Source organism: Microbacterium shaanxiense, from assembly GCF_054779995.1.
On sequence record NZ_BAAGXE010000002.1, the window covers coordinates 330295 to 384153 of the forward strand.

A 53859-nucleotide genomic window follows, 5' to 3' on the forward strand; every position below is an offset into this window, starting at 1 on the left:
GCTCCGAAGGACCCGATCGCGGTCGGCGACTCGGGTCCGCGCCCTGACGAGTACCGCTCCGAGGTCGAGACCGTCCTCGAGATGATCCAGACCGTGTGGAACGATCGCGATCTTCAGAAGGTCGAGCGCTTCTTCCATCGCGACCTCGTGCTCCAGACGGTCGGCAATCGTGTCGTCATCCGTCCTGAGGGGTACCGGCGCGCTCTTCTGCGTCTGCTCGAGTCGTTCCCCGGCGGGCGGTTCGAGATCCGGGACATCCAGACCAACTACGACGTCCGCTACGCGGGCCTCCGCGTCGCCGTGACATGGAAGTTCGTCGGCGACTACAACGGCGTCGCCAACTACGGACCGTTGACCGGCAAGCCGGTGGACCTTCTCGGGATCTCGCAGTTCACCCTCCACCAGGGCGCCATCGTCAAGGAAGTGCGCCTGTGGGACGACATCGCCCTCCGCGCCCAGATCGCCGGAATGCGCGGCGATGAGCCGGTCGGCCCCGGCAACATCTACTGATCAGCCGCTGATCACCAAGGAGAAGAGAGAAATGAGCAACGCCATCATCGACGCCACCGACGTGATCGTCGATGCGAAAGAGATCGAACGCCGGACCATCCGGCGAACGGACTGGGTGCCCTGCAACTCGGCATTCATCGACTGCCGCACGCCGGGGTCGGATCGCAAGGAGAACTACTCCTTCATCGGAGCGGGAGTCTCGCAGAACGCGAGCCAGTACGTGAACCTCGAGGTGAACCACGGGTTCAACACCGGCGCGGCCGGCATGCCCAACGGCATCTCGAACAACCTGCACCTGCACTTCACGGCCGAGGTCTTCATCAACCTCGGCGGTGAGTTCCGCCTCCGCTGGGGCGTGGACGGCACGCAGGGCGAGTACATCAGCCACGACGGCGACATCGTCACCATCCCCACCTGGATCTTCCGCGGATTCACGAACGAGGGACCGGATGACGGCATCCTCTACACCGTGCTCGGACGGGACGACAACGGCGGTATCATCTGGGGGCCGTCCGTTCTGCGCGAGGCGGAGTCGTACGGCCTGCACCTGACCGCGGAGAACCAGCTCATCGACACCGTCGCCGGCGATGTGCTGCCCGACGACGTCGCGCTCATCACGCCGATGAAGCAGCACTACATCGACGAGCTGACCACGTACTCGGTCGAGGACATGCGCTCGCGGGTCATCCAGCCCGGCGACCGCAAGTACTCGTCTGCCGCGCTGTTGTGCGCGGCCGTCGACGGGGGCCGTGTCGAGCTCGCCACGGCGATCGGTTACGGCATGAGCGAGAACCGCCGGCAGGTGCCGAACGTGCACGAACCTCACTCGTTCAACCTGGCCTGGGTGCGAGCCGAAGCCGGTCAGGGCGTGCTGCGCCACCGGCACGACAAGACGCAGGCGCTGCTGTTCAAGACCGGCCGCTGGGAGGTCACCCTCAACGGCGACCCGGCCACGACGGTCACACTCGGCGCCGGCGACACGTTCTCCGTTCCCGAGGGCGCCTGGCGCTCCTACACGTGCGTCGAGGGCGACGAGTCGGGTACCGGCACGGTGCTCGTGATCAACGGAGGCGACGACCGCGTCTACCTCGAGTGGGCTCCCGAGGTCGTCGATGCTGCGGCCGCCGCTGACTGGACGATCGACCCCAACGGATACCTCGCACCGCTCGGTGTGATGGTCACCGCGACGGAAGACGACTGAGAAGCACACGCGTTGCGAGGGTGCGGGGCGGTCGTCGTCTCGCACCCTCTCGCATGCAGGAAGGGAAGGACGAGTGATGAGCATGCTCACGGCGGCGGCTGTCTCGCCGACCATTCGCATGGGCGACCTCGACGGGAATCTGGCCAGGATCGTACGGGGGATCCAGGATGCCGCAGGCTGCGGTGCAGGTCTCATCGTGCTGCCGGAACTGGCGACGAGCGGGTACGTCTTCGCTGATCGCGCCGAGGCCGAGTCGCTCGCACTGAGCAGGGACGACGCGCGGTGGCATGCCGTGCATGCGGCCATCCCGGAGGGCGTGGTCGCGGTCGTCGGATACTGCGAGACGGCCGGCTCCGATCTGTTCAACAGCGCGGCCGTCCTGACCCGGGCGGCACGCTTGGCCGACTATCGCAAAGCGCACCTCTGGGGTGCGGAGAGCCTGGTGTTCACGCCGGGCGATGCCGCCGGCATCCTGGTCGACACGGAATTCGGCCGGCTCGGCGTCGCGATCTGCTACGACAACGAATTCCCCGAGGTGCCGCGAAATCTCGCCCTTGCCGGAGCCGACATCCTCGCTCTCCCGGTGAACTGGCCGCTCGTCCCGCGGCCGGAGGGGGAGCGTCCGCCCGAGCTCATCCAAGCCATGGCCGCTGCTCGCTCGTCACGGCTGCCGACCGTGATCGCCGACCGGCACGGTGCTGAGCGCGGTGTCGCATGGACCGGCGGCTCTTCGATCATCGACGAGCAGGGTTGGGCCGTCGAGGCGTTCCGCTCCGGCCTGAGCCTCGCGGCGGTGTCTCTCGCGAACGCGCGGGACAAGGGCCTCCCGCCGCACAATGATCTCTTCGCCGATCGGCGGCCAGAGCTGTACTGATCCGGTGGCTCACACCACGCTGCTGCGACCCTGGTGCTCGTCGATGCGCTCGCGCAGCATCCGCTCTGCGAGCTCTGCCAATTGCTTCGTCGCAGGAGACAGCAGCACGCCCTCCCGCTGCACGAGGGCGATGGTGTCGTGCATGGGTTCAGCGAACGGCACGGTCCGAATCGTGTCAGGGAACCCGGCTGATTCCGCGATGGTGCGCGACACGATCGTGTCGGCCGCGCCGGCGGCGACGAGACTGAGTGCGGTCTCGACGTGTTCGACCTCGATCGCGGGTTCGATCGTCAAACCCTTCCAGCGCGCGCGCTCGCGCAGCTGGCGTCGGGTGGGATCGTCCCAGGCCGCGAACGCGTCGTAGAGCACGAGCTTCGCTACTGCGGCCTCCTCGATCGGGACGGGCCCCGCTTCGGGGTCGCGCGTGCTGGACGCATAGAGCACCTCATCGCGGAACAGCGGCTTGACCTCCAGGCCCGCCTCATCGATGGGCAGCACGACCAGGCCGGCTTCGATCTCGCCTTCTGCGATTGATCGTGCGACGAGAGCGGAGTTGATGCCGATGAGACGGACGCGCACGTTCGGATGCCGGTGGTGGAAGTTCTCCACGAGATCGGCGAGGTCGTAGTACGCGGCATTGCGCAGGACGCCGAACGTGCACGTGCCTCGCTCGAGTGAGGTCAGGGCATCGATCGTGTCGATGCCGTTGCGCACGGCGCTCACCGCCTGCGCGGCGTGAGGGCGCAGCTCGATCGCGGCCTGCGTGGGCACCAGTCGGCGGCTGCCGCGCGTGAACAGCGCGACGCCGAGCTCTCGTTCGAGTCGTGAGACGAGCTCGGACACGGACGCCTGGGTGAGATCGAGGTGCACGGATGCGGCGGTGAAGGAACCGTGTTCGAGAGCGGCGAGGAACGCACGTAGCTGACTGATCGTCATACCCAATGGTAAACCCGATGGGAAGTGCAGGATTGTCTCGTCTTGTCTGATGGCCGGAGCGTGCTTAGCCTGCTTGCATGCGTTACACCCCAGCTGTCCTCGACAGCCTCAACGGCTCCTTCCACCACCTCAAGACACCTCTCATCGATGCGCCGGCTGCGCAGCGCGATCCCGCAGTGATCGAGACCGTGTCCGCGATGCTGAGCGACATCCAGTCCCGCGGAATGGATGCGGTGCTCGACTACGCCCGGAAGCTCGATCGTTACGCTGGTGGAGATGTCGAGCTGAGCGCCCAGCAGATCGCGACGAGTGGCGATCGACTTCCCGCAGACCTTCGCGAGGCGATCGAGCTCGGTTCGGAGCGCACACTCGCGTTCGCCCGCGAGCAGCGGTCGCACCTGGTCGACTTCGAGACCGAGCTCGTGCCCGGTGTCGTGACGGGTGCGCGCTACGTCCCTGTCTCGCGCGTCGGCGCCTATCTCCCTGCGGGGCGATTCCCGCTCACCGCGAGCGCGTTCATGACTGTCGGTGTGGCGAAGGCCGCCGGGGTGCCGACGGTGATCGCCTGCACCCCGCCGCAGCCCGACGGCGGGGCCAACGATGCGGTCGTCTACGCCGCCCACCTCTCCGGCGTGGATCGGGTGTTCGTGCTCGGCGGTGTGCAGGCGCTCGCCGCGATGGCATACGGGCTCCTGGGTGAGTTGCCGATCGACATGCTCGTCGGTGCGGGGAACGCCTTCGTCGCCGAGGCCAAGCGTCAGCTGTTCGGCGCGGTGGCGATCGATCTGCTCGCCGGTCCCTCCGAGGTCGCGGTGATCTCCGACGAGACAGCCGACCCCGATCTCGTGGCCGCTGATCTGCTCGGGCAGGCCGAGCACGGCCCGAACTCGCCGGCCGCGTTGGTGACGACCTCCGAAGTGCACGGGCGAGCCGTCATCGACGCTGTAGAGCGTCAACTCGAGACACTCGAGACGGCATCGATCGCCGGTGCCGCATGGCGGGATTATGGAGTCGTGACCGTCGCCGATGATCGGGAGACGGCTGCTGCGCTCATGGACGATCTCGCCCCGGAGCACCTCGAGCTGCTCACCGCGGACGATTCCTGGTTCCACGACAACCTGCGCAATTACGGTTCACTGTTCATCGGGCCGTGGAGCACGGTCGCATACTCGGACAAGGGGATGGCCGGCACAAACCACGTGCTGCCCACAGCCGGAGGCGCGAAGCACAGTGCGGGATTGTCGGTATCGCGCTTCCTCAAGCCTTTGACGTATCAGCGCGTTGCTCGAGAGGCGACGCCGGCAGTGGCTCATGCGGTTCAGGTGATCTCGGATTCCGAGGGCATGGCGGCGCACAGCGCCACGGCGACGATGCGGCTCGCGAAACTCTGACCGGCGGCCTCCTCTGAGTTGAGGTCTCGTCGTCAGCTCAGAACGGCGTCTCGTCCGCCGTCGACCAATCGGTGTTGGTCGACGACCATGAGTCGGTCGTCGCCGCAGGAGCCGCGCCGCCCGCTGCTGCTGCCACAGGCGCACCGCCACCGCCCGATCGATCGCCGCGGACGACCTGCGCCGTCGCGTACTTCAGCGAAGGGCCGACCTCATCGACCTGCAGCTCGAGGCTCACGCGGTTGTTGCCCTCACGGTCCTGATAGCTGCGCTGCTGCAGGCGACCGGTGACGATCACGCGAGTGCCCTTCGTCAGAGACGCGGTGATGTTCGTCGCGAGATCGCGCCAGGCGGAGCAGCGCATGAACAGCGCGTCGCCGTCCTTCCACTCGTTGGTCTGCCGGTCGAAGTTGCGCGGCGTGCTGGCGACGGTGAAACTCGCGACCGCCACTCCTGAGCCCGTCTGGCGCAGCTCGGGTTCGGCGGTCAGGTTGCCCACGATCGTGAGGATGGTCTCGTTCATGTTCTTCACTCCGGTTCCGTATGTTCTTCATCTCGGCATCGAGACTGCCTCATCGGTGAGACGGGATCAGAGTATTCCCGGCATCCGACATCGGGATGCCGCCACGCGTACTCGACGCGTGCCTCTTCCCGAACGACACTGAACGATATATCGTTAACGCACATCGTCCGCTCGACTCTGGAGGACACCATGAACAGCTCTTTCCCCACCGGCCCCTTCGGCGGAACAGGCTCAGGCTCGCCGTTCGGCGGAGCAGGTGGCCCGGCATCCGCGATCTTCGACGCGATGGACCAACTGCGCAAGTCATTCGAGCAGCGCACCGGCGGCCCCTCCCGCATGGCTCGCGGCGATGTGCGCGCGGCGGTCATCTCCCTTCTCGCCGAAGAGCCGATGCACGGCTACCAGATCATCAACGAGATCGCCGAGCGCTCCGGCGGCTCGTGGAAGCCGAGTGCGGGATCCGTCTACCCGACCCTGCAGTTGCTCGCCGACGAGGGACTCATCACCGCCGAGGAGCAGAACGGCCGCAAGACCTATTCGCTCACCGGCGCCGGTCGCGAAGAGGCCGAGATCGCCGCTGACAAGCCCGCACCGTGGGAGGCCTTCGCCTCACGCGACGGCGGACACCTCACCGCGCTGCCGAAGGCCGGGATGGATCTCGCCGGCGCCGCCGCGCAGGTCGCCCGCACCGGAACGCCCGAGCAGGTGCACGAGGCGGTCACCGTGCTCGACGAGGCGCGTCGTAGGCTGTACGCGATCCTTGCGCAGGACTGACTCGCCCCGCACCGCCCGGTCGGGCATCCTGCCTGATCGGGGCGAGAGGACGAGCCGATGACGGATGCTGCGGACGCCGCACCTGCGCCCGCCGCACCTGCGCCCGCCCGCGCGGAACCAGCGCATCGCACGACCCACCGGGCGCGCTATCGCCGCATCGTCTCGTTCGCCGCCCTCGAGTTCATCAAGATCTGGTGGTTCGAACTCGTCCTGCCCAGGTTCGGGTTCTCCGGGGTCGCAGAGCGCACCCGTGCGGCGCGGATGCTGAGCTTCGCCCGTCGCTTCCGCGTGCTCGCCGTCGAACTCGGCGGGCTGATGATCAAGGTCGGCCAGTTCATGTCATCCCGTCTGGACGTGCTGCCGCCCGAGATCACGCAGGAGCTCGCCGGCCTCCAGGATGAGGTTCCCGCGGTCCCGTTCGCCGAGATAAGGGCGCTTGCGGAGGTCGAGCTCGGGGTGCCTCTCGAGCGTGCCTTCGCGCGGTTCGACGAACGGCCTCTTGCCGCGGCATCCCTCGGCCAGGTCCATCGCGCCCGCCTGTCGGACCTCGATGCCGCCGACACCGGGCTGCGCGAAGTGGTCGTCAAGGTGCAGCGTCCGGGGATCGACGAGATCGTCGCCACCGACCTCACAGCCCTGCGCCGGGTGGCCGGCTGGGCGAGCCGCATCCGTCTCGTCTCTGATCGGGTCGACGCCCCGGCCCTCGTGGAAGAGTTCGCGGTGACCTCGCTAGAGGAGATCGACTACCTGCACGAGGCCGCCAACGCCGAGCGCTTCGCCGAGAACTTCGCCGCCGACCCGCGCGTCGCCGCACCGGAGATCGTGTGGGAGCGCGTGACCCGCCGAGTGCTGACGCTGTCGGACGTCACGGCGATCAAGATCAACGACACCGCGGCTCTCCGGCGGGCGGGAATCGATCCAGACGACGTTGCCGACGTCTTCGCCGAGATCATGTTCGACCAGGTGTTCACGCACAGCTTCGTGCATGCCGACCCGCACCCGGGCAACATCTTCGTGACGCCGCTGGCGACGGATGCCGCGGCCGCCGCGTCCGGTGATGCGAGGCCGTGGCGCCTGACCTTCGTCGACTTCGGAATGATGGCCGAGGTTCCCGACGGCCTGCGCGACGGTCTGCGCACACTGCTGGTCGCCGTCGCTGGGCGGGACAGCAAGGGTTTGGTGAAGGCCGCGCAGGAGATCGGGGTGCTGCTGCCGTCGGCCGACACCCTCGAACTCGAGCGCGCACTCGCTGCACTGTTCGAACGTTTCGGCGGCATGGGCTTCGTCGAACTCAGCAAGGTCGACCCGAGCGAGTTCCGCGGCTTCGCGAACGAGTTCGGCGACACCGTTCGCACACTGCCGCTCCAGCTTCCCGAGAACATGCTGCTACTGATCCGCGCGGTGTCGCTCACCTCGGGGATGTGCAGCGGGCTCAACCCCGCCTTCAACGTGTGGGATGCCGCTGAGCCGTACGCCGCCCGCCTGATCCGCGATGAGAGCGGCAACGTCATCCAGGCCTTCGCGCGTCAGGCGGTCTCGACGGCAGCGACCACATGGCGTCTGCCCGCGCGCATCGACGATGTGATCACGCGCATCGACGACGGCACGGTGACCTTCGACACCTCAAGGCTCGAGCGCCGCCTCGATTCGCTGATGCGCATCGGTCGCCGCGCGGTCGCCGCGCTGCTGTTCGGAGGCCTGCTCATCGGCGGTGCCCTGCTGCTCGTACCGGCTGCGCCGCTCGGGATCGTGCTGATGGCGGGGTCGGTGCTGCCGCTGCTGTACGCGCTGTTCGGCGGCGCGGGGCGGCGGTGAGCGCGCTGCCGACGGTCACCGCTCACGTTTTGGCGTGAACACTCACGCGGGAACAGTGTTCTACTGAACCATCGGCCGGTGCCGCACGGGCGCCCGCATGACAGAAGGTGCAGAACCGTGATCGTTCCCGAAGCCCTCGTCACAGCGTTCCTTCGGGCGACGCGCGCGAACGCCCCGTTCCTCAGCGTCGGCTCTGCACGCCGAGCGATCCGCAATGCGGAGCTGCGACCGGAGCCGTATGGGCCGCCGTCACGATTGCGGTCCGATCTCCGCGTGAGCGTCACGCACATCGGCAAGGTTCCCGTCTACACGGTGGCTCCCGCTCGAAGCGTCCCGCGCGGATCTGTCATCTACACCCACGGCGGAGGATGGATCCACCAGATCGCTCGACAGCACTGGGAGCTGATCGCGCAGATCGCCGTCGAAGCGAACGTGACGGTAGTCGTTCCGATCTACACGCTGCTGCCTTTCGGAGATGCGCGCGAAGCGCATGACCTGGTTCTCGGGATCGCCGAGCAGCTCATCGAGCAGCACGGAAGTGTGCGCCTCGTCGGCGACTCCGCAGGGGGACAGATCACTCTTGCCGTGGCGCAGACGCTGCGCGATCGCGGGGTCGGTTCGGTCCGTACGGTGCTGATCGCGCCCGGGCTCGACCTGACGTTCTCCAACCCGCTCATCCCCGTCATCCAGCCCACAGACCCGTGGCTCGCTCAAGACGGCGGGCGCGAACTCGGCCGAGTGTGGGCCGGCGGACTCGACGTGCGGGATCCGATCGTGAGTCCGCTCTTCGGCAGATTCGACGGACTCGGACCGATGCTCGTCTTCAGTGGAACACGCGATGTCCTCAACCCGGATGCGCGGATCCTCGTGGACAGTGCGCGGGCAGCCGGCGTGGATGTGACGTTCCGCGAGCGGGCCGGCGCGCTCCACGTCTTCCCGCTCCTGCCGATCCGTAGCGGTCGCGCTGCGCGAAGCGAGATCGTGGCGGCGTTGCGCGGCTGAATGGCGGCCCCAGCGCTCGCTCCATGCCGCAGTATTCTCGGGGCATGAGCGGCCCCGAGCTATCAGATTTTCTTGGTCGGTTGTCATCGCGAGATCATGCCGCGGCATGGCTGGCGCGCGAGTTGCTCGCTGCCGGGTGGTCGATACGCAGTCTCACCGGGCCTGTGCAGATGGATGTGTGGGAGTTGCTTCTGCGCCGCGGAACGCGCACCGTCCGATTCGGGATTGAACGAGGGCGCTCAGACGGTGTGCACTTCATCGATGGCGCGGAGACCTATCGGCCGGTCGTCGAAGCCATGTCGATGGGCGAGCGAGCGGTCAGCACGCTTTCAGAAGACCCGGTTGCAGTCCTTCAATGGTTGAACAAGTAGGCCGGGCCGATGATCGAGGCCCGTTGAGCGGTTGTGGCGTGCGCAACACGGGTCGCCTCGTCTAGGAGGCCGCCGCACCTTCGATGCGGCGCAGAGCCAGTCCCTGGCTGAGGGCGAACGCCGCGACGTCGATGGCAACAGCGAAGGCTGCGAGGGCGAGCGCGGTCGTTCCCGCGACAATACCGGTGGCCGCCAACCCCAAGCTGGCGACGATGTTCGCAATCATGACCAGGCGGGCTCTTGTCCTGATCGGTCGCTGACGCGACGCGCGCCAGACGTAGGCGCCCCACAGGAGGGTTGCGCTGCCGACACCGATGAGAAGCGCAGGAGGCAAAGCCACCGCGTTCGCCGCGAAGGGCGCTGTGACTGCGACCACGAGGCCGAGGGCAATGCAGTAGATCGCGTCGAAACGAAGGCTGAGACGAGCGAGTCGGTCACCGGTCATGAACCGATTCTGCCCTACCCCGCGTCACCGAAGGTGGTCTGTCTCGGCGATGCAGTCTCGACAGAACGAAACCGGAGAACACTCTTGACACAGCATCCGCTTCGCACTAACGTACAACCAAATGGTTACACAACGAGAACTGAGCGAAGCGGAGACCGACCGTGTGTTCCACGCACTGGCGACGGCGACCCGACGCGACATCCTGCGCCGCACGATCAATGAAGAGCAGTCCGTGTCGACCCTCGCGGGCGACTACGACATGTCGTTCGCTGCGGTGCAGAAGCACGTCGCCGTCCTCGAGGCCGCCGGCCTCATCATCAAGCGCGCCGAGGGACGCGAGCGGCTCGTCCGCGCGAATCCCGACATGATCGCGCGCGCCCGGGCGCTGCTCGCCCGATACGAAGAGATGTGGCGGGCCCGAATCGCCCGCCTCGATGACCTGCTGGCTGAAACCAACGAAGGAGATTGAAATGCCTGTCACCGATGTCACCACCGACACCGAGAATCTGACGATGACCGTCACGGCCGACTTCGCCGCTCCGATCGAGCGCGTGTGGAACGCCTACAGCGACCCGCGCCAGCTCGAGCGGTTCTGGGGTCCTCCCGGATGGCCCGCGACGTTCACCGCCTGGGACCACAGCGTCGGCGGACGCGCGAACTACACGATGAAGGGCCCGCGCGGCGAGGAGTCGTCCGGGTACTGGGAGTTCCTCGCGATCGAAGAACCGCGACGTTTCGAGGTGCTCGACGGCTTCGCCGATGATCAGGGCGCTCCGAATGATGAGATCCCCGCGATGCGGATGGAGTTCACGTTCGAGCCGACCGCCGAGGGCACCCGCATGGTGACCGCCAGCCACTTCGTCTCCGCCGAAGCGCTCGAGCAGGTCGTCGCCATGGGCATGGTCGAAGGCACCAAGATGGCGATGTCGCAGCTGGATGCCGTGCTGCAGGATCTCCGCGAGTACGCCGAGGGCAAGGGCACGCAGGTCGACCTGCTCGACGACACGCACGTGCGCATCACCCGCCTGGTGAACGGTCCGCGCGAACTCGTCTGGCGCGCCTACAACGAGGAAGAGCTCATGCGGCAGTGGATGCTCGGACCCGACGGGTGGGAGATGACCGAATGCGTCGTCGCCACCGCTCCCGGCGAGAAGCACCGCACGTCGTGGGCGCCGGTGGGCGACACCGAGGGAGAGGCGTTCGGCTTCGAGGGCGAGGTGTTGCTGGTCGACGCTCCCCGTCGTGCCGTGTCGACCGAGCGGATGCAGGGCACTGAGGGCCCTGAGACGCTCAACGACCTCAACCTCTACGAGGAGGACGGCGCCACCCTGGTGACGCTGTTCATCGAGTACCCCGACAAGGAGACGCGCGACATGATCCTCGCCACCGGCATGGCCGACGGCATGGAGGAGTCGTACGCGCGACTCGAGCGCGAGGTGCTCAGCTCCACGCGTTCATAACTTCCTCAAGGAGTGAGCCGAACGGCCCGGATCCGCTGGATTCCGGGCCGTTCGGCTGTGGTCTTGAGGGGTTGTGCCAGCTCAGCGCCCCATCGCCCGCTGTGCGGCGAGGCGGATCGGCGCGTTCGCGCCGCCGTAACCGTCGTACCCGCCGCGGCGCTCGACGACCTCGAAGAACACGTCGCCGATCGTGCGCGTGTAGAAGTGGATGAACTCGCCATCAGCGTCGCGGTCGTAGAGCAGGTCGAGCTCGCGCAGCGATGAGAGCAGATCGTCGGGCAGGCCGAACCGCGCCGACAGGTCGTCGTAGTAGTTCGCCGGGATGCGCAGGTGATCGATGCCGCGCTCCTTGGCGCGACGCGCCACCGCGAACACATCGTCCGTCCGCACGGCGATGTGCCGTGCGGGGGGCGGCGCCGTGGGAGGCGCGAGATTGATCGGTACGCGCACGATGCCGTCAGGAGTGCGCATGACCTGACTGCGGATCAGCCCCTGCGGACCGGGCACATCCGCCGGTGGCTCGGCACGCAGCGAGAGGGCGCTCGACATGAACAGCACGGCCTCGTCGAAGTCCTGCCACGCGTACGCGAGATTGATGTGATCGACCTCGCCGACCAGGCCTCCCGCGGCGTCGGTGCCTCCGTCGAACTCCTGCAGCCATGACTCCTCGGCCGGCAGCGAGCTCCAGAACACCTGCGTGCCGTCCGGTGCCGCGACTCCCCGGAGGTCCTGCTCGCCTTCATACGTGCGACGGAATATCTTCTGCGAACCCAGCGCGATCGCCCGATCAACGGCGGCCGCGGCATCCGGGACCTGCAGGCCGATGCCGGACAAGCGCGGCTCGTCGTGGCGCACCTGCTCGTTCAGGATCACCCGGGCAGAGCCCGCGCTCCACAGCCTCACCGGCTTGCTGCGATGGCGGCCTTCGAAGGCGAAGCCCAGTTGCGCCAGCAGCTCATCGACCTCCGCGAGGTCTGCTCCGGCGACCTCGATGAAGTCCAGGGCCGAGACCGGCTGCGCCGAGCCGATGCGTCCGTCCTCCCAATCGTTCTCCTCCGCCGTCCGATCCGCCAGCCACACCAGCGATCGATGAGCGTGCGCGGCCGTGCGCACCGTCTCGGTCTGGCGGAACGTGTCGTTGAAGACCTCCAGCGACCAGGGCCCCGTGTATCCCGCGCGCACCACGTGCGTCATGAACTCCACCAGATCGAAATCGCCCTCGCCGGGGAACAGTCGATGGTGCCGGCTCCACGACAGCACGTCCATGTCGAGTGCCGGGGCGTCGGCCAACTGCAGGAAGAAGATCTTCTCGGCCGGGATCTCCTCGATGCCGGCCGGGTCGTGTCCGCGGGAGAGGATGTGAAAGCTGTCGAGGCAGATGCCGAGATTGGGTCGGTCGGCCCGCTGCACGATCGACCACGTGCGACGGTAATCGTCCACGAAGCGACCCCAGGCGAGTGCCTCGTGGGCGAGGCGGATGCCGTGCACCGCAGCCCTATCCGCGAGCTCGCCCAGTTGCCGTGCGGCCACCTCGTCGTCGTCGATCGTCGCCGTGCCGACGTTGCTGCACACCAGCATCAGGTCGGTGCCGAGCCGGTTCATGATCTCGAACTTCGCCTCCGCTCGCCGCAGCGTGTCCTCGAAGACGTCGTCCGCGACCCCCTCTGCATCGCGGAACGGTTGGAACATGTCGATCCGCAGCCCGAGCCGTTCGCACAGCGCGCGGATCTCCTCGGGGGATTCCGGTGCAGAGATGAGATCGGCGTCCATGATCTCGACGCCGTCGAAGCCTGCCGCAGCGCAGGCGTGGAGCTTGTCGACGAGTCCACCCGAGAGGCAGACCGAAGCGATTGAGGTGTGCATGGCAGTGAACGTACCAGTTTGTACATTAATTTCCCAGAGGTATTGCCGAATCAATGTACCAACCAGTACATTCGTCACCAGTACCCGATCCACCGAGCACAAAGGCGTCTCGTGACCCCACAACAACCCCCACCCGCCACCGGCATCCTTCGCCGCGCGGCTCGCATCATCACGGTGATCGAGCTCGCCATCGGAGCGATAGCCGTGCTGATGATCCTCGTCCTGGTCTTCTGCCAGGCACTGCAGCGCTACCTGCCGTTCGAGAGTCTGGCGTGGACCGGTGAGCTCGCCCGCTTCGCCCTGCTGTGGGCGACCTTCGCCGCGATGGGCATCCTCGTCACGAGCAACGGGCACATCGCCCTCGAGCTCGCCGACTCGATCCGCAACCCGATGATCGTGCGCATCATCCAGGTGTTCGCGCTGCTGGTGGTCGCCGCGGCGGGCATCGGCCTCTCGCTCGAAGCGTGGGCGCTCATCGAGACGCAGGGGATCGTGAAGTCCCCCGTGCTGCGTCTGCCGATGTCGTGGGTCTACATCCCGGTCCTGATCGGCACCGTCAGTACGACCATCCGCGCTCTGCTGTCCGCCGCCGACGTCGCGCTGCACGGCCCGAAAGCCGCCGACATCGAAGACGACCAGATCGAGGTGGCAGGACTGTGACTCTCATACTTCTCGCTCTCGCGATCGCTCTCCTGCTGGCACTGCGCGTGCCTGTGCCCTTCGCCTTCCTCGGGCCGTCGCTGGTGTACATGGCCGTCGAGGGCCAGTCCCTCGGCATGGCTCTGCGCACGGTGACCAACGCCGCCAGCAGCTTCCCCCTGCTCGCCGTGCCGCTGTTCATCTTCCTCGGTGCGCTCGCCAACCACGCCGGGATCGCCGACCGGCTGTTCCGCTTCGCCCAGGCAGGGCTCGCGAACATTCGCGGCAACCTCGGCTACGTCACCATCGGCACCAGCGTCGGATTCGCCTGGATGAGCGGATCGGCCGTCGCCGACGCCGCAGCCCTCGGCAAGGTGCAGATCCCCGCCATGATCCGCGCCGGCTACGGCCGCCGCTTCGCCACCGGGATCTCGGCGACCTCCGCGCTCATCGCGCCCGTCATGCCACCGAGCATCCCCGCTGTGATCTACGCAGGACTCGCCGCAGTCTCCACCGGAGCACTGTTCGCGGCATCCGTCATCCCCGCACTGCTCATGGCCGCAGGCCTGTGCATCGTTGTGTGGGTGCTCGTGAAGCGCATGCCCAACGTCAAGAAGGGCAAGTTCGACCGCGCCGAGTTCGTCGACTCGACGAAGGGCGTCGTCCTGCCGCTCGTCGCACCGATCATCATCCTCGGCGGGATCCTCGGTGGATTCTTCACCCCTACCGAGGCCGCAGCGGTCGGAGTCGTCTACATCATCCTCGTCGGGCTGCTCCACCGCTCACTGAGCATGAAGAGCTTCATCAAGGCGCTCACCGAGACGGTGACGACGACGGCGTCGATCATGATCATCGTCGCATCGGCGTCGCTGCTGGGCTACATCCTCGCCAAGGAGCGCCTGCCGCAGATGCTCACCGAACTGGTGTTCGCGATCAGCGACAGTCCGACCGTCTTCCTGATCCTCGTCGCGGTGCTCATGCTGATCCTGGGGACCGTGATCGACGCGACGGCGATCCTCGTGCTGACCGTGCCGATCATCCTCCCGATCGGGAACCAGATCGGCGTCGACCCGATCGTGCTCGGCGTGCTCATGATCCTCTCGCTCATGATCGGCCTCCTCACCCCGCCGGTGGGAACCGTCCTGTTCGTGACGGCTGCCGTGTCGAAGACCCGCATCGGAGAGGTGTTCCGCGGATCGCTGCCGTTCATCATCCCGCTGCTGGTGATCTGCGTGCTCATCATCGCGTTCCCGAGCGCCGTGATGTGGCTGCCGGGGGTGCTGGGCCTGTGACGCTCGACACTGCGCTCGCACGCCGGCCTGCCGTGCTGATCGGCCTGATCGGCGAGGGCGTCACGCCATCGCTCACGCCGCCGATGCACGAGTCCGAGGGCGCCAGGCACGGGATGCACTACGTGTACCGCACGATCGACCTCGCCCCGGAAGAGGGCACGACCGCATCGCTGCGCACGCTGCTCGCCTCTGCGCGACGACTGGGATTCAACGGCCTGAACATCACGCACCCCGTCAAGCAGGCGATCATCCCGCTGCTCGACGGGCTCAGCGAAAGCGCGCGGGCCGTGGGCGCGGTCAACACGGTCGTGTTCACGGATGCCGGTGCCATCGGCCACAACACCGACGTCACAGGCTTCGCGGCCGCTCTGAAAGACGCCTTCGGCGACGAGCGACTGCGACGTGTCGTGCTGTTCGGCACCGGAGGAGCGGGCTCAGCCGTCGCCACGGCGCTGGCGCAGCATCCGATCGCCGAGCTCGTGCTCATGGACCAGGTGCGAGAGCGCGCCGACGTGCTCGCCGATCAGGTGCGCGCGCTGACCACCGCGGAAGTGCGCGCGGCAGGCATCGACGAGCTGCCCGGCCTCATCGCCGACACCGACCTGATCGTCAACGCGACGCCGGTGGGCATGGCCGCGCATCCCGGCACCCCGTTCGACAGCGCGATGCTGCCCGACGGCATCCGCGTCGCCGACATCGTCTACCGACCGGCGGACACCGCGTTGCTGCAGGCGGCTCGCGCCCGCGGCATCCGCACAATGTCGGGACTGGGCATGGCGATGCACCAGGCCGCCGACGCCTTCGAGATCTTCACGGGGCAGCACGCCGACCGCACAGCCATGCTCGCCGATCTCGACGATCTGGTCGCCGCCGAGGAGGCCGCGGCCCCCCACCCGACATCACCAGACGCAACACCCGAAACAGCACCAGGAAGAGGAGAGAACCGATGAACGCACGACGCACGCGGCGAACGATGTGGATCGCCCTTGCCGCCGCACCAGCGATGATGCTGGTCGCCTGCTCCAGCACCGGAGGCGACGCCACCGGCGACGGAGGCGATGCAGGAACGACGCAGAAGCTCACGCTCGCCCACAGCTACAACGAAGAACAGCCGCAGCACCGCTGCGGTGCGCAGGTGATCGCGGACGAGGTCGCCGCGGCCGACGTCGGACTGGAGATCGAGATCTTCCCGTCCAGCCAGCTCGGCGGCGACGCGGATCGCATCGCCTCGGTCGCCTCAGGAGACATCGACATCGACATCCAGGGCGCGTCGGCGCTCGGCGCCGTCTACGAACCGATCAGCGTGCTCGATGCGGCCTACGCGTTCGACGACGCCGATCACCTCGCGGCCTTCATGGCCAGCGATGCCTCCGACACGGTCACCGAGGCGTTCGAAGCGGAGTCCGGCGTGCACACCCTCGGCGCGTGGTCGGCCGGGGCCCGCCAGTTCACCGCGAATGCTGCGATCCGCACGCCGGAGGATCTCGAGGGCCTGCGCATGCGCTTCCCCGGATCCCCGCAGTTCCTCATGAACGCCAAGGCGCTCGGCGCGACGGCGACCGAGGTCGCGTACGAGGAGCTCTACCTCGCCCTGCAGCAGGGCACGGTCGACGGCCAGGAGAACCCGATCACCAACATCGTGGCCTCGAACCTCAAAGAGGTGCAGGACTACGTCAGTCTCAGCTCGCACCAGTTGAACACCAACCTCGTCATCATGGGCCCGATCTGGAACGAGCTCAGCGACGAGCAGCAGGAAGCACTGACCGCCGCGACCGAGAAGGCCGTCACCGAGGTCACCGCCTGTGTCACCGAAGACGAGGAAGCGGTGCTCGAGGAGTGGCGCAGCGGCGGCGAATGGGAGGTCATCGAAGACGTCGACCGCGACGCGTTCAGCGAGAAGGCGGAGGAGTACCTCTCCAGCACCCTCACGGGGGACTCGCTCGACGTGTACGAGGCCATCCGTTCGACCTCGGAGTGAGTTGACTGCATGGCGCGTTCGGTCCCGACGTTCACAGGCGCGGTCGACGAAGATGCGCTCGGTGTGACCCTGATCCACGAGCACGTCTTCGTGACCGACCCCGAACTCGATGTCAATATGCCTCATCCGGAATGGGATGAGCAGGCGATGATCGAACGCGCCGTGCAGACCCTCTCGTCGCTGTACGAGCGCGGGGTGCGCACCGTGGTCGACCTGACAGTGATCGGTCTCGGCCGGGACGTGCGACGGGTCGCCGAGGTGGCGGCCAGGGTCCCGGTGCAGATCGTGGCGGCGACCGGATGCTACGCCGCGTCCGTGCTGCCGCCGTACTTCCGGCTGAACGGGCCGGGTCTCGTCGTCGACGGCCCCGATCCGCTCGTCGACCTCTTCATCGGAGACATCGAGCGCGGGATCGCCGGCACTCAGGTGCGCGCGGGGATGATCAAGATCGCCTCGGACGGCTCGGAGCTCACCCCTGATGTCGAGAGGGTGTTCGCGGCGGCCGCCACGGCGCACCTGCGCACCGGCGTGCCGATCACGACGCACTCGGATGCGGCCGCGCGCGGAGGGCTCGCGCAGCAGGACGCCTTGGCGCGGCTGGGCGTGCCACTCGAGCATGTCGTGATCGGGCACAGCGGTGACTCGCTCGATCTGTCGTACCTGCGAGCACTCGCCGACCGCGGGTCGTACCTGGGCTTCGACCGATTCGGGATGGAGCACGTCGGGCGGGATGAGGATCGCATCCGGATGCTGCGCGCCCTGCTCGACGCCGGTTATGCCGACCGCATCGTGCTCTCGCACGACGCGGCGGTGTTCAGCCGGGTCACGCCGCCCTCGTGGCGGAACGAGCATGTGCCGAACTGGCACATGAGCCACCTGTTCGACACCGTGCTGCCGCAGCTGCGCGCCGGCGGTGTCGATGAGGCCGCTCTGCACCAGCTGATGGTGGTGAATCCGCGGCGAGTGCTGACGGGTGGGGCATGATGTGTGCACAGCCGAAATCTCGCGTGGTCGAGAGGAACGAGAGACGATGACGAACAGCGTGACCGAGCCGGTCGTGCGAAAGCGCGACGCCGAGCGGACTCGCGCGGAACTGCTCGAAGTCGCCACCGAGGCCTTCGCCGAATCCGGCTACGCCGGCACGCGCGTCGACGAGATCGCAGAGCGCACCAAGACGACGAAGCGGATGATCTACTACTACTTCGGCGGCAAGGAGCAGCTCTACCTCGCGGTGCTGGAGAACGCCTACCGAGGCATCCGCGAGAAGGAGCAGTCGATCCACGCCGGCGACCTCGCGCCGGTGGAGGCGCTGCGGCAGATCGCCGAGCTCACCTACGACCACCATCGCAACCACTCCGACTTCATCCGTCTGGTGTCGATCGAGAACATCCACCACGGCGAGTTCATCAAGCGCCTCGACGGCCTGCGCACGGTGAACCAGCCGGCCGTGGCCGTGCTCGAGACAGTGCTCGAGAGAGGCCGAGCCGAGGGGAGCGTGCGCGCCGATGTCGACGCGCTCGACGTGCACCTGCTGATCAGCTCGTACTGCTTCTTCCAGGTCGCCAACCAGCACACCTTCGGGTACCTCTTCGATCGCGATCTGCTCGCAGAGGATCGTCGAGAGCACTTCCGCTCGATGATCGGCGATGTCGTGGTGGCGTGGCTGACCGCTGAGGCGTGATGCCGGCCGGCCGCCCGACGGTGTGTCAGATCAACCGGCGCAGCGCCTCTTCCAGAGAGACGCCCTGCGCCTTGGCGCGGGCGCGGAGCCGTGAGAGCTCGGCGGGCGACAGCGTCACATTCACCTCGACCGGCGCGACCTCGGGCTCGTCGGTCAGGCCGTCGAGCAGATCGGATGCTTCGGCCCAGAGCGGCGCAGTGACAGGCGCTGCAGTGACAGGCGCTGCAGCAGTCGGCGACTCGCGCACTGCGTCCGGCGACTCGCGCACTGTCGCAGCCGGAGCGGATGCTCCCGCGGCCACCGCGGCGGACGCGGCGACGGCGGCTCCGGCATCCGTCGCCATCGTGAACCCTGGTCCGCGGCGCGGCTCCTGCTTCGCCTGATACGCCCTCGCGGCGCCGTTCGCCCGTTCGTCGGCGGCCTCGTTGAGGTCGTGGCCCGCGTGGCCCTTGACCCACTCGAACCTCACGTCGCGGCCGCGCATCGCCTCATCCAGCGACTCCATGAGCTCGCGGTTGAGCACAGGGGCGCCGTCGGCCTTGCGCCATCCTCGGCGCTTCCAGCCCGGCATCCACTTGGTGATCGAGTCGATGACGTACTTGCTGTCGCACATGATCAGCAGCGACTCGTCGGTGCCGGCCGTCGCGCGCAGCAGTTCGAGCACCGCCTGCAGCTCGCCCTGGTTGTTGGTGCCGTGCGACGATCCCCCCGCCGCCCAGTTCGCGTCGTCGATGTACCAGGCCCAGCCGTTCGGGCCGGGGTTGCCCAGAGCGGAGCCGTCTGCGGCGGCGATGATCGTCATCCTTCGAGCGTAACGGCGATGACTACTCCCACTCGATCGCCACGATCGTCGTCCGCAGCGCACCGCCGTCCACCGGAGTCTCGTACCGCACTGGCATGCCAGGGTGCCGCATCGAGAACCAGAACGTCGAGGGTTCTGCGTCCGGCTCCTCGCGCACGTCGTACCGCAGGCAGTCGACGAGCCCGATCGGCAGCGACAACGTCTCGCTCGACAGCACGGTGCGATCTGCGGGGAAGGCGGCGTGCGCCTGCAGGTCGCGCCACGTCACCCTCGTGCGGGAGATCCCGCCCTGGACGACGCCGTCGGAGCCCGAGCTCCATCGCTCGAGGGTCGCGCCGGCGGCATCCGTCTCACGGAAGCGGTTCAGGCGGAAGTGCTGAGCGCGCCCCGGCTCTTCGACCAGCAGCCGGATCGTCTTGCCGTCGCCGGTCGCCTCACGGATCTCGTCGGCGGTGAAGGGCGTCGCCAGCAGCCCGGGGCCGATGACATGCGCGTCGGGTTCGGAGTCGGTCATGCTGCCTCAATCCACGTCGAGATCTCGATGCTGCGGATGCCGTGACTCACGCCCGACGGAACACGTAGTACCCGACCACCGCGCCGTGATTCACGACGCCCTCGCCGGTGCCGAACATGCGTGCAGACGTGGTCGCGCCGCTCTCCACGAACGTGAAGCCGGTGTGCTCGAGTCGCCAGCCGAGCTTCTCGACCTCGCCGAGGAAGTAGCCGGTGCTGTCGTCGCTCGACATGGTGTTCCCGGCCGAGCCCCAGGTCGACCTCTCACCCGTGAGCAGGCCGACGTCGAGCTGCAGCTGCAGCAGCGCGTCGCCGCGCGCGTGCGCGCCCTGCGCGAGTGCCAGCAGCCTCGATGCCTCATCAGCTGTGGGCATGGTCCCCCCCCTCGTGTCGTCTCGGAGAGACGTTACCGCAGCAGCATCACGACTCGGGCTCGCCGTCCGTCTGCTCCGCCCCGTCCTCCAGAACAGGAGCGACAGGGAAGACGATCGACGTCGTCTGAGCGCCCAGACCCACCTCGAGCGGATCGACGGTGGCCGTGCCGTCGAGCTCGTCGACGGCATCCTGATCCCGCGGCTCGCCCGGCAGTGATGCCCATGGCCCTGGGTCGTCGGGTTTCTGCGTGAAAAGTCCCATGTGATCCTCAGAAGTCGGCGATGATGAGTTTCTTCATCTCCATCATCTTCGCGTACGCACCAGGGCGTTGCATCAGCTCTCCCATGTTCTCCGGAACGATCTGCCAGCTCAGGCCGTAGCGGTCGGCCAACCAGCCGCAGACCTCCGCCTCCGGCACGGTGGTCAGGGCGTTCCAGTAGTGGTCGAGCTCGTCCTGATCGGTGACGCGCACCTCGAGCGAGACGCCGCAGTCGAAGCGGACGTCCTGCTCGACCCCCGAATCCATCATCGCGAACCACTGCCCCGCAAGGCGGAACTCGCCGAACATGACGCTGCCGGCATCCGCTGGGCCGGTCTGCGTCGGGTATTCGGCGATGAAGCCGACCTCGGCATCGGGGAACAGCGACGTGTAGAACTCCGCCGCCTCGCGAGCCTTGTTCTGCACCGGGCCGGAGAACATCAGCTGCGGGATGAGGAACGGTCGCGGCTCCCCCTCGGGGTTCGTCAGCAGCAGCTGCCAGTTGACGCCGTAGCGGTCCTCGACCCAGCCGTATCGCGGGCTGAACGGGTACTCGCCGAGCTCCATCCGCACGACGCCGCCATCGGCGAGCCTGGCCCACGTCTCATCGAGGGCGACGCGCGCGGCGTCGCGGTCGCCGTCGAAGCGCAGCGGATCGAAGTTCAGCATGAACGACACCGACGCGTTGGGGCGGAACTGCTCCCCCGCGTTGATGAGCGTGAGCAGATAGCCGTCGATCACGAGGTCGACCGTCAGGGTCCTCCCGCTGAACTCGGCCTGCCAGTCAGGCACATCATCCGGGTACCGCGCGCCGACGATCGCCGTGGCTCCGGGGAAGACGTCGGCGTAGAACGCGCCGGCCTCATCGGCGTTCTGGTCGAACCACAGGTTGGGGATGATCTTCTGCGACATGACAGCTCCTTTGCTGCGAGCGGTTCGCCCGTCCTGTTCGGCGCACCTCATCGCATCCAGAGTGCGCCAGAGGTGCATCGTAGACAAGGGGCTTCTCTGGAGCGGGTCGACCTGTCTAGGGTGGAACGATGCCTTCTCCCCTCGGTCAGAACGCTCTCGGCGGTGCGAACCTGGACTGGGGCCTGTGGCTCGAGACGTTCGTGGCGCTGCTCGTCGCGGTCGCGATCGTGGCCGTCGTCGTCATCGGCATCCGATTCGTGGCAGGTCGTACCCGCGGCCGCTCCGCCTGGATCGGCGACCTCGAGCGCCGCATCCGCGTGCCGGGGATGATCCTGGCCTTCCTGATAGCGGTGTGGATCACGTGCGCCGTCACTGCGCCGTCGAGCCTGTCGTGGTGGCCGGTGCTGCAGCGCATCCTGCTGATCGCCGTGGTGCTCGTCGGTGCCTGGCTGCTGTCGACGGTCGTCACCTTCGGCATGGAACGGCTCATGCAGTACGACAGCAGGCGCGATGCCACGAGCCCGGAAGCGCGCCGCCGTCAGACGCAGCTGACAGTGCTCAACAGGCTCGCCGTCGTCCTGATCGCGATCATCGCGATCGGCGCGGTGCTGTTCAGCTTCCCCGAGGTGCGCGCGGTGGGCACCAGCATCCTGGCATCGGCCGGTGTCGTGAGCGTCATCGCCGGGCTCGCCGCGCAGTCGACTCTCGGCAACCTGATCGCCGGAGTGCAGATCGCGTTCACGGACTCGATCCGCGTCGGCGACGTCGTCGTGGTCGAGGGCGAATGGGGACGCATCGGAGAGATCAACCTCTCGTACGTGGTCGTCAACATCTGGGACGAGCGCCGGCTGATCCTTCCCTGCACCTACTTCACCTCGCAGCCGGTGGAGAGCTGGACCCGCAGGAGCGACAGGATCATCGGTACCGTCTATATGGATCTCGACTGGCGGGTGCCGGTGGATGCCGTGCGCGAGAAGTTCATGGAGATCGTGCAATCGTCGGACGCCTGGGACCGGCGCTCCGCGAACGTTCTGGTGACCGGTTCGGAGGGCGGGCACGTCACGCTGCGCTTCAAGATCTCGGCGGCGAACTCCGACGACCAGTGGGATCTGCGCTGTCTCGTGCGGGAGAAGATCATGACGTGGCTGCAGCAGGAGCATCCCGACGCCCTGCCGGTCACCAGGGTTGCACTGGAGGAGCGCCCGGACCGTTGAGCCGGCGTACACCTGTCAGCGCATTTCACAGATGTCAGCTGAGATCACCGATTTCGACTGACATCTGTGATCCGGACTGACGGGTGTGCCCTCACTCGTTTCCGGCCTCGCGCACCGCATCGACCAGCTGCCGCCACGGACCATCGAGCGCCGACTCCGGCAACTCCCGCTCGAGCCGCGCGCGCGGAGTGCGTGCCTGGATGCTCCAGACGTAGCGGTCCGCCCCCCGCTGCGGGTCGGCTGACGGATCGTCCCACGGGCAGCTGTCTATCAGCTCGATCCAGTGGGGCTCTTCATCGTGCGGCGGCACGACGCGCCAGCGTCGACGGATGCCGGCGATGCCGCCGGTGCGGATCACCACGATGAGGAAGCCCGGCTCATCGGCCGGATCACTCGGTGGGGCTACGTCGCGCATCCTCATAGACTCCCACGGTGGTCCACGCTGCGCGAGTGGCTGTCGCGACCTCGTCGTCGATGGCGGCCGCGATCGTCGCATCCGCGAACTCCCGGAAGTCCGCCGTGCTCGCCAGCCCGCCGGTCAGAGCGTTGTACCAGGTGAGGCCCGCGCGCTCCCACGCGTTGCCGCCGAGCGCGGTCGCGGTGAGGGCGAATGCGCGGTTCGGGATGCCGGAGTTGATGTGCACTCCGCCGTTGTCCTCTGTCGTTCTCACGAAGTCGCGCATGTGCGCGGGCTGCGGGTCCTTGCCGAGTTCGTCGTCGTCGTAGGCCGTGCCGGGTTCGAGCATCGACCGCAGCGCCGTGCCCTGCACCTGCTCCGTGAAGATGCCGGCGCCGATCAGCCAGCTCGCCTGATCCGCCGTCTGCCCCTGGGCGTACTGCTCGGTGAGGGCGCCGAACACATCGGCGATCGACTCGTTCAGTGCGCCGGGCTGGCCCTGGTATTCGAGGTTCGCCGTGTGCTGGATGACGCCGTGCGCGAGTTCGTGGCCGATAACGGTGATCGATCCGGTGAAACCGCGGAACACCTCGCCGTCGCCGTCTCCGAAGACCATGCGTTCCCCGTCCCAGAAGGCGTTGTCGTAGTCGGTGCCGTAGTGCACGGTGGCATCCAGTGGAGCTCCGTTGCCGTCGAGGGAGTTGCGCCCGAACGCGGCCAGCAGCATCTCGAAGGTCGCCCCGAGCCCGTCGAACGCCTCGTTCACGCTGACGTCGTCGACCGCCGGATCGTCTTCCGCGCGCACGACGACACCCGGCAGCGTCTCGCTGTTCTGCGCGTCGCTGATCGTGCGGTTCGGCGCATCCGACAACTCGGCGACGAGATCGCCCTGCTCATCGATCGACAGGTTGATGCGCGCGCGGAACGTCGGACGACCGGCGAGCAGGGTCTGTCGCGCGGCATCCGCCGCCCGGGGAAACCGCCCCGACTCGGCCAGGCGGGCGAGGAGGTATGCCGGGATGATGCCGTATGCGCTGTCGTTCATACCGGCGACGATACGCCGGGGCGGAGACACTGTCGCCGGAGTGCGTCAGAACTTCTTCCAGATTTTTCGTGACGTTTCGCGGGGTGCGTGCGTCTTATCCATGACGCGGTTTCCGCGACAGGCATCCAGATCGGATGCGCACAGCGAACGAAGGACTGAACATGGTGAATGCGACGCCCCGCACCCAGCCCACGACGCCGGCCGATGTGTCGGACAAGACCCTGCAGGGGTCTGGCAGGACGACCATCGAGGACGCCGTGGTCGCGAAGATCGCCGGCATCGCGGCACGCGAGGTCTCAGGCGTCTTCGCCCTCGGCGGCGGAGCGGCTCGTGTCGTCGGCGCCATCCGTGACGCCCTCAACACGACGGACCTCACCCAGGGCATCAGCGTCGAGGTCGGCGAGAAGCAGGTCGCGGTCGACGTGACCATCGTCGCCGAGTACCCCGTCTCCCTTCAGAAGGTCGCCGACGACGTGCGCGCATCGATCTTCCGCGCGATGGAAGACCTCGTCGGCATGGAGGTCACCGAGGTCAACGTGACCATCAACGACGTGCACATCCCGTCGGAGGACGACGAGTCCGATGGGGCGCAGGAGGCGCGAGTCCGGTGAATGCGACCGTGATCGGCGCCGTCGCCGCCGGTGCACTCGCCATCGTCTGGATCGTCCTCGGCTTCTGGGCGTTCGTGCTGGTGGTCGTGGCCGCGCTGATCGGCGCGGTGCTCGGCCGCATCATCGATGGACGCCTCGACGTGCGCGCGCTGGCGGATGCGCTGCGTGGGCGTCGCTCATCGTCATGACGACCTCGGCGGACGGTGCCGGCGATAGCAACGCGGATGTCGGTATCAGGGCCCTGCGAGGACGCACGACGTTCAGCGCCCGGGCGCTGCAGCATCTGGCGACGGGTTTGGCGAAGGATGCCGCCGACGTGGCCGCGCGCGACGTCACGGTGAGGCTCTCCGACGATGCCGGAGACCTCCGGGTCAGCGTGGTGGTGCCGATGCTGATCACGAAGCCGTCCAGGTCGGTCGACGTTCAGAGCCGGCGGCTGCGTGCGGGCATCATCTCCGGGCTGGCAGATCTGGCCGGCCGTCGGGTGAGCGCCGTCGATGTCAGGTTCACAGGCGTGAAGCACTTTACGGAAAGGAGAGTCATCTGATGGATCGTCGTCATGCGACCTACCGGCGCGTGCTGCGTCGCGAGACGCACGCATCCCGGTCCGCGGCCGCAGTGATCTTCGCCGTGCTCTTCGCGCTGATGCTGCTCGGGGCGCTCGCACTCGGTGTCTGGGCGGTCGTTGACCGCGCCTTCCGAGAGCGGGCGGCGGCCTGGATCTCCGATGTCGTGCGTGCAGCCGATGCCACTTCAGTGCTCATCGTGACCGGCATCCTCTGCCTGCTCGTCGCCGTGCTGCTCATCCTCGCGGCCGTGCTTCCGGGACGCCGAGCCCGCCATGCGCGGGTGACGGACCGCGTCGCCCTCCTCATCGACGACGGCGTGCTGGCGGATGCCGCGGCGGATGCCGTCGCCCGCGAGCACGACATCGACCGCCGTCAGATCTCGACGACGATCGCGCGGCGCTCCCTCAGCGTCAGGGTCACGCCCACCAGCGGAATCCGCATCGACCCCGACCGGGTCGCGAAGACCGCGAGCGTCGCTGTCGCCGACGCGGGCTTCGACACTGCGGCGTCCGTCGACATCGCACGTGCAGGGGTGATCGCGTGAACGCGACGAACCGTGTCCTCAACCGAGCCGTGCTTCTCATCGCCGGGCTGCTGCTGGCCGCCGCAGGTGCTGCCGCTCTCCTGTGGGCATGGCGTCCCGATCGGGCTCAGGTCGTCCTCTCGGATGTCGAGAGGAGCGTCGACGACGCGCTTCGGGGCCCGAGCATCACCATGCTCGGCGGCGACGTCCCCCTCGTCCTCATCGCGGCATCCGTTGCCGCCCTCATACTGGCCGTCGCGCTCGTCATCTTCGTGTTCGCTCGAGGACGCGGGAGCGTCCAAGACGTCGCGCGGATCCGGGCGGACGATGGCCGGACGGAGGTCGACCGCAGTGTGGTCGACGCCGTTCTCTCCGGCGCGCTCATCGCGCGCCCGGATGTGGTGTCCGCCCGCACCGGGGTCTTCCTGGTGAAGGGCGTACGAACCGTTCGGCTCTCCGTGACCGTCAGACAGGGTGCGTCCCTCGGTGACGTGCTCACGGCAGCCGAACGTGCGGTCCGGGATTGGGATTCTCTGCTGGGGGGCGAGACTCCCATCCTGATCCACCTCACCGATCGCGGATGGCTCGGGCGATACCGCTCTGCCGTCCGCGTTCGGTGAGGCCCTCTCGCGGAACTCGCGAACTGAGTCTGGACGAGGTCACACCCCGACCGCAGACTGAACACACAACTGAAAGGCAACACACAAAATGGGTTTTCTCGGATTCCTGCTCCTCGGACTGATCGCCGGTGCGATCGCGAAGCTCATCCTCCCCGGTAAGCAGGGCGGCGGATGGTTCGTCACGCTGATCCTCGGCGTCGTCGGCGCTCTTCTCGGAGGGTGGATCGGAAGCGCGATCTTCGGTGTCGGAGTCGACGAGTTCTTCTCGCTGAGCAGCTGGCTGCTCGCGATCGGCGGCTCGGTGATCGTTCTGCTGGTCTACGGCCTGATCGCAGGACGGCGTTCCGCCAAGTGACGCACGCGTGCATCGTCTGCCCCGGTCTCCGCATCCCGCGGATGGCCGGGGCGGACGCGCGCGGAGGGATGGGAAGAGGATGACCGACGAAGAGCCGGGCGGCAGACTGGCGGCGGCGGATGACCGCATCGTCGCCGGTCGCGCGATCGACGGTGACATCGCCGCGTTCGAAGTGCTGGTGCGCCGCTATACGCCGATGATGCGCGCCTATGCGCGTCGGGTGCTGGGGGCCAGTGCAGACGTCGATGACGTCGTGCAGGAGGCGTTCGTGATCGCCTGGCAGCGACTGTCCGAGCTGGACGACCCCTCGGTGGTGAAGAGTTGGCTGATGCGGATCGTGAGTCGCAAGGCCATGGACCGTGTGCGATCGAGGCGGCCGCAGGTGGACATCGACGACATCGAGCATCCGGCATCGCCTGATACGACTCCGGCGCGTGCGGTGGAGACTCGTGCAGGCGTGGAGGCGCTGAACGAGGCGCTCGCAGAGTTGCCGGAGGCGCAGCGGCAGAGCTGGGTGCTCCGCGAGATCGGCGGACTCACGTATGAGGAGATGGCAGCGGAGCTCGCGATGCCAGTGACCACGGTGCGCGGGCTGCTCGCTCGTGCGCGCAAGCACATCATCGTGCGAATGGAGGAATGGCGATGACCGAAGACGGCAGACTGCCCCTCGGGCTCGAGCCGGACGACCTGGACGGCCACACGATCGAGGAGTTGACGGACTACCTCGATGCCGGCCGGACGCCGGCCGATCCAACCATCGATGCTTCCCCCGGATGCGCACTCGCCCTCGACGCGATGGAGCGTCTTCGTGCGCTCACACCCGCGCTGATGGCACGCGATGAGGCGTCCGAACCCGACCCTGAACCGGGATGGATCCAGTCGATCCTCAGCGGCATCGCACTGGATGCCCGCTCCGGTCGACGCATCCCCCTCGTCGATCCCGACGACGGATCCGACCTCGCGATCACGGAGGGCGCGGTGCGCGGGCTCATCCGTGCGGCCGAGAACGTGTTCCCCGGGATTCTCATCGGACGCTGCCGTCTCAACGGAGACGTCGCAGTGCGCGGCGCAGAGGTCGGCGTGGAGATCGATGTGAGCGTGCCGTTCGGCGAGCCGATCGCGCAGCTCGCGAACAGGCTCCGCTCTGAGATCGCCGTCCGGCTGGACAGGCACACCCAGTTCGCCGTCACCGGGATCGACATCACGGTGCACGACATCTCGACCTGGACGGAGGACAAGAGATGAACGACCTCGTCGTGGAGATCGAGGCCGCGGTGCTCGGGACCCCAGGTGTCGTCGCGCTGTACCGCACCGGTTCGGCGGTGACGAACCTGGTCGGGGCGGCCGCCGAGCGCCTGAGCGGATCGGAGGATGCCGCGACACGTGCGGTCATGACGAACAGGGGCGGCACCACTCAGGTGGAGGTGGCACTCGGCATCGACTCGCAGGGGAGCGCCGTCGAGATCGCGCAGGCGGTGCGCGATCGGGTCACGGCGCTGCTCGTCGCCGCGGGGGAGACGACGCCGTTCGTGCGTCTCACCGTCGTGCACGTGGCGGACGGGCGACCGCTCGCGTAGCGGTCGCCCGTCCGCGGCGGCTTCTCCCAGCCCGCTCGCGTAAAATCGGCACAATGACCGATGCGCCCGCTGCCGACACCTCTGACCTCGGCGACGGCCTCGACCCGGCGGATCTCGAGACGACGCTGCGGGTCCTCGCATCGATGGACAAGATCAGCGAAGAGCATCCCGACTACATCGCCGTCCGCCGCGCGACCGCGGCGATGTTCAAGGCTGTCAAGCGCGTGCGCCGCAAGGAGATCCGCGACGCGATCGCCGCGGCCGACAAGGCCGTGGTCGCCAACACCGCGACAGGCGCACCTGACCGCATCGACGACGAGACGCGCGGCAACGACCTGAAGACGACGGTGGATGCCCCGATCGCCGGAGAGCTGCTCAAGCCGCGTAACTGCTACATCTGCAAGCAGCCGTACACGCTCGTCGATGCGTTCTACCACCAGCTCTGCCCTGACTGCGCGCGCTTCAGCCACGGCAAGCGCAATGCCCGCACCGATCTGACCGGCAAGCGCGCGCTGCTCACTGGCGGCCGCGCGAAGATCGGCATGCACATCGCCCTGCGGCTGCTGCGCGATGGCGCGCACACCACCATCACGACGCGTTTCCCCCGTGACGCCGTGCGCCGGTTCTCGTCACTACCGGATGCCGCCGACTGGCTGCACCGGCTGCGCGTCGTCGGCATCGACCTGCGCGATCCGGCACAGGTGATCGCGCTCGCCGATTCGGTCGCGGCCCAGGGGCCGCTCGACATCCTCATCAACAACGCCGCGCAGACGGTCAGGCGCTCGCCTGGTGCGTACTCGCTGCTGGCGGATGCCGAGATGCAGCCGCTCCCCGACGGACCGCTGCCCGAGATGGAGACCTTCGGTCACACGGTCGATCCGCACCCTCAGGCGCTGCAGGCATCCGTCGACTCCAACCCGCTGCTCTCGGTGGCCGCCCTCGGCGGCACGGTGGCGGAGCAGGGCGGACAGGCGCTCACGGCCGAAGACCTCGCGCGGCTCGCGATGGCGCCTGGGTCCTCCTCGCTCCAGAAGCACGCCGACGGCAGTGCGATCGACGCCGGCGGCCTCGTGCCGGACATCAACCGCGTCAACAGCTGGGTGCAGTCGATCGAGCAGGTCGATCCGCTGGAGATGCTCGAGGTGCAGCTCGCCAACACCACGGCTCCCTTCCTGTTGATCAGCCGCCTGCGGGCATCGATGGCCGCATCGTCCGCGCACCGCAAGTACGTGGTGAACGTCTCGGCGATGGAGGGCCAGTTCTCCCGACGCTACAAGGGCCCTGGACACCCGCACACGAATATGGCCAAGGCCGCGCTCAACATGCTCACCCGCACCAGCGCCGGTGAGATGCTCGAGACCGACGGCATCCTGATGACCGCCGTCGACACCGGCTGGATCACGGACGAGCGTCCGCATCACACCAAAGTGCGCCTCGCCGAGGAGGGCTTCCACGCCCCGCTCGACCTCGTCGACGGCGCCGCGCGCGTGTACGACCCCATCGTGCAGGGCGAGGCGGGCGTCGACGTGCACGGGGTGTTCCTTAAGGACTACAAGCCGAACCCCTGGTGATCTGACGCAGACCGGGACGCAGGAACGGGACGGCTGACGCGCAGCCGCCCCGTCCGTGTGATCAGTGAATCAGAGCCCGAGGAGTCCGAGGAGGCTGCTGAGGAGTCCGGTGATGAGGCCGAGGATTGCGTCCATTTTCGTTCCTTCTGTTCGGCGGGCCGGAGCCCGTTTGCGGGGTGATGCTCACGCGCTGTGCGCGCAAGTACACAGAACCGCACGCACGTGACATCGATCTGACGCTCAGGTGAAGATCACGTTTCGTGCGTGACCGCGACGACGTGCTGAGGCGCCGTCAGTGCGCGGGGACCTCGAGGTTCGCAGCCGCCCACTGACCGAGTTCGCTGAGGATCGGCAGCAGCCTCTCGCCGCTGTCCGTCAACGCGTACGACACGGTCACCGGTGGCCCGGCGTCGACTGTGCGGTCGACGAGCCCCGCCTGAGCGAGCTCGGCGAGACGGTCGGAGAGCATGGCGTCGCTGATGCCGGACACGGCGCGGCGCAGTGCCACGAACGTGGCGGGGCCCCCGCCGAGTGACGACACGATCATGCCGTTCCAGCGCTTTCCGAGCACGCTGAAGGCCAGTGTGACAGCGGCGTCACACACGTGGATCGCTGTTTCGGCCTCGGCCATGCCCCCATCATACCTGTGCTACGTTAACGCGAGTCGCTAATAAAAACAGAGTGACTCCGAAAACGAAAGGTCCTTCATGTCCCTGTTCCGCCTGGATGCCAGCATCCTCCCCGCCACATCCGCCAGCCGCTCGCTCGCCGATCTCGTGGAGGCCGAGTGGACGGCATCCCACCCCGACTCGATCGTGACGAGGCGCGACCTCGCCGCCGACCCCGTCCCCGCGACGGTGTGGGCCGACGCCGTCACGTCGAAGTTCGTCGCAGAGGACCAGCGCAGCGAGCAGCAGAACGCCGCGCGCGCCCTCGCGGCCACCTTCGCGGACGAGCTGATCGGCGCGGATGCGCTGCTGTTCGCCGTGCCGCTGTACAACTACGGCGTCTCGCAGCACTTCAAGACGTGGTTCGACCTCGCCTACACCGATCCCCGCATCGATCCGGAGGGAACAGCGCTGAACGGCAAGCCCGCGACTCTCGTCACGGTGCTCGGCGGAAACTACGCGCCGGGGACGCCCAAGGAGGGCTGGGACCACTCCACCGGCTGGCTGCGTCGGGTGCTCGAGGACGTCTGGGGCCTCGACCTGCGCGTCGTGCAGCGCCCGTTCACCCTCGTCGGCGTGAACCCGGCCCTCGACGCCTTCACGGAGGTCGCGAACGAGCTCAAGGGCAAGGCCGAGGAGTCGGCACGCGTGTACGGGCAGGAGCTCGCCGCGACGCGCGGCACCAAGGTCGCCTGAACGGCCGCACCGAGGTCGGGAACTCGTCGATCGGGCCGGGTACGCTATGCCCCGACGGCGCGCATGAGACGTGTCGCGCTCAGGTGAGGACCCGTCGATGACCATCGTCCGCCCCGACGTCAGCGTCCACGCCAGGGTGCGGGCTGCGGCATCCGCACTCGGGCCGAGCGAGGGTCGGGTCGCCGCCGTCATCATGGAGCGCCCCGACGATGTCGTGGACTGGTCCGCCGCCGAACTGGCTTCGGCGGCGGGCACCTCGACCGCCACGGTGATCCGAGCCTGCCAGAGCCTCGGGTTCCGCGGCTTCCAGCATCTGCGCCTCGAACTCGCCCGCTCCGCGCCCCTCGTCCCCAGGGATCAGGCGGATGCCGCAGGGGCGAGCACCTTCGACGACGCGGTGGACGCGCTGCGCCTCGCCCAGGAGAGCGTGGATCCCGAGCGCATCGAGGCGGCGGTCGAGGCGCTTCGGGCCGCTCGCCGGGTCGTTCTCGTCGGCAACGGGTTCTCCGGACCGCCGCTGCAGGATCTCGCGATGCGCCTCAGCGGACTGGGGCGGCCCGTCGAGGCGCCGATCGATCCGCTCGCACAGCAGTTCGCCGTGCACTCGCTCACCTCGGACGATCTCTGCCTCGCGCTGAGCTACTCCGGAGCGAACGTGCAGACGCTGCGCGCGTGCACAGCGGCATCCGAGCGCGGCGCCACGGTCGCGCTGATCACGAGCTACACGCGCTCGCCGCTCGGACGGGCCGCCGACATCGTGATCGCGACGGGCCCGGTCGGCTCGGCGCACGACCTCGACCCGTACCTGGCGCGCCTCGGGCACACGGTGGTGCTGCACGCGCTGCACGGTGCGCTCGCGAGGGACGCCGGGCAGGCCGATGTCGCCGAGATGCGCCACGTCGTCGCCGACGCTCTCAGCGAGGATTGACCGACCGCTCTCTCGCGCACCGATCGTTCTCGTCCCGGTCTCCTGCCGGACACCTGCCTGTCACTGAGACGGGTCAACCTGCCTGTGTAATCGAATTCCAACCGGAATGAAACACATGTAACAGGCAGGGTGGAAATGCGGACGATCGGAATCGACGGGCTGTTCAACGCCCGCGCGACCAGCGCATCGGCGCCGTGGCTCATCCGCACCGGCGCCCCAGATGCACTCAGTGCCGACGGCGTCTCGACGCTGCGCGCACTCGGCGTGAGCGTCATCATCGACCTGCGCGAGCCGAGCGAGGTCGGCGTCGCCGAGCACGGCATCCCGGTGCGCTCCGTGGGGATCTACGGCGCCGAACCACCGCAGACCGGGCGTCTGGAGGACGTCTACGAGGCGCTGCTGCGCGAGCGCGGCGCGGCATTGGCCGTCGCTGTCGGGCTGGTCGCGGACGCCGAGGGCGCCGCTCTCGTGCACTGCACGGCGGGCAAGGACCGCACCGGACTGGTGGTGGCCCTCGCCAGGCTCGCCGCGGGCGACTCCGCCGAGCAGGTCGTGGAGGACTACGTGCTGTCAGAGCCGGATGTCAGACCGGTTCGGGAGAGGCATGCTCTGGCGGTCGCCGGCGCGCTGCCCGCCGCGGAGCGCGAGGAGACGCTCCGCCTGCACCTGGCCAGTCCCCGTGAGGCGATCGAGCATGCGCTCGCCGTGATCGACGGTCTCGGCGGTGCCGCGGCCTACCTCACCGGCAACGGACTGTCGGATCCGCAACTGCGTGAACTGCGGCGCAAGCGGCGGGCTGCGGCGTGAGCCGGGCCAGCGGACGCCTCACGGTGCTGCACGTGAGCGACGTGCACGCCACCGATCACGGCCTGCTCTACGACGCCGTCGACGGTCTCGAACGGCTGCAGGCGGTGGGGGAGTACGCGCGCCGTGCGCGGATCACCCCTGAGGCGGTCATCGTGACCGGCGACCTCATCCAGCGGGGCAACTCCGCGGCGTACGGCGCGGTGCGCGATGCGCTGGCAGATCTCGAGCAGACCGTCCAGGCGCCGGTGCTCACCGTGCTGGGAAACCATGACGAACCGGACGCTGCGCGCATCCTCCGCGGACACGAGAAGTCGCATCACCGCTCGGTGCTCGTGGCCGGCTTGCGCATCATGCTCCTCGACACGTCGTCTGGTGCGCTCGGCGGCGCGCAGCGGGAGTGGCTGGCCGGTGAGCTGGCCGAGCCGCATCGGGACGGCACGGTCATCGCCCTGCATCACCCTCCGCTCGGCTCGCCCCTGCCGACCCTCGCCAAGGCGGGACTGCGCGATGCGGACGAGTTCCTCGACGTCGTCGAGGGCTCAGACGCGCGCGCCATCCTTGCCGGGCACTTCCACCATCCGCTCGCGGCGCACCTGCGCGGCATCCCCGTCACCGTCGGCCCGTCGCTGGCGTACCACCAGGTGATGGATGCGCGCCCCGACCTCATCAGCGGGCACGACCGCGCGATGTTCTCGATCGTGCACCTGCTCTCCGAAGGCATGACCGCGACCAGCGTGAGCCTCGAATCGCCTTCGCCCCTCTTCTCATCCTCCGTTCCTGTACCCGCACATCAGAACAGTTAGGAAGCCATGTCCCGCTCACGCCTCACCACAGCTGTCGCCGCTTTCGGCATCGCAGCCATCACCCTCACCGGTTGCGCTCCGGCGTCATCGGAAGCGGGTGAGAGCCCGGCCGAGACGGCCGACGCACTCGAGCCCACCACGATCACCCTCTACACGTCCGAGCCGCAGGAGAAGGCGGACGAACTCGTCGCCGCCTTCAACGAGGTGCACCCGGAGGTCACCGTCGAGGTGTTCCGCGCGGGCACCGGCGACCTCACCACCCGCGTCGCGACCGAGCAGGAGACCGGCAAGATCCAGGCCGACGTGTTCCTCGCGGCGGACGCCCCCACGTTCGAGAACTACGCCGCGGACGACCTGCTGCGGGAGTACACGCCCGCGGACGTCGACGCCCTCGACCCCGCCGTTGTCGACCCCGAGGGCTTCTACGTCGGCACGCGCATCATCCCGACCGTCATCGCGTACAACACCGACATGGTCGAGGAGGCGCCCGAGTCGTGGGCCGATCTGACCGATGCCGAGTACGCCGACCGTCTCGTGATGCCGAACCCGGATGTCTCGGGAGCGGCCGCCTACAACGCCGCGGTGTGGCTGGACGAGGACCAACTCGGCGAGGAGTGGCTGACCGCCCTCGCGGCCAACCGCCCGGTGATCGCCGACAGCAACGGCCCCGTCTCGCAGGCTGTGGCCACCGGCACCCAGCCCGTTGGCATCGTCGTCGACTACCTGGTGCGCGAGCTCGCCGAGCAGGGCTCGCCCATCGCGGTGTCCTACCCCAGTGAGGGCGTGCCGTTCGTCTCGCAGCCGGTCGGCATCTTCGCGGACTCGGAGAACGTCGAAGCATCCGAGGCGTTCGTCGACTTCCTGGTCAGCGCTGAGGGCCAGAAGCTCGCCGTCGAGCAGTCGTACCTCCCGGTGCGCTCCGACGTCGGCACGCCGGAGGGTGCACCGGAGCTGGACGACATCGCCATCCTCGCGCCCGACCTCGAGACCATCCGCTCGACGCAGGCCGGCGCGGTGGAGACCTTCCGGGAGCTGTTCCAGTAGTGAGTGCTCTCGTTCAGGCTCCGGGGTCGGCGGTTCGCCGACTCCGGAGCCTCGACGGCGTCGATGCGCTGACCGTCGTCCTGTGGATCGTCTGCGGGGCGGTCGTGCTCGTGCCGATCGGCGCCATCATCGCTCTCACCGCCGGCGGTTCGCAGCTCGGCGTGCTCGTGCAGGGCGACGTCGTCGAGGCCGCGGTCAACAGCCTCGTCTCGGCCACCGTCTCCGCTCTGGCCGCCGTCGCGGTCGGCGCGGCGTTCGCAGTCGTGCTCGAGCGCACCGATCTGCGTCATCGCCGGGTGCTGCGCCTGATCGCACTCACCCCGCTGCTCATGCCTCCCTTCGTCGGCGCGATCGCGTGGCTCGGGATCGCAGGACCGTCGAGCCCGCTCAACGTCTGGTGGCGCGGGATGTTCGGCGGTCCGCTGTGGTCGATCTACGGTGCGGACGGGGTCATCATCCTGCTCACCGTGCACAGCTACCCGCTCGCCATGCTCATCGTCTCGGCCGCGCTGCGCCGCATCCCCTCCGACCTCGAGCAGGCCGCGCGAATCTCCGGTGCCGGCCCTGCGAGAGCGCTGTTCTCGGTCACCGTGCCGCTGCTGCGCCCAGCGCTGCTGTCGTCGTTCCTGCTCATCGCGGTGAGCAACCTCGCCGATTTCGGCATCCCTTCGATCATCGGCCTGCCCGAGCGCTACGTGACGCTCGCGACCCTCGTGTACCGGTACCTGCAGTCGGGGACGGTGGACGAGCCGCTCGCCGTGGTCGCGACGATCGGCGTGGTGCTGCTCGTCCTCGCCGTCGGCGCACTGCTGCTGAATGCGACCATCGGACGCCGCGGGTGGGAACTGGATGCCTCTTCCTCACCCCCGCAGCCGCTTCCGCTCGGGCGTGCGCGCACACCGCTGGGGATCGCGATGTGGACCATCGTGCTGGCCATCACGCTGCTCCCGCTGCTCGCGCTGCTCACCCAGTCGCTGCTGCGCGCCCCCGGTGTGCCGTTGACGCTCGAGAATCTCACGTTCGACAACTTCGCCAAGGCGCTGTCGTCGTCGACCGCGCTGGGTGGAGCCGCGAACTCGGTGATGCTCGCGGCGCTCGCCGCCGTCGTCTGCGGTGTCCTCGGCCTGGGTATCGGCGTGCTCACCACCCGCACGTCGGCGCGCGCGGCCAAGGGCCTGAACGCCGTGGCGATGCTGCCGCAGGCCGTGCCGGGGATCGTGATCGCCGTGGCGTGGCTCATCATCGCGCCGCGCATCGGGCTGTTCAACACGCCCTGGCTGATCCTCGCCGCCTACATCACCTCGTTCACCGCGCTGGTCGTCCAGTCGGTCACCGCACCGCTGTCGAGCACGCCGACCAGCGCGGAAGAGGCGGCCCGCATCTCCGGAGCGGGGCGTCTTCGGGCACTGATCGACATCTCGTCGCGCATGGCGCTTCCCGCCGCTATCTCGGGCGCCGTGGTCGTCGCGGCCACGGCCGTGCGCGAGCTGACGCTGTCGGTGCTGCTGCTCTCGCCCGGATCGCAGACCCTCGGGGTCGCGATCTTCAACTTCCAGCAGGCCGGTGCGTTCAGCACCGCAGCGGCGTGGTCGCTCGTCGTGGCCGTGCTCGGCATCGCCGTCATCGGTCTGGCCACCCGCCGCCCCTCATGAACCCGCCCTCCGCACATTCTGAAAGGGAGCAGTCATGGCATCTGTGAATCTCGACTCCGTATCGGTCCGCTATCCGTCAGGGGCCATCGGCCTGGACTCGATCGACATGCACGTCGATGACGGCGAGTTCATCGCACTGGTCGGCCCGTCCGGCTCGGGCAAGACGACACTGCTGCGCACGATCGCCGGGTTCCTCTCGCCGACGAGCGGCCGAGTGACGATCGGCGACCGCACCGTGGCGGAGGGGAGCACGTTCGTGCCGCCGGAGCAGCGCGAGCTGGGCATGGTCTTCCAGCAGCACGCGGTCTGGCCGCACTGGAACGTCGGTCGCAACGTCGAGTATCCGCTGCGCCGCGCCGGAGTGCAGAAGGCGGAGCGATCCGCGCGCGTCGCCTCGGCGCTCGAGCTCGTCGGCCTCGAAGGGTACGCACGTCGCGACCCGGCGACGCTCTCCGGTGGACAGCGGCAGCGCGTCGCGCTCGCCAGGGCGCTGGTCGCTCGTCCTCGGGTGCTGCTGCTCGACGAGGCGCTTTCCGCACTGGACGAGCCGCTGCGCGATCACCTCCGCCTGGAGCTGCATGCCCTGACCCGCGAGCTGGGTCTCACGGTGGTGCACGTCACGCACGACCGTTCTGAAGCACTCGGCCTCGCCGATCGGGTCGCCGTGCTCGATGCCGGAATGATCCGTCAGGTCGGCACGCCGCACGAGCTGGTGACGCGCCCCGCGAGCGGATTCGTCGCACGATTCCTCTCGGATGCCACACTCGTCCCCGGCGCCGTCGACGCCGACGGGTTCCGCGCCGACGGTCATCCGCTCCGGATTCCGCGCGACGCCGGCATGCCGATCTCAGGTCGGGCTCATGCCGCACTGCTCCCGTCGGCGATCGAGGTCGTGCCCGCCGAGGACGGGGACGGCGTCGTGCGCTCGTCGCTGTTCACCCCTGAGGGAAGCGACCTCATGATCGATTGGGCCGGCGTGGCCCTGCGCACGCGTACGCACGGCACGCGACCGCGGGTCGGGGACCGGATGCGCGTCGCCGTTCGCGAGGCGCTCGTCTACGCCGACGACGGCGGCGGGCAGACCGGATCTGCGGCCATGCCGGCGGCCGAGGATGCGGCATCCGCCCGCCCGACATCCTTCGCCCGCGCATGACGGTCGCTCTCGTCCGGCACGGGCGCACCGCCTGGAATCTGGCCAGGCGCATGCAGGGCCGTGCCGACATCCCGCTGGACGCGCACGGGCGGGCGCAGGCGGAGAGCGCAGCGGAACTGCTGTCGCGCGCCACCTGGGACCGCATCGTCACCTCGCCGCTCCGCCGCGCATCCGAGACCGCGTCGCTGATCAGGCTGAAGCTCGCGCACGCCGAGGTCACGACCGACGCACACCTGATCGAGCGCGACTACGGCGCTGCCGAGGGGATGGCGGTGAGCGAGGCGCGTGAGCGCTGGCCGGAGTCGGACTACCCGGATGCCGAGCCGCTGAACGAGACGACAGAGCGGGCGCGGCGGGTGCTGACCCGCATCGAACGGCTGGAGGGGAACAGTATCGTCGTGGCGCACGGCACCCTGCTGCGGGTCGGCGTCGAGGCGCTCACCGACGGCACCTGCCCGCGGATACTCAACGGCCAGGTGGTGCTGTTGGAGAGGGACGGGGCAGAGCGGTTCGTCGCGAGGTTCCTGAGCTGAGGGTCTCGTGAGCCCCACCGCGATGGGCGGACTTCACCCCGATGGGCGGAGGATTCTCAAGGATTCCTCCGCCCATGAGCGCGTTCTCCTCCCGAGGCGGTGTCCCCGAAGCGCGCTCAGGCCATCGCCGTAGGCGAGCCCAGCGAGCTCGAGAGCTCGCGCGCGGCCTGCGCCACGTACGCGCCGAGCCGATCGAGCTGCCCACCGATGCGCGACTTGGGTGCGCTCACGTTGATCGCCGCGACGATGTGCCCGGTGAAGTCGGTGATGGGGGCGGATGCGCCGACGACTCCGAGCTCGAGCTCCTCATCGAGCGTCGCGTAGCCGCGTTCCCGTATCCGCTGCAGTTCCACCAGGAGGGAGTCGAGGTCGCGCACGATCGCCTTGTTCTCCGGCGGCGTCTCCAGGACGGCGAATCCCGCCGCCGCCATCGCCGGGTTCAACGGACCGACGAGGGGCTGGTCGCGGCCGTGCTCGTGGTACCAGCGGGTGAGCGAGGCGCGATCCCAGTCGCTGATGAGCACGCGGCCGGACGGGGTGCGCCACGCCGCCGTCGTCACGCCCTCCCACCCGGTGGTCCGGAACTCGTGCGGGCTCAGCTCGCTGAGAACGGTCAGCACGTTCCCACCGCGGAGTACGCACAGGTGCGTGGTCTCGCGAGTGGACTGCGCGATGTTGCGCAGATGCGGCCGGGCACGGGAGACCAGCGACGCCTCGGTGGTGCGCGCGGCGATCGCGAACAGTCGGCTGCCCAGCCGGTAGTTCATCGTCGTCTCGTCGCGGACCACGAGCTCGGCGTCGGCGAGCGTCGACATCGTCCGGGAGATCACCGCCTTGTCGCGACCGGTGAGCTGCGCGATGCGCATGACGCCAAGACCGCCCTCCGCGACGGCTTCATCGCTGCCCAGCAGTTCGATGATCTCGATGTCCCGACCCAGTCCTGAAGAGTTGCGCCTGGCGGTGCTCTGTGGGGGAGTCATCTGCACAGCGTAGATCGCGGTTGCCATATGGTCAACATCTGTTGTGGGAATGTCATCGGTTCCCTAATCTGATGTCATCGTCACCCGGACGATCCCCTCACCGTTGAGAAAGGAGCGACAGTCCGTGTCAGGATTCGATCTCGACAACGTCACGAAGTTCCTCGAACGCCGCTGGGAAGACATCCTTCAGCTGGCGGCCGAGCACCTGCTCGTCGTGGTGATCTCGCTCGCCATCGCGCTCGTCATCGGGGTGGTCCTCGGCCTGCTGGTGTGGGACCGTGCGACGCCGCGTGCGATCGCGATCACCTCGGCATCCGTCGCGATCACGATCCCCTCGCTCGCACTGCTCGCGCTGCTCAGCCCGATCCTCGGCCTCGGCTGGGGACCGACGATCGTCGCCCTCGTCTTCTATTCGCTGCTGCCGATCATCCGCAACACGGTGGTCGGGCTGCGCGAGATCCCCGCGCACATCCTCGAGTCGGCGACGGCCATGGGGATGAGCAGGCCCAGGGTTCTGCTGACCACGCAGCTCCCGCTCGCATGGCCCGTGATCCTCACCGGCACCCGTGTGGCCGCGCAGCTGTCGCTGGGCATCGCCGCGATCGCCGCCTACGTCGCCGGCCCCGGCCTCGGCCAGTACATCTTCAAAGGACTCTCGTCGCTCGGTTCGAAGAACGCGTTGAACTACGCCCTCGCCGGCACCGTCGGAGTCATCGTCCTCGCGCTCCTCGTCGACGGAGCGTTCGTTCTCATCTCCCGATACACAACCTCGAGGGGTCTTCGTGCCTGATCTCACCACTGACACACAGAAGGTGTCCACCGACACCGGTTTCCTCTCCGCGATCGCGCAGAAGCAGCGCGGAGTCGGCATAGAGCTCCGCGGGGTCAGCAAGGTCTACCCCGGCCAGGATGCGCCGGCCGTCGAGGACTTCTCGATGCAGATCGACCCTGGCGAGCTCATCATGTTCGTCGGGCCCAGCGGATGCGGCAAGACGACCACGATGAAGATGATCAACCGCATCATCGAGCCCACTGGCGGCTCCATCCGCATCGACGGCACCGACATCCTGTCGATGAACCCCAATCAGCTCCGCCGCCATATCGGGTACGTCATCCAGCAGATCGGGCTCTTCCCGCACCTGACGATCGCCGAGAACATCGGCGTCGTGCCCCGCCTGCTCGGCTGGTCGAAGGCGAAGACGGCCGAGCGCGTCGACGAGCTGCTGCAGACCGTGCAGCTCGACCCCGGACAGTTCGCGAAGCGCTACCCGAAGCAGCTCTCGGGCGGCCAGCAGCAGCGAGCGGGCGTCGCCCGCGCTCTCGCCGCCGACCCGCCCGTGATGCTCATGGACGAGCCGTTCGGCGCGACCGACCCCATCACGCGCGAGAAGCTGCAGGCCGAGTTCCTGCGCCTGCAGGCCGACATCGGCAAGACGATCATCTTCGTCACGCACGATTTCGATGAGGCGATCAAGCTCGGCGATCGGATCGCCGTGCTCAGCGATCGCTCGCACATCGAGCAGTTCGACACCCCGGCGCACATCCTCGCCAACCCGGCGAACGAGTACGTGGCCTCATTCATCGGCCACGGTGCCGCCCTGAAGAGGCTGGCACTCATCCCCGTCTCGGAGGCCCAGCTGCGTCCGGCATCCGATGGGGCACCGCAGATCGATCTCGACGTCTCGCTGCGCGATGCGCTCGACCTGCTCATGGTCACCGGAGCACCGGTCGTCAACGTGGTCGACGCCGACGGCCGAGTGCGCGGCTCCATCGACAACGCGGGGATCTCCGCAGTGCTCACTGACGCGCCGGGTGCCGCCGTCGAAGGAGTGCACTGACATGACCGTCGTCTCCGCGACCCAGATGACCCCGGTCGTCGCCCGCCGTGGTCGGTTCGGCTCGGTCGCACGCATCTCCGCCGCGCCGATCGTCGTCGGCGTCGTGCTCGTGCTCACCCTCGTGTGGGTCGCGAGCATCCCGCTGGACTCGATCGAGCAGCGCACCCTCAACCCTGACTACATCCTGTCCCGTGTCGGAGAGCACCTGCTGCTCACCGCCGCGGCCTCAGCACTCGTGGCCGTCCTCGCGATCCCCGCCGGCATCGGCGTCTACCGCAGTCGCTCGAAGATCGTGCACGCCTTCGCCCTCGGACTCGCGAACATCGGCCAGGCCACGCCCGCGGTCGGCGTCGTGATCCTGCTGGCGATCGTGTGGCAGACCGGTTTCGCCACGGCGCTGGTCGCACTCGTCGCGTACTCGTTCCTCCCCGTCCTGCGCAACACTCTGGTCGGCCTCGAGCAGGTGGATGCCGGGGTCAAGGAGGCCGCCCGCGGCATGGGGATGACATCGGGGCAGGTGCTGCGCCGCATCGAGCTTCCGCTCGCATCGCCCGTGATCCTCGCAGGCCTGCGCACCGCCCTCGTCTTCTGCGTCGGCGTCGCGACGATCGCGACGTTCATCAACGCCGGCGGCCTCGGCGACATGATCGTCAACGGCCTGAAGCTGCAGCGATTCCCTGTACTCCTCGTCGGCGCCGTCCTCGTCGCGGCCATCGCCGTCCTCATCGACTGGATCGCCGGTCTCGTCGAAGAAGCAGTCCGCCCGCGCGGGCTGTGACCCGCGCTTCCCATCACACGCATCTGCACGTCACACACCAAGGAGCAGTCATGAAGAAACACCTCATCACCGGAGTCACCGCGCTCGCCGCGGGTGCGCTCCTTCTGTCGGGATGCTCTGGCTCGACCAGCAGCGCCAGCGCCGGCGACGAGCTCGAAGGGCTGACCGGGCAGGTCGGCTCGAAGGACTTCTCGGAGCAGTACATCCTCGCCTACATCACCACCGAGCTGCTCAACGCACACGGCGCCGATCTCGAGGCGAACGTGAAGCTGGTCGGCTCGGCCAACGTGCGACAGGCACTCGAGAACGGCGACTTCATCGGCTACTGGGAGTACACCGGCACCTCGTGGATCACCTACAACGGCAACACCACGCCGGTCAAGGGCGCTGAGGCCCAGTTCGACGCCGTCAAGGAAGCGGATGCCGAGAAGGACATCGCGTGGCTCGACCCCGCGCCGCTCAACAACACCTACGCGTTCGCCGTCCGCGCCGACAAGGCAGAAGAACTCGGCGTCAAGACGATGAGCGACGTCGCCGCGCTCCCCGCCGAGGACCAGACGTTCTGCATCGAGAGCGAGTTCTCCACTCGGGACGACGGATGGCCAGGGCTCAAGACCGCGTACGGGATCGACATCCCCGACTCGAACGTCACGATGCTCGACACCGGTGTCATCTACACCGCGACCCAGAAGGGCGACGACTGCAACTTCGGCGAGGTGTTCCAGACCGATGGCCGCATCCCCGCTCTCGATCTGGTCGTGATGGAGGATGACGAGGAGTTCTTCCCCTCCTACCAGGGCGGCTTCACGATCCGCCAGGAGGTCCTCGACGACTACCCGGAGATCGCGGACATCATCGCCGAGATCGCGCCGCTGCTGACCACCGAGGAGATGCAGAAGCTCAACGCACTCGTCGACGTCGAGGGTGAAGACCCCGAGGACGTCGCGATCGACTGGCTCGAAGAGCAGGAGCTGATCTGATGACGGACGCGCTTCAGCTGGGCGAGAGCTTCATCGGCGAAGGAGTCAACGCGGCGCACATCAACAGCGTCTACGGCCCTCGCACCGGACCGGCCGGCACGGCCTGGGCCACGGCTCTCGCGACTCCGAGTCCGGGGCACGTGCCGTTCGTCGCGGTGCTGCGCCCCTCCCTCCCCGTCAAGCCGCTGACGCTGTTCGTCACCAAGGCCGCACCGGCGAATGAGGAGCACGGCAACCACATCTGGGGCCCGGCGCAGGCCGGGGTCGCGGCAGGCGTCGCGGACGCCGTCGCGGAGGGAACGCTCCCCGCGGATGCCGTCGACGACAACGTCGTGATCACCGCCGTCTGGGTCAACCCTGGCGCGGATGATGCGGATGCCGTGTACCGCAACAACCGCGAGGCCACCCGCACCGCCCTGCGCAACGGCTCGCAGGGTCTGCCACGCACCGAAGAGGTTCTCGACGCACGGTCGGCACCTCGCAATCCCTTCTACACGGCCCCGGCCGACTGAGCACTGGAGAACTGATAAGCATGGTCACTACCCCGACGGTCGGTTTCATCGGCCTCGGCAGCATGGGCTCGGGCATGTCCTCGAACCTGCAGAAGGCGGGATACCGTCTCGTCGTCACCGACGTCCGGCCGGAGGCGGCGGCGGCGCTCGTCGAAGGCGGCGCCACGTGGGCTGCATCGGCCGCCGAGGTCGCAGCCGCCAGCGACATCATCATCACGATGCTCCCGACGCCGCGTCACGTGACCGACGTCGTGAGCGGTCCTGGAGGGATGCTGGAGGGCATCGCCGACGGCGCTACGTGGATCGACATGTCCACCTCGGTGCCGGAAGTGGCCGACCGGGTGCGCGCGGAGGAGAGTGCGCGCGGACTGCGCATCCTCGATGCGCCGGTGAGTGGAATGGCGAAGGGCGCGGCGTCGGGCATGCTGCAGATCTTCGTCGGCGGCGATGCCGACGACGTCGAACGGGTGCGTCCCGTGCTCGAGGCAATGGGCGATCCAGAGCGGATCCTCCACGTCGGCGGCCATGGTGCCGGCTACGCCGTGAAGCTGATGATCAATCAGCTCTGGTTCTCGCACCTGGTCGCGACCGCGGAAGTGCTGGCCGTCGGCGTTCGCGCGGGCGTCGACCTGGGAGTGCTGCGCGACTCGCTCATCGCGAGCCCAGCGAACAGCACGTTCGTGGAGCGCGACGTGCTCTCCATCCTGGAGCACGGCGACTACGACGAGGGCTTCGCGATCGCACTCGCCTGCAAGGATCTGGGCCTGTCGATCGATCTGGCGAGGTCGGTCGGCGTGCCCGTCGAGCTCTCCTCACTGGTCGAGCAGGTCTACCGCCGGGCGCGGGCGTCGTACGGAGACAAGGCGGGGGAGATGACGCCGTTCCGGCTGTACGAGGACCTCATCCACAGCGAACTCCGGCTCACCCCCGAACTCGTGCTGGCCGGATCGGAGGAGCAGGCATGACCGTTGCGGATCCCAGCACGGACACTCGTGAGCGGCAGCTGCTGGAGCGCGTGCCGACGCAGCTGCTTCTCGGCGACGGCTGGACGGATGCCGAGGGCGGCCGTACTTTCCCGGTCACCGATCCCTCGACGGGCGAGGTGCTGGCCGAGGTCGCCGACGCCCGGCCGGAGGACGGCGAGCGTGCACTCGCCGCGGCGGCAGCGGCTCAGGAGAGCTGGGCGGCCACGCCGCCGAGGGAGCGCGGTGAGATCCTGCGCCGTGCCTTCGAGCTCGTCACCGCACGCGCGGACGACTTCGCCCTGCTGATGACCCTCGAGATGGGCAAGCCGCTCGCGGAATCCCGTGGCGAGGTCGCCTACGGCGCCGAGTTCCTGCGCTGGTTCTCCGAGGAGGCCCCGCGGATCTCGGGTCGGTTCGCGATGGCCCCCGACGGGAAGAGCCGCCTGCTGGTGATGAAGACCCCGGTGGGGCCGTCGCTGTTCATCACGCCGTGGAACTTCCCCCTGGCGATGGCGACGCGCAAGATCGCACCGGCGATCGCTGCCGGCTGCACCATGGTGCTCAAGCCCGCAGCGCTCACTCCGCTGACCGCGCTCCTGTTCGCCGAGGTGCTGCGAGAGGCGGGCTTGCCCGACGGCGTGCTCACGGTCATCCCGACCACGAGCGCCGGCGCCGTCACCGGTCCGCTCATCCGCGATCCTCGGTTGAGGAAGCTGTCCTTCACCGGTTCCACTGAAGTGGGCAGGCGCCTGATCGCCGACTCCGCCGAACAGGTGCTGCGCGTCTCGATGGAGCTCGGCGGCAATGCGCCGTTCCTGGTGTTCGAGGATGCCGACCTCTCGAAGGCCGTCGACGGTGCCGTGCTGGCGAAGATGCGCAACGGCGGGGAGGCCTGCGTGGCCGCGAACCGCTTCCTCGTCCAGCGAGGCGTCGCCGCCGAGTTCACTCGTCTGTTCACCGAGCGGATCGCCGCTTTCCGGGTCGGCCGCGGGACGGATGCCGCCACCACGATGGGTCCTCTCGTGGATGAGGCGACGCGGAGCAAGGTCGCGGAGCTGGTCGACGGCGCTGTCAGCGACGGGGCCACTCTCGCTCTGGGCGGGCACGCGCTTCCCGGAGCCGGTTACTTCTACGAGCCCACCGTGCTCGCAGACGTGCCGGTGGATGCCGCGATCCTCGACGAGGAGATCTTCGGTCCCGTCGCCCCGATCGTCGTGTTCGACACGGAGGAGGAGGCGATCGAGATCGCCAATCGCACACCGTTCGGACTCGTCTCGTTCGCGTACACGTCGGATCTCAACCGCGGCCTCCGCCTCGCGGAGCGCCTCGAGACGGGCATGTTCGGCATCAACGCCGGCGTCGTGTCGAACCCCGCCGCGCCGTTCGGCGGCGTCAAGCAGTCCGGCCTCGGGCGTGAGGGCGGATTCGAGGGGATCGATGAGTACCTCGAGACGCGCTACGTGAACATCGCCGACCCGTACGCACCCGAGGGCAGGTGAGCATGGAGATCACCGACTTCTCCCTCGACCTGTTCTCGCTCGACGGCCTGACGGCCGTCGTCACGGGTGGTAACACCGGATTGGGGCGGGCTTTCAGCCTGGCCCTGGCCAAGGCGGGAGCGAACGTCTTCGTGGCCGGGCTCGCAGAGGACGACGGCATGACGCGTCGCCTGATCGAGGCCGAAGGACGCGAGTACGCGTTCCTCGAGGCGGACATCGCCCGCCGCGGTGTGCCGGCAGAGGTCGTCGCGGCCTGCGTCGAGCGCTTCGGATCGCTCGACGTGCTCGTCAACTCGGCCGGCATCGCGCTGCTCGACGACGTCGATGCGTTCGATCGCGACAAGTGGGATCCGATGATCGCGGTCAACCTCACGGCACCGTTCGAGCTCGCGCACGAGGCGAGCCGGGTCATGCGCAGCCAGGGCAGAGGGAAGATCATCAACATCGCCTCGCTGTTCGCGTTCCTCGGCGGGAAGCAGTCGCCCGCGTACGCCGCGACGAAAGCCGGGATCGTCGGTTTCACGAAGGCGTACTGCGACGAGCTCGCCGCCGACGGCATCCAGGTCAATGCGATCGCGCCGGGGTATTTCGCGACCGCGATCACGGCCGCCACCCGATCAGATCCCGAGGCGAGCCGACGGATCCTCGAGCACATCCCCGCCGAGAGGTGGGGAGACCCCGCCGACCTCATGGGGGCGACGGTCTTCCTCGCGAGCCGCGCCTCGGACTACGTCAACGGGCACGTGCTCGTCGTCGACGGCGGCTACCTCGTCCGCTGACCAGCTCTTCACAGACCCACCCGATCCGAACAACTCCTGAAAGCGAAGGCCATTCCCATGTCGGCATCACGATCCGCCCTCAGTCGCGACGAGATCGTCACGCGCGTCACCGCGCTCCTCGGCGCCGATGCGGTCGACACAGATCCGCGCGAGCTCGAGCTCGCCAGTGTCGACCGCTTCAAGAAGTACCAGTCCGTCCACGGCATCTTCGACGGCCCGATCCCTGCGATCATCGCCTATCCCCGCACCACCGAAGAGGTGGCGGACGTCCTGCGCTTCGCGAACGACAACCTGATCAATGTCGTGCCGCGCACCGGCCGCACGGCGACCGAGGGCGGTCTCGAGACGGTCGTCGAGGACACGATCGTCCTGGACGGCTCGCGGATGGACAGCGTCCTCGATGTGAACGAGACCGACATGACGGTGACGGTGCAGTGCGGCGTGCCGCTGCAGCGGCTCGAGGACGAACTCCGCGAGCGCGGCCTGACCACCGGCCATTCGCCGCAGTCCAAGCCGCTCGCGCAGTACGGCGGGCTGGTCGCGACCAGATCCATCGGACAGTTCTCGACCCTCTACGGTGCGATCGAGGACATGGTCGTCGGACTCGAAGCGGTGTTCCCCGACGGCACGGTGACCCGTATCAAGAATGTGCCGCGCCGTGCAGCCGGTCCCGACATCCGCCACATCATCATCGGCAACGAGGGCGCGCTGTGCGTGATCACCGAGGTCACGGTGAAGATCTTCCCGTACCACCCGGAGAGCACCCGCTTCTTCGGGTTCCTCGTCGATGAGTTCGAGGTCGGCGTCGAGGCGCTGCGCGAACTCGTCACCGCCGGATACCGGCCCTCGGTCTGCCGGGTCTACTCTCCTGAAGACGCGAACCAGCACTTCGCGCACTTCTCCGAGGGCAAGTCGGTCGTCGTGCTCACCGCCGAGGGACCGGAGCCGCTCGCGGCCGCGACGGCCACCGGCATCGAGGCCGTGTTCGCCGAGCGGCCGCACCAGCGGGTCGACTCCGCCCACATCGAGACGTGGTTCCAGGGGCTCAACTGGGGGCAGGACAAGATCGATGCCGAGAAGGAGGCGATGCTGCGCGATTCGCATCTCGGATACACCACTGAGGTGTCGATCAACTGGTCAGGGGTGAGCAGTCTCTACCACGCCGTCATCGACCGCATCCGGTCGGAGTACCCGCGCGCCGATCACCTCACGATGCTCGGAGCGCACTCGTCGCACAGCTACCAGACCGGCACGAACCTTTACTTCGTCTACGACTACGACATCGACTGCGAGCCGCGGCAGGAGATCGACCTTTATCACGTGCCGCTCAATGCGATCATCGTGGAAGAAGCACTGCGACTGGGAGGTTCGATGGTGCACCACCACGGCATCGGCAAGTACCGCACACCCTGGACTCGCCAGGAGCACGGCTCGGCGTACCCGATGCTGGAGCGGCTCAAGCAGGCGTTCGACCCGAACGGCGTGATGAACGCGGGCACGATCCTCCCGCTCGAGGCGTGAGCGGACCCCGCTACGTCGTCGCCATCGACGGCGGGTCGCAATCGACCAAGGTGCTCGTCGTCGACGAGGCCGGAAAGATCCACGCGTCCGCGCAGCGACGGCTGAGACCGACCGAGTCTCCGTCGCCCGGTCACGTCGTTCATCCCGATGACGATCTCTGGGACTCGATCGTCGAGGCCTGCCGTGAGGCGCTCGGACGTTTCGAGGGCGATCCCGATCGCATCGTCGGGGTCGGGCTGTGCACGATCCGCTTCTGCCGTGCGCTGCTCGACGCGGACGGCGGTCTCGTCGAGCCCGTGCTCAGCTGGATGGACGAACGCGTGTCGCGGCCGCATGAGCAGGATGCTCGCGTGCACTACGTGACGACGTCGTCGGGATATCTGACCCATCGGCTGACGGGCGAGCGGCGCGACAGCGTCGGCAATCAGCAGGGGGTGTGGCCCGTCGATCAGGGGCGGTGGCGCTGGTCCGACGACCCGGACGCCTATGCGCGCACGGGAATGCGGGCGGAGCAGCTGTTCGACCTCGTGCTGCCGGGCGAGATGCTCGGTCGGGTCACCGCCGCTGCCGCCGCGGCGACCGGCCTTCCCACCGGGCTGGACGTGTACGCCACCGCGAACGACAAGGCCGTGGAGGCGCTGGGCTCGGGGCTGAGGGAGGATCGGACGGCCCTTCTGTCGCTCGGCACGTATGTCGCGGCGATGACGGTCGGGCGCGACGCGAGCGCGACCGATGACCGTTACTGGACGAACTTCGCGGCTGAGCCGGGTCGGTACCTGTACGAGAGCGACGGCATCCGACGGGGCATGTGGACGGTCAGCTGGTGGCGCGACCTGCTCGACGCCGGGCAGGGGATCACGGACGATGAGCTCAATGCAGGGGCGAGCGGCATCGCGCCGGGCAGCGACGGGCTGATGGCCGTTCTGGACTGGCTCGCCCCCGGCGGGGCGGCGCACCGGCGCGGGGCGCTGCTCGGGTTCGACGGGGGTCAGGGACGATTCCACGTGCACCGCGCCATCCTGGAGGGCATCGCCCTCACGATGCGCGGGCACGTCGATGCGATGGAGGCCGCGCTCGGGCACTCGTTCGAGAGCGTGATCGTCTCGGGTGGCGGCTCGCGGTCGGACCTGATGATGTGCATCCTCGCGGCCGTGTTCGAGAGACCTGTGCGGCGCAACCGACTGACGGATGCCGCGGGCATGGGCGCGGCGATCTCCGCGTTCGTCGGCGCCGGCGTGCACGCGTCGTGGGACGAATCCGTCGCCGCGACCGTGCACGCCGCCGACAGCTTCACGCCCGAATCGGAATGGGTGCAGGCGTACCGACCGGTGCGCGAGGCGTATTCGCTGCTGCCTCGGCATCTGGACCCGCTGTTTCTGGAGTGGCAGGCGATCGCCGCGCGGGCGGCCGATGCGGGATAGTCCCGCAGTGATGGGCGGACTTCGCGGTGATGGGCGGAGCCGAGTGAAGCAGCGCCACCCTGTCCGGCGGACTTCACGGCGATGGGCGGACGATTCGCGAGGATCTGTCCGCCCATCACGGAGTTCTCCGCCCATCACAGTGACCGACGCGGCGCCCGACGAGGCGCCCGCCACCCTCACTCGACCGGCAGCCGCACCGTGACGATGAGCCCGCCGCCGCTGCGCGGCTCCAGCTCGAGCGTTCCGCCGTGGGCGCGCGTTATCCCGTCGGCGATCGCGAGCCCGAGGCCCGCACCCGCATGAGCTGCATCCTTGCTCCGGAACCGGCCGGCACCGCGTTGGAACGGCTCCCGCAGCGTGGCGAGGAGATGGGCAGGGATCACTTCACCGGTGTTCTCCACGACGGCCACCGCGCCCCGGGAGCTCATCTCGGTGCGCACCTCGACGCTGCCGCCCACCGCGATGTTGTGCACGATCGCGTTGTGCACGAGGTTGACGATGAGCTGCTGGAGCAGCGCAGGAGAGCCGTCGACAGAGGCCGTCGTGCCCCGGATGTCGAGTGTCACGCCCCGCCGATCGGCGAGCGGATGCAGGCTCTCCACCGCTTCCTCGGCCAGCAGCGACAGCTCAACGCGCTCGCGACTGAACGTGCCGCGGTCGGCCCTGGCCAGCAGGAGCAGCGCTTCGGTCAGAGCGATCGCCCGTGCGTTGACGTCCTGCAGACGGTCGATGAGAACGTCGACGTCGCGCTCGGGATCCTCGCGCGCCACCTCGAGCATCGCCTGCGAGATCGCCAGGGGCGTGCGCAACTCGTGCGAGGCGTTCGAGGCGAAGCGCCGCTGCTCCTCAACGTGCGCCTCGAGCCGCGCGAGCATCGTGTCGAATACGTCAGCGAGGTCGCGGAACTCGTCCTTCGCGCCCGGCATGTCGACGCGATGCGAGAGCGAACCATCGGCCGCGAGGCGAGCGGCCTCATTGAGCCGGGTCAGCGGCGCCAGCATCCGGCCCGCGAGGAACCAGCCCCCGACCAGGCCGAGCGCGAGGAGGAAGACGAGCGCCACGATCGTCGGCGGCACGAACGCGCGCACCAGGTCGGAGCGGTTGGGTACGAAGGGGCCTATGGTCCTGATCTGCCCGTCCGGCACGTAGCGCAGCAGGAAGAGCGCGACCACCGCCAGCAGCAGCACGCCCGCGACCATCAGGAATCCGGCGTAGCTCAGCGTCAGTTTGAGCCGAGCGCTCATGCCGCGGCGCCTAGCCATCGGCGGCATCCGTGTCTATCCGATAGCCCACACCCGGCACCGTCAGGATCAGCCAGGGCTCGCCGAGCCTCTTGCGCAGCGACGAGACCGTGATGCGCACGGCGTTCGTGAAGGGGTCGGCGTTCTCGTCCCATGCCCGCTCGAGCAGCTCCTCGGCGCTGACCACGCCGCCCGCGGCACTGACGAGCACCTCCAGCACGGCGAACTGCTTGCGCGTCAGTGCGACGTAGCGGTCATCGCGGTACACCTCGCGGCGGAACGGGTCGAGGCGGAGGCCGGCGACCACGTGCACCGGAGGGCGCACGTGCGTGCGTCGCCGGTCGAGGGCGCGCAGCCGCAGTACGAGTTCGCGCATCTCGAACGGTTTGGTGAGATAGTCGTCGGCGCCGAGTTCGAATCCCGACTCCTTGTCGTCGAGGCGGTCGGCGGCGGTGAGCATGAGGATCGGGATGCCGCTGCGGGAGTCCACGATCCAGCGCGCGACCTCATCACCGGAAGGGCCGGGGATGTCGCGATCGAGCACGGCGAGATCGTACGAGTTGATGCTCAGCAGCTCGAGCGCGGTGTCGCCGTCACCCGCGATGTCGGCGGCGATCGCCTCGAGCCGCAGACCATCGCGCACCGCCTCCGCCAGATACGGTTCGTCCTCGACGATCAGCACGCGCATGAGTCTGCTTCCATGTGCTCAGATCCTACGCACCCGCGCATATCGGGAGCGTATGAAGAAACGCATACGGCGTCGCAACGTCGCGCCGGGTTCGCTGGATGCATGAGAACCACCCATGTGCTCGCCCCTCCGCCGACTTCGCCTGCGGACGCCCGCCGCCAGCAGCGTCGTGCCGTGGCCGCGCTCGTCGTCACCCTGATCGCGCTCGTCATAGCACTCGTGCTCGTGGTGGCCAACGGGTCCCGGTCGCTCGCAGAGATCGCCGGCGGGTCAGGGCAGCCTGTCGTGTTCGACCCCATCGGCGATTCGGGCTCCGTCCTCACCTCCGAGCACGGCTACATCGCCGAGGGCGAAGGGCTGTCCGTGTTCGAGGACCAGGCGCCGGCCGTGACCCGATTGAACCCCGCGCTCCTCGACGCACTGCGCCGGGCGGCCACGGATGCCGAGGCGAGCGGTGTCGAGTTCGACGTCAACAGCGGCTGGCGATCGCCGGAGTATCAGAGCTTCCTGTTGCGCGCGGCGGTCGATGACTACGGCTCGGAGGAGGAGGCGGCACGCTGGGTCGCGACGGCGCAGACCTCAGCGCACGTGTCGGGGGATGCTGTCGACATCGGTCCGCTCACGGCGACCGACTGGCTCGCCCAGCACGGCGCGCAGTACGGGCTGTGCCAGATCTACGGCAACGAGTCGTGGCACTACGAACTGCGACCGGATGCTGTCGCCTCAGGCTGCCCGCCGGCGTACTCCGATCCGACCGAGGATCCGCGGATGCACGGCTGAACGCGGTATGGAGCCGATCGACGCTCGGGGGTTGCCCGATGACGCGAGGCGGGCGAGCATGGCGGGATGGACGATGCCCCGACATCAGTGGAGACGATCACGTGGCGACCGGTCGTCGAGGCCGACTTCCCGCTGCTCTCGGACTGGCTGTCGCGGCCGCACGTGCACCGGTACTGGCATCACGACTTCACTCCCGACGGTGTGGCTCGCGACTTCGGACCGGGCACCCGCGGCGACGAGGCCGGGGAGGATCTGCTCGTGTCGGTGGACGGGACTCCCGAAGCCCTCGTGCAGCGCTCACGGATAGAGGACTACGCGGAGGACTTCCGTGAGCTCAGCGCGATCGTCGATGTGCCGTCCGGCGCGGTCACGATCGACTACTTCGTCGCGGACTCCGCCCGGACGGGGCGCGGTCTGGGGACGGCGATCATCCGCGCGATCATCGCGGACACATGGTCGCGCTACCCCGACTGCCCGGCCGTCATCGTGCCGGTGGTGGCGGGGAACACGGCGTCGTGGCGTGCGCTCGAGAAATCCGGTTTCCGCCGCATCGGCGAAGGCGACATGGAGCCGGAGAATCCGCTCGATGCTCCACTCCACTTCGTCTCGCGGATCGATCGGCCGCGATCGAGCGCCTAGAGCCGGTCCACCGCGGTCACTGTCACGACCGCTTCGCCGGCTTCATCGGATGCTGCGAGATCGATCGTCGCGGAGATGCCCCAGTGGTGGTCACCGGAGGGGTCGTCGATGATCTGACGCGCGGTCCACTGCGCCTGGCCCTCGGTGAGGAGCAGCAGCTTCGAGCTTCGCGCATCAGGGCCGGTGAGGATGTCGTCGTGCTCGGCGAAGTAGGCGTCGAGGGCGTCGTTCCAGCCGGCTTCGCCGAAGGAGGAGTCGAGCGCCGCAAGGGCGTCGACGTCCTCGCGGGCGGCGAGCTGCACGCGGCGGAACAGCTCGTTGCGCACCAGGATGCGGAACGCGCGCACGTTGGAGGTCAGACGCTTCGGCGCCGGCGGCACGATCGGCTCGTCGTCATGGCGGGGAAGGTCGACCACTCCGTTGTCGGTGCCCGAGCGCAGCTCCTCCCACTCATCCAGGAGGCTCGAGTCGACCTGACGAACGAGCTCGCCGAGCCACTCGATCAGATCGCGCAGATCCTCGTTCTTGAGATCCTCCGGGATCGTCTGCGACGCGGCGCGGTACGCGTCCGAGAGATACCGCAGCACGACGCCCTCCGAGCGGGCGATCTTGTAGTACGCGACATATTCCCCGAACGACATGGCACGCTCGTACATGTCGCGGACGACGGCCTTCGGATGCAGTTCGAAGTCACGGATCCACGGCTGCGCAGCGCTGTACGTGTCGAAGGCCGCGCCGAGCAGCTCTTCGAGAGGCTTCGGATATGTGATCTGCTCGAGCAGCTCCATCCGCTCGTCGTACTCGATGCCTTCGCGCTTCATCTCCGCGACCGCGTCGCCTCGCGCGAGGAACTCCTGCT

63 protein-coding genes (2 of these 63 cut by a window edge) are annotated in these 53859 nt (G+C 68.2%); 47 read left to right on the forward strand and 16 right to left on the reverse strand.

Annotated features, from left to right (window positions below; all coding sequences use genetic code 11):
- From ACYVG2_RS06515 to ACYVG2_RS06525, 3 genes are all read left to right on the forward strand, one after another.
- On the forward strand, positions 1-510 hold the 3' portion of the coding sequence (locus ACYVG2_RS06515; protein ID WP_460780224.1) for a nuclear transport factor 2 family protein. The gene continues 471 nt to the left of window position 1, outside the view; the window shows 510 of its 981 coding nt (coding positions 472-981); its start codon lies off the left edge, out of view; it ends in the stop codon at positions 508-510.
- 31 nt (positions 511-541) lie between these two features.
- Positions 542-1711 carry a cupin domain-containing protein gene (locus tag ACYVG2_RS06520; RefSeq protein WP_460780225.1) on the forward strand — a complete coding sequence of 390 codons (1170 nt, stop codon included), beginning with the start codon at positions 542-544 and terminating at the stop codon, positions 1709-1711.
- 76 nt (positions 1712-1787) lie between these two features.
- Positions 1788-2585 carry a nitrilase-related carbon-nitrogen hydrolase gene (locus ACYVG2_RS06525; RefSeq protein WP_460780226.1) on the forward strand — a complete coding sequence of 266 codons (798 nt, stop codon included), beginning with the start codon at positions 1788-1790 and terminating at the stop codon, positions 2583-2585.
- A 9-nt stretch (positions 2586-2594) separates the two neighbouring features.
- On the opposite strand, the gene ACYVG2_RS06530 is transcribed toward ACYVG2_RS06525, so the two are convergent.
- Positions 2595-3521, reverse strand: a complete 927-nt coding sequence (locus ACYVG2_RS06530) for a LysR family transcriptional regulator (RefSeq protein ID WP_460780227.1) — start codon at positions 3519-3521, stop codon at positions 2595-2597.
- 77 nt (positions 3522-3598) lie between these two features.
- On the opposite strand from ACYVG2_RS06530, the gene hisD reads away from it, so the two are divergent.
- Positions 3599-4912 carry a histidinol dehydrogenase gene (gene hisD, locus ACYVG2_RS06535; RefSeq protein WP_460780228.1) on the forward strand — a complete coding sequence of 438 codons (1314 nt, stop codon included), beginning with the start codon at positions 3599-3601 and terminating at the stop codon, positions 4910-4912.
- Positions 4913-4949: 37 nt separating this feature from the next.
- Here the strand turns inward: hisD and ACYVG2_RS06540 are convergent, their stop codons facing one another.
- A complete protein-coding gene (locus ACYVG2_RS06540) occupies positions 4950-5432 on the reverse strand; it encodes a single-stranded DNA-binding protein (protein WP_460780229.1) in 483 nt (160 codons plus the stop codon).
- Between the two features lie 189 nt (positions 5433-5621).
- Between ACYVG2_RS06540 and ACYVG2_RS06545 the strand changes: the two genes are divergently transcribed.
- The 4 genes from ACYVG2_RS06545 (at position 5622) to ACYVG2_RS06560 (ending at position 9394) form a co-directional block, all read left to right on the forward strand.
- On the forward strand, positions 5622-6206 hold the full coding sequence (locus tag ACYVG2_RS06545) for a PadR family transcriptional regulator (protein WP_460780230.1): 585 nt from the start codon (positions 5622-5624) through the stop codon (positions 6204-6206).
- A 57-nt stretch (positions 6207-6263) separates the two neighbouring features.
- Positions 6264-8021: an ABC1 kinase family protein gene (locus ACYVG2_RS06550; RefSeq protein ID WP_460780231.1), complete on the forward strand. Its 1758-nt coding sequence runs from the start codon at positions 6264-6266 to the stop codon at positions 8019-8021.
- A 117-nt stretch (positions 8022-8138) separates the two neighbouring features.
- Positions 8139-9023, forward strand: a complete 885-nt coding sequence (locus tag ACYVG2_RS06555) for an alpha/beta hydrolase fold domain-containing protein (protein ID WP_460780232.1) — start codon at positions 8139-8141, stop codon at positions 9021-9023.
- 44 nt (positions 9024-9067) lie between these two features.
- Entirely contained in the window at positions 9068-9394 is a 327-nt protein-coding gene (locus tag ACYVG2_RS06560; protein ID WP_460780233.1) for a hypothetical protein, read from the forward strand.
- Positions 9395-9455: 61 nt separating this feature from the next.
- On the opposite strand, the gene ACYVG2_RS06565 is transcribed toward ACYVG2_RS06560, so the two are convergent.
- Positions 9456-9839 carry a hypothetical protein gene (locus tag ACYVG2_RS06565; protein ID WP_460780234.1) on the reverse strand — a complete coding sequence of 128 codons (384 nt, stop codon included), beginning with the start codon at positions 9837-9839 and terminating at the stop codon, positions 9456-9458.
- A gap of 121 nt (positions 9840-9960) precedes the next feature.
- Here ACYVG2_RS06565 and ACYVG2_RS06570 point away from each other — a divergent pair, with 121 nt between their 5' ends.
- Positions 9961-10308, forward strand: coding sequence for an ArsR/SmtB family transcription factor (locus ACYVG2_RS06570; RefSeq protein ID WP_460780236.1), 348 nt, complete (start codon positions 9961-9963; stop codon positions 10306-10308).
- A gap of 1 nt (position 10309) precedes the next feature.
- Entirely contained in the window at positions 10310-11299 is a 990-nt protein-coding gene (locus ACYVG2_RS06575; RefSeq protein WP_460780237.1) for an SRPBCC family protein, read from the forward strand.
- Between the two features lie 81 nt (positions 11300-11380).
- On the opposite strand, the gene ACYVG2_RS06580 is transcribed toward ACYVG2_RS06575, so the two are convergent.
- Complete coding sequence (locus tag ACYVG2_RS06580; protein ID WP_460780238.1) at positions 11381-13162, reverse strand: TIM barrel protein; 1782 nt, start codon at positions 13160-13162, stop codon at positions 11381-11383.
- Between the two features lie 111 nt (positions 13163-13273).
- Between ACYVG2_RS06580 and ACYVG2_RS06585 the strand changes: the two genes are divergently transcribed.
- The 6 genes from ACYVG2_RS06585 to ACYVG2_RS06610 are packed head-to-tail and all read left to right on the forward strand — an operon-like array spanning position 13274 to position 18752.
- Positions 13274-13822, forward strand: coding sequence for a TRAP transporter small permease (locus tag ACYVG2_RS06585; RefSeq protein ID WP_460780239.1), 549 nt, complete (start codon positions 13274-13276; stop codon positions 13820-13822).
- Positions 13819-15093, forward strand: a complete 1275-nt coding sequence (locus ACYVG2_RS06590; RefSeq protein WP_460780240.1) for a TRAP transporter large permease — start codon at positions 13819-13821, stop codon at positions 15091-15093. The genes ACYVG2_RS06585 and ACYVG2_RS06590 overlap by 4 nt, the downstream gene beginning before the upstream one ends.
- Positions 15090-16043 carry a shikimate dehydrogenase gene (locus tag ACYVG2_RS06595; RefSeq protein WP_460780241.1) on the forward strand — a complete coding sequence of 318 codons (954 nt, stop codon included), beginning with the start codon at positions 15090-15092 and terminating at the stop codon, positions 16041-16043. Before ACYVG2_RS06590 ends, ACYVG2_RS06595 begins: the two co-directional genes overlap by 4 nt.
- Entirely contained in the window at positions 16040-17071 is a 1032-nt protein-coding gene (locus ACYVG2_RS06600) for a DctP family TRAP transporter solute-binding subunit (protein WP_460780242.1), read from the forward strand. Before ACYVG2_RS06595 ends, ACYVG2_RS06600 begins: the two co-directional genes overlap by 4 nt.
- A 9-nt stretch (positions 17072-17080) precedes the next feature.
- Positions 17081-18055 (forward strand): phosphotriesterase family protein, encoded by a 975-nt coding sequence (locus ACYVG2_RS06605; protein WP_460780243.1) that lies wholly within the window; start codon positions 17081-17083, stop codon positions 18053-18055.
- Positions 18056-18101: 46 nt separating this feature from the next.
- Positions 18102-18752, forward strand: coding sequence for a TetR/AcrR family transcriptional regulator (locus ACYVG2_RS06610; protein WP_448966841.1), 651 nt, complete (start codon positions 18102-18104; stop codon positions 18750-18752).
- A 25-nt stretch (positions 18753-18777) separates the two neighbouring features.
- Here the strand turns inward: ACYVG2_RS06610 and ACYVG2_RS06615 are convergent, their stop codons facing one another.
- Genes ACYVG2_RS06615 through ACYVG2_RS06635 form a run of 5 tightly spaced genes read right to left on the reverse strand, consistent with a single transcriptional unit; the run spans position 18778 to position 21613 of the window.
- Positions 18778-19554: a ribonuclease H family protein gene (locus tag ACYVG2_RS06615; RefSeq protein WP_460780244.1), complete on the reverse strand. Its 777-nt coding sequence runs from the start codon at positions 19552-19554 to the stop codon at positions 18778-18780.
- A 22-nt stretch (positions 19555-19576) separates the two neighbouring features.
- Positions 19577-20068, reverse strand: coding sequence for a hypothetical protein (locus ACYVG2_RS06620; protein ID WP_460780245.1), 492 nt, complete (start codon positions 20066-20068; stop codon positions 19577-19579).
- Between the two features lie 46 nt (positions 20069-20114).
- Positions 20115-20441, reverse strand: coding sequence for a hypothetical protein (locus tag ACYVG2_RS06625; RefSeq protein WP_460780246.1), 327 nt, complete (start codon positions 20439-20441; stop codon positions 20115-20117).
- Positions 20442-20487: 46 nt separating this feature from the next.
- Positions 20488-20703, reverse strand: a complete 216-nt coding sequence (locus ACYVG2_RS06630) for a hypothetical protein (RefSeq protein ID WP_448966837.1) — start codon at positions 20701-20703, stop codon at positions 20488-20490.
- A 7-nt stretch (positions 20704-20710) separates the two neighbouring features.
- A complete protein-coding gene (locus tag ACYVG2_RS06635) occupies positions 20711-21613 on the reverse strand; it encodes a VOC family protein (protein ID WP_460780247.1) in 903 nt (300 codons plus the stop codon).
- 128 nt (positions 21614-21741) lie between these two features.
- Here ACYVG2_RS06635 and ACYVG2_RS06640 point away from each other — a divergent pair, with 128 nt between their 5' ends.
- On the forward strand, positions 21742-22827 hold the full coding sequence (locus tag ACYVG2_RS06640; protein WP_460780248.1) for a mechanosensitive ion channel family protein: 1086 nt from the start codon (positions 21742-21744) through the stop codon (positions 22825-22827).
- 91 nt (positions 22828-22918) lie between these two features.
- Here ACYVG2_RS06640 and ACYVG2_RS06645 read toward each other — a convergent pair whose 3' ends face one another.
- Both ACYVG2_RS06645 and ACYVG2_RS06650 read right to left on the reverse strand, forming a co-directional pair.
- Positions 22919-23242 (reverse strand): protealysin inhibitor emfourin, encoded by a 324-nt coding sequence (locus ACYVG2_RS06645; RefSeq protein WP_460780249.1) that lies wholly within the window; start codon positions 23240-23242, stop codon positions 22919-22921.
- Positions 23217-24269, reverse strand: coding sequence for a M4 family metallopeptidase (locus ACYVG2_RS06650; RefSeq protein WP_460780250.1), 1053 nt, complete (start codon positions 24267-24269; stop codon positions 23217-23219). Before ACYVG2_RS06650 ends, ACYVG2_RS06645 begins: the two co-directional genes overlap by 26 nt.
- A 161-nt stretch (positions 24270-24430) precedes the next feature.
- Here ACYVG2_RS06650 and ACYVG2_RS06655 point away from each other — a divergent pair, with 161 nt between their 5' ends.
- The 10 genes from ACYVG2_RS06655 (at position 24431) to ACYVG2_RS06700 (ending at position 30095) form a co-directional block, all read left to right on the forward strand.
- On the forward strand, positions 24431-24880 hold the full coding sequence (locus ACYVG2_RS06655; RefSeq protein ID WP_460780251.1) for an Asp23/Gls24 family envelope stress response protein: 450 nt from the start codon (positions 24431-24433) through the stop codon (positions 24878-24880).
- Positions 24877-25068: a DUF2273 domain-containing protein gene (locus ACYVG2_RS06660; RefSeq protein ID WP_460780252.1), complete on the forward strand. Its 192-nt coding sequence runs from the start codon at positions 24877-24879 to the stop codon at positions 25066-25068. The genes ACYVG2_RS06655 and ACYVG2_RS06660 overlap by 4 nt, the downstream gene beginning before the upstream one ends.
- Positions 25065-25427 (forward strand): hypothetical protein, encoded by a 363-nt coding sequence (locus ACYVG2_RS06665; protein WP_460780253.1) that lies wholly within the window; start codon positions 25065-25067, stop codon positions 25425-25427. Before ACYVG2_RS06660 ends, ACYVG2_RS06665 begins: the two co-directional genes overlap by 4 nt.
- A complete protein-coding gene (locus ACYVG2_RS06670; protein WP_460780254.1) occupies positions 25427-25993 on the forward strand; it encodes a hypothetical protein in 567 nt (188 codons plus the stop codon). The genes ACYVG2_RS06665 and ACYVG2_RS06670 overlap by 1 nt, the downstream gene beginning before the upstream one ends.
- Positions 25990-26592, forward strand: coding sequence for a hypothetical protein (locus tag ACYVG2_RS06675; RefSeq protein ID WP_460780255.1), 603 nt, complete (start codon positions 25990-25992; stop codon positions 26590-26592). Before ACYVG2_RS06670 ends, ACYVG2_RS06675 begins: the two co-directional genes overlap by 4 nt.
- A gap of 88 nt (positions 26593-26680) precedes the next feature.
- Positions 26681-26947, forward strand: a complete 267-nt coding sequence (locus ACYVG2_RS06680) for a GlsB/YeaQ/YmgE family stress response membrane protein (protein WP_460780256.1) — start codon at positions 26681-26683, stop codon at positions 26945-26947.
- 79 nt (positions 26948-27026) lie between these two features.
- Positions 27027-27593, forward strand: a complete 567-nt coding sequence (locus ACYVG2_RS06685) for an RNA polymerase sigma factor (protein ID WP_460780257.1) — start codon at positions 27027-27029, stop codon at positions 27591-27593.
- Positions 27590-28192 (forward strand): hypothetical protein, encoded by a 603-nt coding sequence (locus ACYVG2_RS06690; RefSeq protein ID WP_460780258.1) that lies wholly within the window; start codon positions 27590-27592, stop codon positions 28190-28192. The genes ACYVG2_RS06685 and ACYVG2_RS06690 overlap by 4 nt, the downstream gene beginning before the upstream one ends.
- Positions 28189-28524 carry a hypothetical protein gene (locus ACYVG2_RS06695; RefSeq protein WP_460780259.1) on the forward strand — a complete coding sequence of 112 codons (336 nt, stop codon included), beginning with the start codon at positions 28189-28191 and terminating at the stop codon, positions 28522-28524. The genes ACYVG2_RS06690 and ACYVG2_RS06695 overlap by 4 nt, the downstream gene beginning before the upstream one ends.
- Positions 28525-28577: 53 nt before the next feature.
- Positions 28578-30095 (forward strand): SDR family NAD(P)-dependent oxidoreductase, encoded by a 1518-nt coding sequence (locus ACYVG2_RS06700; protein WP_460780260.1) that lies wholly within the window; start codon positions 28578-28580, stop codon positions 30093-30095.
- A gap of 292 nt (positions 30096-30387) precedes the next feature.
- Here the strand turns inward: ACYVG2_RS06700 and ACYVG2_RS06705 are convergent, their stop codons facing one another.
- Complete coding sequence (locus ACYVG2_RS06705; protein ID WP_147039977.1) at positions 30388-30726, reverse strand: winged helix-turn-helix transcriptional regulator; 339 nt, start codon at positions 30724-30726, stop codon at positions 30388-30390.
- 76 nt (positions 30727-30802) lie between these two features.
- Between ACYVG2_RS06705 and ACYVG2_RS06710 the strand changes: the two genes are divergently transcribed.
- The 8 genes from ACYVG2_RS06710 to ACYVG2_RS06745 all read left to right on the forward strand — a co-directional run bounded on the left by ACYVG2_RS06710 (position 30803) and on the right by ACYVG2_RS06745 (position 38379).
- Positions 30803-31459, forward strand: a complete 657-nt coding sequence (locus tag ACYVG2_RS06710; RefSeq protein ID WP_147039975.1) for an FMN-dependent NADH-azoreductase — start codon at positions 30803-30805, stop codon at positions 31457-31459.
- A gap of 97 nt (positions 31460-31556) precedes the next feature.
- Positions 31557-32387 carry a MurR/RpiR family transcriptional regulator gene (locus ACYVG2_RS06715; RefSeq protein WP_147039973.1) on the forward strand — a complete coding sequence of 277 codons (831 nt, stop codon included), beginning with the start codon at positions 31557-31559 and terminating at the stop codon, positions 32385-32387.
- 135 nt (positions 32388-32522) lie between these two features.
- Positions 32523-33194, forward strand: a complete 672-nt coding sequence (locus tag ACYVG2_RS06720; RefSeq protein WP_460780261.1) for a tyrosine-protein phosphatase — start codon at positions 32523-32525, stop codon at positions 33192-33194.
- Positions 33191-33997: a metallophosphoesterase family protein gene (locus ACYVG2_RS06725; protein WP_460780262.1), complete on the forward strand. Its 807-nt coding sequence runs from the start codon at positions 33191-33193 to the stop codon at positions 33995-33997. Before ACYVG2_RS06720 ends, ACYVG2_RS06725 begins: the two co-directional genes overlap by 4 nt.
- 6 nt (positions 33998-34003) lie before the next feature.
- The gene (locus ACYVG2_RS06730) at positions 34004-35041 is read left to right on the forward strand and encodes an ABC transporter substrate-binding protein (protein WP_460780264.1); all 1038 of its coding nucleotides are present in this window, start codon (positions 34004-34006) and stop codon (positions 35039-35041) included.
- Positions 35041-36693 (forward strand): ABC transporter permease, encoded by a 1653-nt coding sequence (locus ACYVG2_RS06735; RefSeq protein WP_460780265.1) that lies wholly within the window; start codon positions 35041-35043, stop codon positions 36691-36693. The genes ACYVG2_RS06730 and ACYVG2_RS06735 overlap by 1 nt, the downstream gene beginning before the upstream one ends.
- Before the next feature lie 34 nt (positions 36694-36727).
- Positions 36728-37846 carry an ABC transporter ATP-binding protein gene (locus tag ACYVG2_RS06740; protein WP_460780266.1) on the forward strand — a complete coding sequence of 373 codons (1119 nt, stop codon included), beginning with the start codon at positions 36728-36730 and terminating at the stop codon, positions 37844-37846.
- A complete protein-coding gene (locus tag ACYVG2_RS06745; RefSeq protein ID WP_460780267.1) occupies positions 37843-38379 on the forward strand; it encodes a histidine phosphatase family protein in 537 nt (178 codons plus the stop codon). Before ACYVG2_RS06740 ends, ACYVG2_RS06745 begins: the two co-directional genes overlap by 4 nt.
- A gap of 116 nt (positions 38380-38495) precedes the next feature.
- Here ACYVG2_RS06745 and ACYVG2_RS06750 read toward each other — a convergent pair whose 3' ends face one another.
- Positions 38496-39359: an IclR family transcriptional regulator gene (locus ACYVG2_RS06750; protein WP_460780268.1), complete on the reverse strand. Its 864-nt coding sequence runs from the start codon at positions 39357-39359 to the stop codon at positions 38496-38498.
- Positions 39360-39483: 124 nt separating this feature from the next.
- On the opposite strand from ACYVG2_RS06750, the gene ACYVG2_RS06755 reads away from it, so the two are divergent.
- Genes ACYVG2_RS06755 through ACYVG2_RS06800 form a run of 10 tightly spaced genes read left to right on the forward strand, consistent with a single transcriptional unit; the run spans position 39484 to position 49652 of the window.
- Positions 39484-40149 carry an ABC transporter permease gene (locus ACYVG2_RS06755; RefSeq protein WP_147039958.1) on the forward strand — a complete coding sequence of 222 codons (666 nt, stop codon included), beginning with the start codon at positions 39484-39486 and terminating at the stop codon, positions 40147-40149.
- A 22-nt stretch (positions 40150-40171) separates the two neighbouring features.
- Complete coding sequence (locus tag ACYVG2_RS06760; RefSeq protein ID WP_460780755.1) at positions 40172-41197, forward strand: ABC transporter ATP-binding protein; 1026 nt, start codon at positions 40172-40174, stop codon at positions 41195-41197.
- Position 41198: 1 nt separating this feature from the next.
- Positions 41199-41975 (forward strand): ABC transporter permease, encoded by a 777-nt coding sequence (locus ACYVG2_RS06765; RefSeq protein WP_188399014.1) that lies wholly within the window; start codon positions 41199-41201, stop codon positions 41973-41975.
- Between the two features lie 50 nt (positions 41976-42025).
- Positions 42026-42955 carry a glycine betaine ABC transporter substrate-binding protein gene (locus ACYVG2_RS06770; protein WP_460780269.1) on the forward strand — a complete coding sequence of 310 codons (930 nt, stop codon included), beginning with the start codon at positions 42026-42028 and terminating at the stop codon, positions 42953-42955.
- Positions 42955-43467: a formaldehyde-activating enzyme gene (fae, locus tag ACYVG2_RS06775; protein ID WP_460780270.1), complete on the forward strand. Its 513-nt coding sequence runs from the start codon at positions 42955-42957 to the stop codon at positions 43465-43467. Before ACYVG2_RS06770 ends, fae begins: the two co-directional genes overlap by 1 nt.
- 20 nt (positions 43468-43487) lie before the next feature.
- A complete protein-coding gene (locus tag ACYVG2_RS06780) occupies positions 43488-44432 on the forward strand; it encodes an NAD(P)-dependent oxidoreductase (protein WP_460780271.1) in 945 nt (314 codons plus the stop codon).
- Positions 44429-45931 (forward strand): NAD-dependent succinate-semialdehyde dehydrogenase, encoded by a 1503-nt coding sequence (locus ACYVG2_RS06785; RefSeq protein WP_460780272.1) that lies wholly within the window; start codon positions 44429-44431, stop codon positions 45929-45931. Before ACYVG2_RS06780 ends, ACYVG2_RS06785 begins: the two co-directional genes overlap by 4 nt.
- Positions 45932-45933: 2 nt before the next feature.
- Entirely contained in the window at positions 45934-46710 is a 777-nt protein-coding gene (locus ACYVG2_RS06790; RefSeq protein WP_460780756.1) for an SDR family oxidoreductase, read from the forward strand.
- Between the two features lie 57 nt (positions 46711-46767).
- Positions 46768-48231, forward strand: coding sequence for an FAD-binding oxidoreductase (locus tag ACYVG2_RS06795; protein ID WP_460780273.1), 1464 nt, complete (start codon positions 46768-46770; stop codon positions 48229-48231).
- Entirely contained in the window at positions 48228-49652 is a 1425-nt protein-coding gene (locus tag ACYVG2_RS06800; protein WP_460780274.1) for an FGGY-family carbohydrate kinase, read from the forward strand. The genes ACYVG2_RS06795 and ACYVG2_RS06800 overlap by 4 nt, the downstream gene beginning before the upstream one ends.
- 176 nt (positions 49653-49828) lie before the next feature.
- On the opposite strand, the gene ACYVG2_RS06805 is transcribed toward ACYVG2_RS06800, so the two are convergent.
- The gene (locus ACYVG2_RS06805; protein WP_460780275.1) at positions 49829-50896 is read right to left on the reverse strand and encodes a sensor histidine kinase; all 1068 of its coding nucleotides are present in this window, start codon (positions 50894-50896) and stop codon (positions 49829-49831) included.
- Between the two features lie 10 nt (positions 50897-50906).
- Positions 50907-51581, reverse strand: a complete 675-nt coding sequence (locus ACYVG2_RS06810; RefSeq protein ID WP_460780276.1) for a response regulator transcription factor — start codon at positions 51579-51581, stop codon at positions 50907-50909.
- Positions 51582-51683: 102 nt separating this feature from the next.
- Between ACYVG2_RS06810 and ACYVG2_RS06815 the strand changes: the two genes are divergently transcribed.
- Positions 51684-52361 carry a M15 family metallopeptidase gene (locus tag ACYVG2_RS06815; RefSeq protein WP_460780277.1) on the forward strand — a complete coding sequence of 226 codons (678 nt, stop codon included), beginning with the start codon at positions 51684-51686 and terminating at the stop codon, positions 52359-52361.
- 66 nt (positions 52362-52427) lie between these two features.
- Positions 52428-53000 (forward strand): GNAT family N-acetyltransferase, encoded by a 573-nt coding sequence (locus ACYVG2_RS06820; RefSeq protein ID WP_460780278.1) that lies wholly within the window; start codon positions 52428-52430, stop codon positions 52998-53000.
- Here the strand turns inward: ACYVG2_RS06820 and ACYVG2_RS06825 are convergent.
- Positions 52997-53859, reverse strand: the final stretch of a protein-coding gene (locus ACYVG2_RS06825) for a DEAD/DEAH box helicase (protein WP_460780279.1). The gene runs 1666 nt beyond the window's last position; the window shows 863 of its 2529 coding nt (coding positions 1667-2529); the start codon falls outside the window, past its right edge — the gene reads right to left on this strand; the stop codon is at positions 52997-52999. The genes ACYVG2_RS06820 and ACYVG2_RS06825 overlap by 4 nt on opposite strands.

Excerpts from the sequence above, each read along its gene's own strand:
- ACYVG2_RS06605 (WP_460780243.1), top strand. The coding sequence starts at position 17,081 with ATGGCGCGTTCGGTCCCGACGTTCACAGGCGCGGTCGACGAAGATGCG.
- ACYVG2_RS06680 (WP_460780256.1), top strand. The coding sequence starts at position 26,681 with ATGGGTTTTCTCGGATTCCTGCTCCTCGGACTGATCGCCGGTGCGATC.
- ACYVG2_RS06615 (WP_460780244.1), bottom strand. The coding sequence starts at position 19,554 with ATGACGATCATCGCCGCCGCAGACGGCTCCGCTCTGGGCAACCCCGGC.
- ACYVG2_RS06645 (WP_460780249.1), bottom strand. The coding sequence starts at position 23,242 with ATGCGCGACGTAGCCCCACCGAGTGATCCGGCCGATGAGCCGGGCTTC.
- ACYVG2_RS06705 (WP_147039977.1), bottom strand. The coding sequence starts at position 30,726 with ATGGCCGAGGCCGAAACAGCGATCCACGTGTGTGACGCCGCTGTCACA.
- ACYVG2_RS06635 (WP_460780247.1), bottom strand. The coding sequence starts at position 21,613 with ATGTCGCAGAAGATCATCCCCAACCTGTGGTTCGACCAGAACGCCGAT.
- ACYVG2_RS06630 (WP_448966837.1), bottom strand. The coding sequence starts at position 20,703 with ATGGGACTTTTCACGCAGAAACCCGACGACCCAGGGCCATGGGCATCA.
- ACYVG2_RS06815 (WP_460780277.1), top strand. The coding sequence starts at position 51,684 with ATGAGAACCACCCATGTGCTCGCCCCTCCGCCGACTTCGCCTGCGGAC.
- ACYVG2_RS06640 (WP_460780248.1), top strand. The coding sequence starts at position 21,742 with ATGCCTTCTCCCCTCGGTCAGAACGCTCTCGGCGGTGCGAACCTGGAC.
- ACYVG2_RS06790 (WP_460780756.1), top strand. The coding sequence starts at position 45,934 with ATGGAGATCACCGACTTCTCCCTCGACCTGTTCTCGCTCGACGGCCTG.
- ACYVG2_RS06655 (WP_460780251.1), top strand. The coding sequence starts at position 24,431 with ATGGTGAATGCGACGCCCCGCACCCAGCCCACGACGCCGGCCGATGTG.
- ACYVG2_RS06700 (WP_460780260.1), top strand. The coding sequence starts at position 28,578 with ATGACCGATGCGCCCGCTGCCGACACCTCTGACCTCGGCGACGGCCTC.
- ACYVG2_RS06610 (WP_448966841.1), top strand. The coding sequence starts at position 18,102 with ATGACGAACAGCGTGACCGAGCCGGTCGTGCGAAAGCGCGACGCCGAG.
- ACYVG2_RS06780 (WP_460780271.1), top strand. The coding sequence starts at position 43,488 with ATGGTCACTACCCCGACGGTCGGTTTCATCGGCCTCGGCAGCATGGGC.
- ACYVG2_RS06570 (WP_460780236.1), top strand. The coding sequence starts at position 9,961 with ATGGTTACACAACGAGAACTGAGCGAAGCGGAGACCGACCGTGTGTTC.
- ACYVG2_RS06795 (WP_460780273.1), top strand. The coding sequence starts at position 46,768 with ATGTCGGCATCACGATCCGCCCTCAGTCGCGACGAGATCGTCACGCGC.
- fae (WP_460780270.1), top strand. The coding sequence starts at position 42,955 with ATGACGGACGCGCTTCAGCTGGGCGAGAGCTTCATCGGCGAAGGAGTC.
- ACYVG2_RS06530 (WP_460780227.1), bottom strand. The coding sequence starts at position 3,521 with ATGACGATCAGTCAGCTACGTGCGTTCCTCGCCGCTCTCGAACACGGT.
- ACYVG2_RS06765 (WP_188399014.1), top strand. The coding sequence starts at position 41,199 with ATGACCGTCGTCTCCGCGACCCAGATGACCCCGGTCGTCGCCCGCCGT.
- ACYVG2_RS06560 (WP_460780233.1), top strand. The coding sequence starts at position 9,068 with ATGAGCGGCCCCGAGCTATCAGATTTTCTTGGTCGGTTGTCATCGCGA.
- ACYVG2_RS06695 (WP_460780259.1), top strand. The coding sequence starts at position 28,189 with ATGAACGACCTCGTCGTGGAGATCGAGGCCGCGGTGCTCGGGACCCCA.
- ACYVG2_RS06805 (WP_460780275.1), bottom strand. The coding sequence starts at position 50,896 with ATGAGCGCTCGGCTCAAACTGACGCTGAGCTACGCCGGATTCCTGATG.
- ACYVG2_RS06550 (WP_460780231.1), top strand. The coding sequence starts at position 6,264 with ATGACGGATGCTGCGGACGCCGCACCTGCGCCCGCCGCACCTGCGCCC.
- ACYVG2_RS06820 (WP_460780278.1), top strand. The coding sequence starts at position 52,428 with ATGGACGATGCCCCGACATCAGTGGAGACGATCACGTGGCGACCGGTC.
- ACYVG2_RS06810 (WP_460780276.1), bottom strand. The coding sequence starts at position 51,581 with ATGCGCGTGCTGATCGTCGAGGACGAACCGTATCTGGCGGAGGCGGTG.
- ACYVG2_RS06665 (WP_460780253.1), top strand. The coding sequence starts at position 25,065 with ATGACGACCTCGGCGGACGGTGCCGGCGATAGCAACGCGGATGTCGGT.
- ACYVG2_RS06710 (WP_147039975.1), top strand. The coding sequence starts at position 30,803 with ATGTCCCTGTTCCGCCTGGATGCCAGCATCCTCCCCGCCACATCCGCC.
- ACYVG2_RS06770 (WP_460780269.1), top strand. The coding sequence starts at position 42,026 with ATGAAGAAACACCTCATCACCGGAGTCACCGCGCTCGCCGCGGGTGCG.
- ACYVG2_RS06745 (WP_460780267.1), top strand. The coding sequence starts at position 37,843 with ATGACGGTCGCTCTCGTCCGGCACGGGCGCACCGCCTGGAATCTGGCC.
- ACYVG2_RS06575 (WP_460780237.1), top strand. The coding sequence starts at position 10,310 with ATGCCTGTCACCGATGTCACCACCGACACCGAGAATCTGACGATGACC.
- ACYVG2_RS06670 (WP_460780254.1), top strand. The coding sequence starts at position 25,427 with ATGGATCGTCGTCATGCGACCTACCGGCGCGTGCTGCGTCGCGAGACG.
- ACYVG2_RS06740 (WP_460780266.1), top strand. The coding sequence starts at position 36,728 with ATGGCATCTGTGAATCTCGACTCCGTATCGGTCCGCTATCCGTCAGGG.
- ACYVG2_RS06730 (WP_460780264.1), top strand. The coding sequence starts at position 34,004 with ATGTCCCGCTCACGCCTCACCACAGCTGTCGCCGCTTTCGGCATCGCA.
- ACYVG2_RS06720 (WP_460780261.1), top strand. The coding sequence starts at position 32,523 with ATGCGGACGATCGGAATCGACGGGCTGTTCAACGCCCGCGCGACCAGC.
- ACYVG2_RS06580 (WP_460780238.1), bottom strand. The coding sequence starts at position 13,162 with ATGCACACCTCAATCGCTTCGGTCTGCCTCTCGGGTGGACTCGTCGAC.
- ACYVG2_RS06565 (WP_460780234.1), bottom strand. The coding sequence starts at position 9,839 with ATGACCGGTGACCGACTCGCTCGTCTCAGCCTTCGTTTCGACGCGATC.
- ACYVG2_RS06520 (WP_460780225.1), top strand. The coding sequence starts at position 542 with ATGAGCAACGCCATCATCGACGCCACCGACGTGATCGTCGATGCGAAA.
- ACYVG2_RS06685 (WP_460780257.1), top strand. The coding sequence starts at position 27,027 with ATGACCGACGAAGAGCCGGGCGGCAGACTGGCGGCGGCGGATGACCGC.
- ACYVG2_RS06625 (WP_460780246.1), bottom strand. The coding sequence starts at position 20,441 with ATGCCCACAGCTGATGAGGCATCGAGGCTGCTGGCACTCGCGCAGGGC.
- ACYVG2_RS06600 (WP_460780242.1), top strand. The coding sequence starts at position 16,040 with ATGAACGCACGACGCACGCGGCGAACGATGTGGATCGCCCTTGCCGCC.
- ACYVG2_RS06785 (WP_460780272.1), top strand. The coding sequence starts at position 44,429 with ATGACCGTTGCGGATCCCAGCACGGACACTCGTGAGCGGCAGCTGCTG.
- ACYVG2_RS06715 (WP_147039973.1), top strand. The coding sequence starts at position 31,557 with ATGACCATCGTCCGCCCCGACGTCAGCGTCCACGCCAGGGTGCGGGCT.
- ACYVG2_RS06545 (WP_460780230.1), top strand. The coding sequence starts at position 5,622 with ATGAACAGCTCTTTCCCCACCGGCCCCTTCGGCGGAACAGGCTCAGGC.
- ACYVG2_RS06525 (WP_460780226.1), top strand. The coding sequence starts at position 1,788 with ATGAGCATGCTCACGGCGGCGGCTGTCTCGCCGACCATTCGCATGGGC.
- ACYVG2_RS06690 (WP_460780258.1), top strand. The coding sequence starts at position 27,590 with ATGACCGAAGACGGCAGACTGCCCCTCGGGCTCGAGCCGGACGACCTG.
- hisD (WP_460780228.1), top strand. The coding sequence starts at position 3,599 with ATGCGTTACACCCCAGCTGTCCTCGACAGCCTCAACGGCTCCTTCCAC.
- ACYVG2_RS06540 (WP_460780229.1), bottom strand. The coding sequence starts at position 5,432 with ATGAACGAGACCATCCTCACGATCGTGGGCAACCTGACCGCCGAACCC.
- ACYVG2_RS06620 (WP_460780245.1), bottom strand. The coding sequence starts at position 20,068 with ATGACCGACTCCGAACCCGACGCGCATGTCATCGGCCCCGGGCTGCTG.
- ACYVG2_RS06750 (WP_460780268.1), bottom strand. The coding sequence starts at position 39,359 with ATGACTCCCCCACAGAGCACCGCCAGGCGCAACTCTTCAGGACTGGGT.
- ACYVG2_RS06650 (WP_460780250.1), bottom strand. The coding sequence starts at position 24,269 with ATGAACGACAGCGCATACGGCATCATCCCGGCATACCTCCTCGCCCGC.